General features: G+C 40.7%; 52 protein-coding genes and 1 pseudogene (1 of these 53 only partly in view). 27 read left to right on the forward strand and 26 right to left on the reverse strand.

The window, feature by feature from the left end; translation table 11 throughout:
- The first annotated feature begins 175 nt into the window (after positions 1-175).
- Together MmiHf6_RS00295 and MmiHf6_RS00300 are read left to right on the forward strand one after the other, a co-directional pair.
- Entirely contained in the window at positions 176-706 is a 531-nt protein-coding gene (locus MmiHf6_RS00295; RefSeq protein ID WP_316557726.1) for a GNAT family N-acetyltransferase, read from the forward strand.
- A gap of 399 nt (positions 707-1,105) precedes the next feature.
- The gene (locus tag MmiHf6_RS00300) at positions 1,106-1,393 is read left to right on the forward strand and encodes a putative quinol monooxygenase (protein ID WP_316557727.1); all 288 of its coding nucleotides are present in this window, start codon (positions 1,106-1,108) and stop codon (positions 1,391-1,393) included.
- Between the two features lie 407 nt (positions 1,394-1,800).
- On the opposite strand, the gene cydB is transcribed toward MmiHf6_RS00300, so the two are convergent.
- Positions 1,801-2,826, reverse strand: coding sequence for a cytochrome d ubiquinol oxidase subunit II (gene cydB, locus MmiHf6_RS00305; RefSeq protein WP_316557728.1), 1,026 nt, complete (start codon positions 2,824-2,826; stop codon positions 1,801-1,803).
- On the reverse strand, positions 2,819-4,156 hold the full coding sequence (locus MmiHf6_RS00310; protein WP_316557729.1) for a cytochrome ubiquinol oxidase subunit I: 1,338 nt from the start codon (positions 4,154-4,156) through the stop codon (positions 2,819-2,821). The genes cydB and MmiHf6_RS00310 overlap by 8 nt, the downstream gene beginning before the upstream one ends.
- An 803-nt stretch (positions 4,157-4,959) precedes the next feature.
- Between MmiHf6_RS00310 and MmiHf6_RS00315 the strand changes: the two genes are divergently transcribed.
- Entirely contained in the window at positions 4,960-5,313 is a 354-nt protein-coding gene (locus MmiHf6_RS00315; RefSeq protein ID WP_316557730.1) for a desulfoferrodoxin family protein, read from the forward strand.
- Positions 5,314-5,420: 107 nt separating this feature from the next.
- Here the strand turns inward: MmiHf6_RS00315 and MmiHf6_RS00320 are convergent, their stop codons facing one another.
- The gene (locus MmiHf6_RS00320; protein ID WP_316557731.1) at positions 5,421-5,597 is read right to left on the reverse strand and encodes a hypothetical protein; all 177 of its coding nucleotides are present in this window, start codon (positions 5,595-5,597) and stop codon (positions 5,421-5,423) included.
- Positions 5,598-5,962: 365 nt separating this feature from the next.
- Between MmiHf6_RS00320 and MmiHf6_RS00325 the strand changes: the two genes are divergently transcribed.
- The 4 genes from MmiHf6_RS00325 to MmiHf6_RS00340 all read left to right on the forward strand — a co-directional run bounded on the left by MmiHf6_RS00325 (position 5,963) and on the right by MmiHf6_RS00340 (position 11,939).
- Entirely contained in the window at positions 5,963-6,601 is a 639-nt protein-coding gene (locus MmiHf6_RS00325) for a nucleotide exchange factor GrpE (protein WP_316557732.1), read from the forward strand.
- Positions 6,602-6,883: 282 nt separating this feature from the next.
- On the forward strand, positions 6,884-8,827 hold the full coding sequence (gene dnaK / locus MmiHf6_RS00330; protein WP_316557733.1) for a molecular chaperone DnaK: 1,944 nt from the start codon (positions 6,884-6,886) through the stop codon (positions 8,825-8,827).
- Between the two features lie 1,207 nt (positions 8,828-10,034).
- A complete protein-coding gene (dnaJ, locus tag MmiHf6_RS00335; RefSeq protein ID WP_316557734.1) occupies positions 10,035-11,192 on the forward strand; it encodes a molecular chaperone DnaJ in 1,158 nt (385 codons plus the stop codon).
- Between the two features lie 447 nt (positions 11,193-11,639).
- The gene (locus MmiHf6_RS00340; RefSeq protein ID WP_316557735.1) at positions 11,640-11,939 is read left to right on the forward strand and encodes a hypothetical protein; all 300 of its coding nucleotides are present in this window, start codon (positions 11,640-11,642) and stop codon (positions 11,937-11,939) included.
- 430 nt (positions 11,940-12,369) lie between these two features.
- On the opposite strand, the gene MmiHf6_RS00345 is transcribed toward MmiHf6_RS00340, so the two are convergent.
- On the reverse strand, positions 12,370-12,912 hold the full coding sequence (locus MmiHf6_RS00345) for a ferredoxin domain-containing protein (RefSeq protein ID WP_316557736.1): 543 nt from the start codon (positions 12,910-12,912) through the stop codon (positions 12,370-12,372).
- A gap of 326 nt (positions 12,913-13,238) precedes the next feature.
- Here MmiHf6_RS00345 and MmiHf6_RS00350 point away from each other — a divergent pair, with 326 nt between their 5' ends.
- Positions 13,239-14,195, forward strand: coding sequence for an RIO1 family regulatory kinase/ATPase domain-containing protein (locus tag MmiHf6_RS00350; protein WP_420891306.1), 957 nt, complete (start codon positions 13,239-13,241; stop codon positions 14,193-14,195).
- A 231-nt stretch (positions 14,196-14,426) separates the two neighbouring features.
- Here the strand turns inward: MmiHf6_RS00350 and MmiHf6_RS00355 are convergent, their stop codons facing one another.
- From MmiHf6_RS00355 to MmiHf6_RS00375, 5 genes are all read right to left on the reverse strand, one after another.
- A complete protein-coding gene (locus MmiHf6_RS00355; RefSeq protein ID WP_316557738.1) occupies positions 14,427-15,041 on the reverse strand; it encodes a DUF2284 domain-containing protein in 615 nt (204 codons plus the stop codon).
- A 71-nt stretch (positions 15,042-15,112) separates the two neighbouring features.
- Entirely contained in the window at positions 15,113-16,330 is a 1,218-nt protein-coding gene (locus MmiHf6_RS00360; RefSeq protein WP_316557739.1) for a Swt1 family HEPN domain-containing protein, read from the reverse strand.
- Between the two features lie 911 nt (positions 16,331-17,241).
- A complete protein-coding gene (locus MmiHf6_RS00365; protein WP_316557740.1) occupies positions 17,242-17,421 on the reverse strand; it encodes a helix-turn-helix domain-containing protein in 180 nt (59 codons plus the stop codon).
- A gap of 160 nt (positions 17,422-17,581) precedes the next feature.
- Positions 17,582-18,214, reverse strand: coding sequence for a tRNA (pseudouridine(54)-N(1))-methyltransferase TrmY (trmY, locus tag MmiHf6_RS00370; RefSeq protein WP_316557741.1), 633 nt, complete (start codon positions 18,212-18,214; stop codon positions 17,582-17,584).
- Positions 18,215-18,326: 112 nt separating this feature from the next.
- Positions 18,327-19,034 carry a Bax inhibitor-1/YccA family protein gene (locus MmiHf6_RS00375; RefSeq protein ID WP_316557742.1) on the reverse strand — a complete coding sequence of 236 codons (708 nt, stop codon included), beginning with the start codon at positions 19,032-19,034 and terminating at the stop codon, positions 18,327-18,329.
- A gap of 329 nt (positions 19,035-19,363) precedes the next feature.
- Between MmiHf6_RS00375 and MmiHf6_RS00380 the strand changes: the two genes are divergently transcribed.
- The 6 genes and pseudogenes from MmiHf6_RS00380 to MmiHf6_RS00405 all read left to right on the forward strand — a co-directional run bounded on the left by MmiHf6_RS00380 (position 19,364) and on the right by MmiHf6_RS00405 (position 27,471).
- Complete coding sequence (locus MmiHf6_RS00380) at positions 19,364-20,248, forward strand: Ppx/GppA phosphatase family protein (RefSeq protein ID WP_316557743.1); 885 nt, start codon at positions 19,364-19,366, stop codon at positions 20,246-20,248.
- A 353-nt stretch (positions 20,249-20,601) separates the two neighbouring features.
- Positions 20,602-22,572, forward strand: a pseudogene (gene uvrB, locus MmiHf6_RS00385) (excinuclease ABC subunit UvrB); the annotation flags it as partial.
- Between the two features lie 732 nt (positions 22,573-23,304).
- On the forward strand, positions 23,305-24,741 hold the full coding sequence (locus MmiHf6_RS00390; RefSeq protein ID WP_316557744.1) for a chymotrypsin family serine protease: 1,437 nt from the start codon (positions 23,305-23,307) through the stop codon (positions 24,739-24,741).
- A 682-nt stretch (positions 24,742-25,423) separates the two neighbouring features.
- On the forward strand, positions 25,424-26,071 hold the full coding sequence (locus MmiHf6_RS00395; protein WP_316557745.1) for a hypothetical protein: 648 nt from the start codon (positions 25,424-25,426) through the stop codon (positions 26,069-26,071).
- A 374-nt stretch (positions 26,072-26,445) separates the two neighbouring features.
- On the forward strand, positions 26,446-27,093 hold the full coding sequence (locus MmiHf6_RS00400) for a hypothetical protein (protein WP_316557746.1): 648 nt from the start codon (positions 26,446-26,448) through the stop codon (positions 27,091-27,093).
- A gap of 129 nt (positions 27,094-27,222) precedes the next feature.
- Positions 27,223-27,471, forward strand: coding sequence for a hypothetical protein (locus tag MmiHf6_RS00405; RefSeq protein WP_316557747.1), 249 nt, complete (start codon positions 27,223-27,225; stop codon positions 27,469-27,471).
- Positions 27,472-27,593: 122 nt separating this feature from the next.
- Here MmiHf6_RS00405 and dinB read toward each other — a convergent pair whose 3' ends face one another.
- Genes dinB through MmiHf6_RS00420 form a run of 3 tightly spaced genes read right to left on the reverse strand, consistent with a single transcriptional unit; the run spans position 27,594 to position 30,316 of the window.
- Complete coding sequence (dinB, locus tag MmiHf6_RS00410; RefSeq protein ID WP_316557748.1) at positions 27,594-28,691, reverse strand: DNA polymerase IV; 1,098 nt, start codon at positions 28,689-28,691, stop codon at positions 27,594-27,596.
- Positions 28,692-28,736: 45 nt separating this feature from the next.
- Positions 28,737-29,411: a FumA C-terminus/TtdB family hydratase beta subunit gene (locus MmiHf6_RS00415; RefSeq protein WP_316557749.1), complete on the reverse strand. Its 675-nt coding sequence runs from the start codon at positions 29,409-29,411 to the stop codon at positions 28,737-28,739.
- Positions 29,411-30,316, reverse strand: coding sequence for a fumarate hydratase (locus tag MmiHf6_RS00420; protein ID WP_316557750.1), 906 nt, complete (start codon positions 30,314-30,316; stop codon positions 29,411-29,413). The genes MmiHf6_RS00415 and MmiHf6_RS00420 overlap by 1 nt, the downstream gene beginning before the upstream one ends.
- 376 nt (positions 30,317-30,692) lie before the next feature.
- Between MmiHf6_RS00420 and MmiHf6_RS00425 the strand changes: the two genes are divergently transcribed.
- Positions 30,693-31,832 carry a tetratricopeptide repeat protein gene (locus MmiHf6_RS00425; RefSeq protein ID WP_316557751.1) on the forward strand — a complete coding sequence of 380 codons (1,140 nt, stop codon included), beginning with the start codon at positions 30,693-30,695 and terminating at the stop codon, positions 31,830-31,832.
- Between the two features lie 51 nt (positions 31,833-31,883).
- On the opposite strand, the gene MmiHf6_RS00430 is transcribed toward MmiHf6_RS00425, so the two are convergent.
- The 7 genes from MmiHf6_RS00430 to cfbA form a co-directional block, all read right to left on the reverse strand.
- Complete coding sequence (locus tag MmiHf6_RS00430; RefSeq protein WP_316557752.1) at positions 31,884-32,810, reverse strand: hypothetical protein; 927 nt, start codon at positions 32,808-32,810, stop codon at positions 31,884-31,886.
- Between the two features lie 19 nt (positions 32,811-32,829).
- Positions 32,830-33,876 (reverse strand): endonuclease/exonuclease/phosphatase family protein, encoded by a 1,047-nt coding sequence (locus MmiHf6_RS00435; RefSeq protein WP_316557753.1) that lies wholly within the window; start codon positions 33,874-33,876, stop codon positions 32,830-32,832.
- A 914-nt stretch (positions 33,877-34,790) separates the two neighbouring features.
- Positions 34,791-35,048, reverse strand: a complete 258-nt coding sequence (locus MmiHf6_RS00440; RefSeq protein ID WP_316557754.1) for a hypothetical protein — start codon at positions 35,046-35,048, stop codon at positions 34,791-34,793.
- A gap of 1 nt (position 35,049) precedes the next feature.
- On the reverse strand, positions 35,050-35,880 hold the full coding sequence (locus tag MmiHf6_RS00445) for a class I SAM-dependent methyltransferase (RefSeq protein ID WP_316557755.1): 831 nt from the start codon (positions 35,878-35,880) through the stop codon (positions 35,050-35,052).
- 549 nt (positions 35,881-36,429) lie between these two features.
- Positions 36,430-37,317 carry an exonuclease/endonuclease/phosphatase family protein gene (locus MmiHf6_RS00450; protein WP_316557756.1) on the reverse strand — a complete coding sequence of 296 codons (888 nt, stop codon included), beginning with the start codon at positions 37,315-37,317 and terminating at the stop codon, positions 36,430-36,432.
- Between the two features lie 405 nt (positions 37,318-37,722).
- On the reverse strand, positions 37,723-38,583 hold the full coding sequence (locus tag MmiHf6_RS00455) for a hypothetical protein (RefSeq protein ID WP_316557757.1): 861 nt from the start codon (positions 38,581-38,583) through the stop codon (positions 37,723-37,725).
- Between the two features lie 297 nt (positions 38,584-38,880).
- The gene (cfbA, locus tag MmiHf6_RS00460; RefSeq protein ID WP_316557758.1) at positions 38,881-39,348 is read right to left on the reverse strand and encodes a sirohydrochlorin nickelochelatase; all 468 of its coding nucleotides are present in this window, start codon (positions 39,346-39,348) and stop codon (positions 38,881-38,883) included.
- A gap of 307 nt (positions 39,349-39,655) precedes the next feature.
- Here cfbA and MmiHf6_RS00465 point away from each other — a divergent pair, with 307 nt between their 5' ends.
- Positions 39,656-40,123: a metal-dependent transcriptional regulator gene (locus MmiHf6_RS00465; RefSeq protein WP_316557759.1), complete on the forward strand. Its 468-nt coding sequence runs from the start codon at positions 39,656-39,658 to the stop codon at positions 40,121-40,123.
- Positions 40,124-40,281: 158 nt separating this feature from the next.
- Here MmiHf6_RS00465 and MmiHf6_RS00470 read toward each other — a convergent pair whose 3' ends face one another.
- Positions 40,282-40,698 (reverse strand): hypothetical protein, encoded by a 417-nt coding sequence (locus MmiHf6_RS00470; protein WP_316557760.1) that lies wholly within the window; start codon positions 40,696-40,698, stop codon positions 40,282-40,284.
- Positions 40,699-41,116: 418 nt separating this feature from the next.
- On the opposite strand from MmiHf6_RS00470, the gene MmiHf6_RS00475 reads away from it, so the two are divergent.
- The 5 genes from MmiHf6_RS00475 (at position 41,117) to MmiHf6_RS00495 (ending at position 45,076) form a co-directional block, all read left to right on the forward strand.
- A complete protein-coding gene (locus MmiHf6_RS00475) occupies positions 41,117-41,920 on the forward strand; it encodes a glycosyltransferase family protein (RefSeq protein WP_316557761.1) in 804 nt (267 codons plus the stop codon).
- A gap of 208 nt (positions 41,921-42,128) precedes the next feature.
- Positions 42,129-42,305 (forward strand): 4Fe-4S binding protein, encoded by a 177-nt coding sequence (locus MmiHf6_RS00480; protein ID WP_316557762.1) that lies wholly within the window; start codon positions 42,129-42,131, stop codon positions 42,303-42,305.
- Positions 42,302-43,495, forward strand: a complete 1,194-nt coding sequence (locus tag MmiHf6_RS00485) for an NAD(P)/FAD-dependent oxidoreductase (RefSeq protein WP_316557763.1) — start codon at positions 42,302-42,304, stop codon at positions 43,493-43,495. Before MmiHf6_RS00480 ends, MmiHf6_RS00485 begins: the two co-directional genes overlap by 4 nt.
- A gap of 385 nt (positions 43,496-43,880) precedes the next feature.
- Positions 43,881-44,024 carry a hypothetical protein gene (locus tag MmiHf6_RS00490; protein ID WP_316557764.1) on the forward strand — a complete coding sequence of 48 codons (144 nt, stop codon included), beginning with the start codon at positions 43,881-43,883 and terminating at the stop codon, positions 44,022-44,024.
- A gap of 290 nt (positions 44,025-44,314) precedes the next feature.
- On the forward strand, positions 44,315-45,076 hold the full coding sequence (locus MmiHf6_RS00495; RefSeq protein ID WP_316557765.1) for a hypothetical protein: 762 nt from the start codon (positions 44,315-44,317) through the stop codon (positions 45,074-45,076).
- Between the two features lie 150 nt (positions 45,077-45,226).
- Here the strand turns inward: MmiHf6_RS00495 and MmiHf6_RS00500 are convergent, their stop codons facing one another.
- Both MmiHf6_RS00500 and trkA read right to left on the reverse strand, forming a co-directional pair.
- Positions 45,227-46,675 (reverse strand): TrkH family potassium uptake protein, encoded by a 1,449-nt coding sequence (locus tag MmiHf6_RS00500; protein WP_316557766.1) that lies wholly within the window; start codon positions 46,673-46,675, stop codon positions 45,227-45,229.
- A gap of 107 nt (positions 46,676-46,782) precedes the next feature.
- Positions 46,783-48,123 carry a Trk system potassium transporter TrkA gene (trkA, locus tag MmiHf6_RS00505; protein WP_316557767.1) on the reverse strand — a complete coding sequence of 447 codons (1,341 nt, stop codon included), beginning with the start codon at positions 48,121-48,123 and terminating at the stop codon, positions 46,783-46,785.
- Between the two features lie 250 nt (positions 48,124-48,373).
- Here trkA and MmiHf6_RS00510 point away from each other — a divergent pair, with 250 nt between their 5' ends.
- Positions 48,374-48,949: a uracil-DNA glycosylase gene (locus MmiHf6_RS00510; RefSeq protein ID WP_420891307.1), complete on the forward strand. Its 576-nt coding sequence runs from the start codon at positions 48,374-48,376 to the stop codon at positions 48,947-48,949.
- A gap of 789 nt (positions 48,950-49,738) precedes the next feature.
- Here MmiHf6_RS00510 and MmiHf6_RS00515 read toward each other — a convergent pair.
- Entirely contained in the window at positions 49,739-50,437 is a 699-nt protein-coding gene (locus tag MmiHf6_RS00515; protein WP_316557769.1) for a DUF169 domain-containing protein, read from the reverse strand.
- Positions 50,438-51,524: 1,087 nt separating this feature from the next.
- Between MmiHf6_RS00515 and frhA the strand changes: the two genes are divergently transcribed.
- From frhA to frhB, 4 genes are all read left to right on the forward strand, one after another.
- Positions 51,525-52,760, forward strand: a complete 1,236-nt coding sequence (frhA, locus tag MmiHf6_RS00520) for a coenzyme F420 hydrogenase subunit alpha (RefSeq protein ID WP_316557770.1) — start codon at positions 51,525-51,527, stop codon at positions 52,758-52,760.
- 91 nt (positions 52,761-52,851) lie between these two features.
- Entirely contained in the window at positions 52,852-53,352 is a 501-nt protein-coding gene (gene frhD, locus MmiHf6_RS00525) for a coenzyme F420-reducing hydrogenase, FrhD protein (RefSeq protein ID WP_316557771.1), read from the forward strand.
- A gap of 70 nt (positions 53,353-53,422) precedes the next feature.
- Positions 53,423-54,151: a coenzyme F420 hydrogenase subunit gamma gene (frhG, locus tag MmiHf6_RS00530; protein WP_316557772.1), complete on the forward strand. Its 729-nt coding sequence runs from the start codon at positions 53,423-53,425 to the stop codon at positions 54,149-54,151.
- A gap of 3 nt (positions 54,152-54,154) precedes the next feature.
- Positions 54,155-55,012: a coenzyme F420 hydrogenase subunit beta gene (gene frhB / locus MmiHf6_RS00535; protein ID WP_316557773.1), complete on the forward strand. Its 858-nt coding sequence runs from the start codon at positions 54,155-54,157 to the stop codon at positions 55,010-55,012.
- A gap of 140 nt (positions 55,013-55,152) precedes the next feature.
- On the opposite strand, the gene MmiHf6_RS00540 is transcribed toward frhB, so the two are convergent.
- Positions 55,153-55,847 (reverse strand): IS1 family transposase gene (locus MmiHf6_RS00540; RefSeq protein WP_316557774.1). Its coding sequence is split into 2 segments (ribosomal slippage): positions 55,153-55,532 and positions 55,532-55,847, totalling 696 coding nucleotides; the frame shifts between segments, so codons are not numbered across the junction.
- Between the two features lie 179 nt (positions 55,848-56,026).
- Here MmiHf6_RS00540 and MmiHf6_RS00545 point away from each other — a divergent pair.
- On the forward strand, positions 56,027-57,391 hold the full coding sequence (locus tag MmiHf6_RS00545) for a restriction endonuclease (protein WP_316557775.1): 1,365 nt from the start codon (positions 56,027-56,029) through the stop codon (positions 57,389-57,391).
- On the opposite strand, the gene MmiHf6_RS00550 is transcribed toward MmiHf6_RS00545, so the two are convergent.
- The gene (locus tag MmiHf6_RS00550) at positions 57,370-57,588 is read right to left on the reverse strand and encodes a hypothetical protein (RefSeq protein ID WP_316557776.1); all 219 of its coding nucleotides are present in this window, start codon (positions 57,586-57,588) and stop codon (positions 57,370-57,372) included. The genes MmiHf6_RS00545 and MmiHf6_RS00550 overlap by 22 nt on opposite strands.
- A gap of 5 nt (positions 57,589-57,593) precedes the next feature.
- On the reverse strand, positions 57,594-57,671 hold the 3' end of the coding sequence (locus tag MmiHf6_RS00555) for a DNA recombination protein RmuC (protein WP_316557777.1). Its footprint extends 1,323 nt past the window's final position; only the last 78 of its 1,401 coding nucleotides appear in the window; the start codon falls outside the window, past its right edge; it ends in the stop codon at positions 57,594-57,596.

Consider the following 57,671-nt stretch of genomic DNA (forward strand, 5'->3'; position numbering starts at 1 on the left):
TTTATATGTATCAAGATATAACGCCGACAAAAAAACGATGTCGGCACCTTAATAATTTAAAAAAGGTGTTACCATAGTTGCATTTACATTAAGACCCTACCAAAATTCTGACCGCAGCGATTGCGCAAAATGTCTTTATGAAGGTTTCTTTGATTGTGAAATTAATGAAAACGACATGATTTTTTTAGAAGATTATGCTCAAGTCATGGTTGAAAATTGCCATTTTACTTATGTTGCCGTTGCCGATGACGGGCAAGTTATCGGGCTCATCAGCGGTCTTTATCAAAAGAATTTTGACAAAAAACTCTCAAAAGCATACGATTACAAGCGCCATTACGGATTGGCCGTGAAATTCATGCTGAAGTATTTCACGGGACTTTACTATCTGTCCGATGGCTTCAAGCGCGATTTTAAAATATTTTTTGCAAAACTTCAAGAGCGAAATGATAAAATGGTCGGCGTCTGCGACTGCGAACTTGCCGCGCTCACCACGCGAAAAGAATACAGAAAAGGACTCGGGACAGCTCTTGTCAATAAAATGGTTGAGCATTGTCGCGAAAAGAATGTCAAAACCATACGCGTTTTTACAAATACAGCTTCAACTTATGGTTTTTATGATAAATACGGGTTTGATTTGGTCAAAGAAGTGCTGTTTACAATAAAAGGCGTTTCGGGCAGGTCGCTGATTTATGAATTGGAAATATAATTGAAAAACAATTGAAAATAAAATTAAAAATAATATCAAAATGAAACAAAAATAACTTGGAAAATAAATTCTTATGCCCGCGTTTTATTTATTCCGAACATCGGGAAACGGAAATTATCTTGGACCTGCGTTTTATTGACTTCGAACATCAGGAAACGAAGAATTACAGTCCTGTCATACGAGAAGCATTTACTCAAATGACAGTTTGACCTGCAATAACAAAATAAACCTCATCGGTATAAATACGTTTTTTTATTTTTGCTAAATATATCTCCTCAATTCTTATTTTTTAATTTGTTTTACAACTCTAAAAACTTCTCATTATTCTACATCGTTATCAATGACAAATCACGGGAAGATTTATAAACACATAGATTTTACATTTAACCGGTGAGCTCCATGCTTATTGTCAATGCAGTTATTAAAATCAAACCCGGAACGGAAAAGGAATTCTTAGAAAAAGTTCAGCCGCTGATTACAGCCAGCCGCAAGGACGAAGGCTGTCTCAGCTATGCGCTTTTCAAAAGCACTGAAGAAGAAAATTCCTTCATGATGATTGAACAATGGGAAAACCCAGAAATGCTGGAGAAACACTCTCAACAACCGCATTATCTTAAATTCGGCGAAGATGCAGGTCCGCTGATGGCGGCCGAACTCAGTATTCAAGCTTATCCTGTTGCAGATTAACGAAATAAATGTTGGACTGCACGGAATAATACAAAATTAAATAATATCTAAAAACGGTATTGTGAAACATCAATACGAAAATAAATCAAAACAAACACTATGAGTAGCAAAAAACATAGTTAAATAAAAAAAGGCGGCCCGGATTTTTCCGAGTTCGCCTTATTTTTTTGATTTTCAAATCATTTTATTCATTTCGATTCAATCTGTTTTTGAATTGCTTTATTTGACTTTTTTTTGATTTGAATCGCTTTATTTGATTTGAATTGTTTTTTGATTTGAATTGTTTTTTGATTTGAATTGTTTTTTGATTTGAATTGTTTTTTGATTTGAATTGTTTTTTGATTTGAATTGTTTTTTGATTTGAATTGTTTTTTGATTATTTTTTTTCTCTTTTGTTTTTCAAACAATTAAGCGTTTTCCGGAATCTTCTCTTTGAATCTTGTGTAAGACCAAAGCTGATAAATCAGCACGATCGGAACAAATATCAAAGCCGCGTAAAACATCAACGAAAGCGTCAATTGGCTCGATGCGCCGGTAAAGATGCTGACGCCGTATTCCGTGTTGATCGTTGACTTCAAAATGTACGGGTAAAGCGACACACAGCCTGTTGCCGCGCCGAAGAAAATCGTTCCGAGATTTGCAAGGAATGCAAAAAGCGGACGGTCGGATTTCTTAAAGGCAAGCAGAATACAAGCCAAAGCGCAGACGACTGCAATTGCCGGAATCGCATACAAGATCGGATAAGCGTTGTAGTTGACCGCAAATCCGTCAGTGTTGAAGAGCGCGATGATGTAAATCAAAGCAACGACTGCAACCGCAACAGATGTTTTTTTACCGAAACTCTTACAATTGTCGGAAAGCTCGCCGACGGTTTTGTGAGCCGTCCAGAGCGCGCCGGATGTCAGGAACAGCAGGACGAACAGCAAAGCGCCGAGCAATGCGTGAATGTTGAACAGTCCGAGAAGCGTTCCTTCGTACACGTAATCGGCGTTGATGACCAAACCTCTGAAGAAGTTGGTGAACGCAACGCCCAAGACGACCGTAATCAGCAGGCTTCCGAGCGCCCAGCCGTAGCGGAACACTTTTTGAAGCTTTTCATTTCCGTCCTGATAAATCAGTTCAACGCAAATACCGCGCATAATGACAGCAACAAGCAGAAGCATCATCGGAATGTAAAGCCATGTAAACATCTTGGAGAAGATGAGCGGAAATGCTGCGAATGTGCCGCCGGCCGCTAAAATCAGCCAAACCTGATTGCCGCCCCAGAACGGACCGATGGATTTGGCGGTCTGAATGGTTTGCACCATGTTTTTCGGGAGGAACGCGGCAAGCATGCCTGCGCCGAGCGGGAAGGAGTCCGCGACGAGATAAATCGCCCAAATGACACACCAAAGGACAAACCAAATGTTGATGAGAAGTTCGTAATCAAGCATGTTCTTTCACCTCGGGTCCTGCGATGATTGCTCTTTTCATCAAGTAAAGGAACAGGAAGAACAAGAGCAGATAGAAGAGCACCAAAAGTCCCATCGAGAACAGGATTTGGATTGCGGGAATTCCTGAAATCGCTTCCGATGTCCTGTAAAGGCCGTAAACGATCCACGGCTGACGCCCGACTTCGGCGACTGCCCAGCCGAACATGATTGCAATATACGGGAGCGGAATGCTGTAAAGCATGAGCTTCATGTATTTGCGCGATTTGGGGCTTTCCATTGTCGGATCTTTGCGGACGAGGTAGAGGCCTGCCAGCGCTTCTAAGATGAAAACGATGCCCAGCATAACCATGATTCTGAAGCTGAAGAATGTTATTGCTACAGGCGGCCGATCCTCTTCGGGGACATCATTCAGCCCCGTCACCTCGCCGCGCGGATCGCCTGTCAGCAGGAAACTTCCGACGTACGGAATGCCGATTGCTTGGACGAGATTGCGCTCCTGCGAGTCGGACGGAATTTGAATCAGATACATCGGCAGTTCTGATCCGCTTTCCCAGACGGCTTCCATCGCCGCCGCTTTGACGGGCTGGACTTGGCCGACGTAGTGACCGTAAAACATGCCGAGTGTCGGCAAAAGAATTGCGGAAATGATCAAAACGTAAACGCCGAGCTTCATTGACGTGCGGTACATATCGACGTTGGATTTTTTGAGCAGATAATATCCGCTGATTGCTGTCATAAAGAGCGCGGATAAGAGGTAAGCTGCCAAAAGCGTGTGAATGAGCATGTACCAAAGGTACGGATTTGTTAAAACCGCGCCAAAATCGGACAGCAGAACTTTGCTGCCGTCAGCGGCCATTTGGTAGCCGACCGGATTTTGCATGAATGCGTTTGCCGTGATAATCCAAATGGCGGAAATCATGGTTCCGATGGAGACTAAAACCATTGAAATCGCTTTAAGCGCCGGTTTTTTGTAGCTTGTGAAAAGCCATATGCCGAAGAATGTGGCTTCTAAAAAGAATGCAATGAGCGCTTCAAGAGCGAGCGGTGAGGCGAAAACGTCTCCCATGAATTCGGCGTATTGTCCCCAATTGGTTCCGAATTGGAACGTCATGGCAAAACCGGTTACGATACCGAATGCGAAATTTATTTTAAAGAGATTGCCCCAGAATTGAGCCAATTTCTTCCATTTTTCTTGTTTTGTTTTCCAATATTTGACTTCAAAACCTGCCACCATCGCGCCGAGACCGATTGTCAGCGGAACGAAAATAAAGTGGAAAAAGACGGTTATGGCGAATTGAAGTCGACTTAATAGGACGATATCTTCTATCATATAAAAACCACCTGTTTTAAGCATAAACAGCCGTACAATCAAATGTACAATTTAAATGTATAATCAAATTTTATTGATATCGAAATTGAATATACAAACATATTATACAACATATTATACAAACATATATTTGAAAAATATATATTATTTTATATTATGATTCAAACATATTTATATTTGCTTCAATTTCATAAGTTATATCCCTGTTTTGAAACCTCGAAAGAAATCGAAATCTCTACTTAATAGTAATTATTCTCAAATATAAATACTTGACCGTAAAAGCTGAAAACGATGATGGGATGTAAATATTATTTTATATTCATAAATTTCATGTCAAATCTTTTTAGACATTAGTTTTAAATAATAATAATTCTTATTAAGCTTAAAGTTCATTGAGTTGAACTTTATGAAACATCCGGTAAACATAAAATTCGGATAATCTCCACGAACTATCTGAAACCAAAACCAACCATAAATGAATTCAACCCCAACAAAATTCATTATTTAAAAAACGAATCCCAAAAACGAATAAAAGTTAAAAACGACCGGATGTTTTTTTAATTATTTCTAAATAATTCACTTTTTAATGAATTCATATTGATAAAAACTGATTGATAAAAACTGACATATCTGACGTAAAAGTTACAAAAACGGTTTCGAAATTTTTAAAAACGATAATAAAACAACGATAAAAACAAGAATAAAAATAATATTGCCATTAAAAACACTAAAAAATACTAATTATGATCATTAAAAACGATTGCAATACATCCATTATAATCAACAAATGAGAGGGTAAAATTATGGATTTTACAACTTTATTTAAAGCGCCGGAAACGGAAGGAAAAGAAAAACATGTTCCGGTTATTGAACGCGGAAGCGGTCACGGCGGAACACACGACAATGTCGTTATTGTGACTGTCGGAAAGGAAACACCGCATCCGAACACTCTTGAACATCATATTGTTTGGGTTGAACTTTACGGTGTCAAAAAAGAAAACGATCAGGTTGTCTGTATCGGCCGCGCAGATTTTGCGCCGACGGTTGCCGAGCCTGTTGCAACTTTCAAAGCGCTTGATTTAAGTCTATTCAAAGCGCTTGGCGCGATTTCTTACTGCAACATCCATGGTGTTTGGAAAAACACTTTGGAACTTTAATTTTTTTATTTCCATTTTATTTCTCCTTATTTTTTATTTTTTCATCTTCAATCAAATGTGATTAAAGACGGGGCTGCCTTTTGATTCATTTTTTAAAATCGAGTTTGCTATTTTGATTCATTTTTTAAATCGGATTTTCTTTTTTGGTGAATTTTTAAAGGCCGAGCGGCTCGCGCGGCGGCGGTTGTCGGCAGAGCGCAAACCTGTTCGGCAGCGGCAACATTAAATGACAGTTGCAGACTTGCAGGCTCGGCAGGAACAGGCGCAGTAAAAGACAGTTTCAAGAAGACAATTAGCAGGAACAGAACGCAGCCGAAAAATCAGAATTGTTTTTTGTTTTTATTTCATACTTTCGATAAAATGAAACATCCTCTTTCATTCATTTTCTTCAAAAACGGAACGCCTTTTTTATTCAAAATCTAAATCATTTAAGATGAGAGTTTTATCGGGCGTTCAGATTTATTGTTTTTGAATATCAGATGTTTTGATTCCGCTAATTTTACATTTCCGATTTGAATACTAACCAGAAGTTAATCTTTTGATTGATTCTGTTTATCTCTCAAAACCATTTCAAAAATTCGGAACATTTATATACTATCGTTTTATTTTATCTTTTGTTCAATTATATTACTCTAACAGGGTGAAAAACATGTCTTACAAAAAATACGATGATGAATCTTCTTGCGCCGATTCGAGCTCTTACGGCTCGGCGGAAGAGGACGGCTTCATGTCGGAATGCATCTCTGATGAAGACAGCGGATTGGCCGGAACAACCGATTCCTGTTCCGCTGATGCAGAACCGGGTGAAAATCCGAATTCTGATCTTTTGGAGGAGAATGCCGCCTTACTCAAACGAGCAGAGGATTTAACTTCGGCATATCTGACACTTGCAGCCGATTTCGAAAATTATAAAAAACGAAATCAAAAGCATCTTGATGACATTAAGAAATTTGCAAGCGAACCGCTCATGCTGGATATGATTGAAGTCGCCGATAACTTCGAGCGCGCAATCAATTCTGCCGAAAGCGAAACCGCCGACAAGGATTCTTTAATGGAGGGCGTGAAAAACACGTACCGTCAATTTATGAATCTTCTTGAAAAGAACGGTCTTTCCAGGATTCCTTCAAATCCCGGAACCGAATTTGACCCGCATCTTCATGAATCCGTCGCACAAATTCCGACCGCAGATTGTCCGGAAGAAACAATTATTGAAGTTTTCAAACCCGGTTATACTCTGCATTCCAAAGTTATACGACCGGCAACAGTGACGATTTCAACAGAACCCTGAAATTGAAACGAACAAAAATAAAAACTGAAATTAAAATGAATTCAAATCAAAAAAATTCTTTAAAATTTATAATGAATTTCAAAAATCAATATAAATTAATTCAAATTAATATAAATTAATTCAAATTAATTCAAATTAATTCAAATTAATTCAAATTAATATTATTTCGATAAAAGCTTCAACAAAACTTGAAACTCGATCAACTTAATAAATTCAATAAAACTCAATAATATATTCGAAACGTTCAATCTCAAAAACAACACAAAAACAAGGTGAATTATAATGGCAAAAATTTTAGGTATCGACTTAGGTACAACCAACTCATGTATGGCAATTATGGAAGGCAGCGAACCGACAGTTCTTCCCAACGCCGAAGGCGGCAGAACAACTCCTTCCGTCGTCGGCTTCTCAAAGAAGGGCGAAAAACTCGTCGGTCAAATCGCAAAAAGACAAGCTGTTTCCAACTCCAAGAACACCGTCCAGTCTGTTAAAAGACATATGGGCGACGCAAACTACAGAGTTACTTTAAACGACAAAGAATATACGCCGCAGGAAATTTCCGCAATGATCTTGCAGAAATTGAAGACAGATGCAGAAGCATACCTCGGCGAAACCATCACGCAGGCTGTTATCACAGTTCCCGCATACTTCAATGACGCTCAGAGACAGGCAACGAAAGATGCCGGTACAATCGCAGGTCTCGAAGTTTTAAGAATCATCAACGAACCGACAGCCGCTGCTTTGGCATACGGTCTTGACAAGGAAGAAGGTTCCAAAGACCAGAAGATCCTCGTCTACGACTTGGGCGGCGGAACATTCGACGTTTCTATTTTAGAAATCGGCGACGGCATCTTTGAAGTTTTGTCCACCAGCGGTGACACAAGTCTCGGCGGCGACGACTTTGACAACAGAATCGTTGACTACCTCGTCACCGAATTCAAGAAATCCCACGGCGCAGACTTGTCCAAAGACTTGGCAGCTCTCCAGCGTTTGAAGGATGCCGCTGAAAAAGCAAAGATCGAACTCTCAGGCGTGACCACGACCAACATCAATTTACCCTTTATCGCGCTCGGTCCGGACGGCGACCAGCTCCACATGGACATTGACATTACACGCGCACAATTCGAAAAGATGACTGAAGATCTTCTTGACAAAACACTTGTTTCCATGCGCCAGGCATTGGAAGACTCCAAGCTTGAAATCGGACAGATCGACAAAGTGATTCTCGTCGGCGGTTCTACAAGAATGCCCGCAGTCGTTGAACTGATTGAAAAATTCACCGGTAAAAAGCCGTACAAGAATATCAATCCCGATGAAGCCGTTGCAGTCGGCGCAGCCATTCAGGGCGGCGTTTTGACCGGCGACATTAAAGACATTCTTCTCTTGGACGTCATTCCGCTGACACTCGGTATCGAAACGATGGGCGGCGTCTCCACTCCGCTGATTGAGAGAAACACCACGATTCCGACGAAGAAGAGTCAGATCTTCTCAACCGCTGCAAACAACCAGACTTCTGTTGAAATCCATGTTCTTCAGGGCGAGCGCAGTGTCGCTTCCGGCAACAAGACGCTTGGAAGATTCATCTTAGACGGCATTCCGCCGGCACCCCGCGGCATTCCTCAGGTGGAAGTGACGTTTGACATTGACGCAAACGGTATCCTTCACGTTGACGCCAAGGATCTCGGAACCGGTAAGAAGCAGTCTATTACGATTCAGAAGCCGGGCGGACTTTCCGATGAAGAAATCGACCGCATGGTCAAAGATGCTGAAATCCACGCCGAAGAAGACAAGAAGAGAAAGGAAGAAATCGAAATCCGCAACAACGCCGACTCTCTCTTAAACGCAGCCGAAAAAGCTGTTTCTCAGGCGCCCGAAGACATCGGTATTACCGCTGACCAAAAAGCAGCCGCAGAATCTGCAATGGCTGAATTAAAAACAGCTCTTGAAGGCACGGACATCGACGCAATCAAAGCGAAATCCGAAGCATTAGAGACGGCAATTTATCCGATTTCCGAAGCAATGTACAGAAAAGCATCCGAAGCGGCACAAGCGGCAAACGCTGATGCCGGCGCAGGCAACGCAGGTCCCGAGTATGAGGAACCGCAGGCCGAATATACGGCAAATGAAGATGTCGTTGACGCCGAATACGAAGAAGAGCCTGCCGAAGCATACAACGATGCCGACGCATACGAAGAGCCCGCAGAAGACGCCGAGAAGAAAGAGTAAATCCAAACTCTGAATTCAAAAGCGTAAATGAAAAAAGTCAAAACGCAAAACATAAATGCAAAACATAAATGCAAAACATAAATGCAAAACATAAATGCAAAACATAAATGCAAAACATAAATGCAAATAGCAGACCGGAGTCTGCATGTAAAAAATTAATGAGGAATTTGATACTCAAGAAAATGAGGAATTGAAGGAAATTAAGGTCGGCGGAATTCTTTCTGCCGCCTTTTAATTTATTGTCCGTTTAAATTGTCTTTAAACATCTGTCTTAAGTCAAGCTTAATCAAACTTAATCAAACAAATTAGATTTGAGTCTTTTGAGCAGGTGTTTGAAAATTTAAACTTTGCATTGATATTGTTTCGATGCAATTTCGACGGGCTTTATGAGAGCGGTTGTTTTTCGATCGTATTTCATTCTTGACGGTCATATTGTATTCATATTGATATGAATTCGTCGACATGAAATTCGATTCGGGAAATGCGTCTTTCGCTATCACGCTTATTCGGCTTGAAGCAATTCAAACATTCGAATCCGATATATGCATACCCAATGCAAACCACATATCATGTAAACCACCCTGTAAAACCAAACCTCGAATGATTCGGATTTGTTTCAGTAAGGGCCGAATAATACCAAAAACGTTACCCAAAAACACACGTAAGACCTTAAATAAGGTTAAACAACGAAACAGCAAAAAACCCTCAAAACGAAAATTAAAAGAATAAAAATAGCCGGTGGTGAAAGATATCCGCCGAAAATCAGCGGATACTTTCATTTAGGTAGGTTATTTGACGGGATTTATGTTTTGTGTTTTTGGGTAAATCCTGTCGAATGCTTTTCGCATTCAAGCTTATATTAAATATTTCCACTATTTCAATATTTCAGGTCAAAACAACAGCCTAAACGACACAAGCGACGATTTTATTTGTGTTTCTTCGTCAATCAGCGAAGTATTATCCGCTTTCGTTTGCAAATCGGATTGATTACTGATTCCACTAATTTCATTCATCGTCAAATTATCGATTTCAATCATCAATATTCATTCCAATATTCATTTCGTTAATTGTTTCGAAATTCATTCCAATATTCATTTCGTTAATTGTTTCAAATTCATCCAATAATTATTCATTCTCCGTCCGCTATAATTTAATAATTCATTATTCTCTATCATTATTCTCTAATCATTTTAAAAAAGGGTTTTTTATGACATCGAAATCAGATTATTATGAAATTCTCGGCGTATCAAGGGACGCAACCGACGACGAGATTAAAAAAACTTACCGCAAACTCGCGATGAAATACCACCCCGACAAGAATGATTCTCCCGAGGCGGAGGAAAAGTTCAAGGAAATTTCCGAGGCTTATGCTGTTTTATCAGATGCCGAGAAACGCGCATCTTACGACAAGTTCGGTCATGCCGGTATTGACAGCCGTTATTCTGAAGAGGATATTTTCAGAGGCGCCGATTTCAGTGATTTCGGCGATATTTTCGGTGATATTTTCGGCAACATTTTCGGCGGCGGCTTTGGCGGCACCCGGACTCGCGGACCGCAGCGCGGCGCCGATCTTCAATACGAACTTCGCTTGACGCTTGAAGAGGCTTACAAAGGAAAAACGGTTGATATCGAAGTTCCGAAAGTAATCACTTGTGATAAATGTTCGGGAACCGGCGCAAAAGCGGGGACGGTGGCCAAAACATGTCCCGAATGCCGCGGCAGCGGAAATGTTTCACGCACGATTCAAACGCCTTTCGGCAACATGATTTCCCAGTCGACTTGTCCGACCTGTCACGGCAGCGGCAAGATGATCGAAACGCCGTGTCCGAAGTGTTCCGGCAAGGGAAAGGTGCGCTCGACAAAGAAAATGTCTGTCAGTGTTCCGGCCGGCGCGCCAAACGGTATGCGCCTGCGCTATCCAGGTGACGGTAATGTCGGCGACCCCGGCGCTCCGTCGGGTGATTTGTATGTGATTGTCAGAATCACACCCGACAATTATTTCGTTCGCGAGGGTGATGATGTTTATGTCAATGTCGATTTGAACTTTATTCAGGCGGCGCTCGGGACGGAAATTACTGTTAAAACGCTCGGCGGCGATGTAACAATGACGGTTCCGGAGGGCACGCAGAACGGCAGCACTTTCCGTTTGAAAGGAAAGGGTTTCCCGCGCGTGAACAGCAAGTCTGTCGGCGACCAGTATGTGACGATCAATTTAATTACGCCTGACAAGCTTTCCGCCGATCAGCGCAAATTGCTTGAAGATTTCGCCAAGTCTTCCGGTTTTGAAGCAACAACAAAAGCCGGTACCAAGAAAAAGGAAAAGAAAGACAAGGGCGGCTTTTTCAAGAAGATATTTGATGATTAAATGATTAAAATTTAAAAATGGAAATGAAAAATGAATCGGCTTTCCTGTTCATTCATTTTTTTATTTCTTTTTTTGCAAACGCCGCGCGCGCGACTTGCTTCGTTTTTCTTTAATTTTTCAAACATAATTCCTGTTTTTATTTTGTTTTCAACAAAAACACAAACATCCAATTTTCGAAGTCGGTGAACCTGAACGCCCGATAAAACCCTAATCTTTAATTTTTAAATTTAATTGAAAAAATGGCGTTCCGTTTTGTTTTATTTTGATGAAGATGATGTTTCAATTTATTTCTAATTTTTATTTTTAAGATGAAATACCGCCACCTCCAACGACGCGTTTCCGGAGCGCAGCGGAGGAAAGAAGGAGTTGGAGATTCTAACCATACGAAACGAAAAATAAAAAACCATTGTCTTTTGCTGTTGCTTTCAGCTTTGACAAAATGCTTTCTTGCAACTGTCTTTTACTGCGCCTGTTCCGGCTGAGTCTGCCGATCTGCAACTGTCTTTTACGGTTGCTGCCGTCGGGGCTGTTTGCGTTGCTGCTGTCGGGTCAGGTTGTGTTGCTGCTGTCGGGTCAGGTTGTGTTGCTGCTGTCGGGTCAGGTTGTGTTGCTGCTGTCGGGGCTGTTTGCGTTGCTGCTGTCGGGGCTGTTTGCGTTGCTGCTGTCGGGGCTGTTTGCGTTGCTGCTGTCGGGGCTGTTTGCGTTGCTGCTGTCGGGTCAGGTTGTGTTGCTGCACGCCGGGATTAATTGAAGCAGAACGCCGCCCTCGCGCGAGCCGCACCATCTTTCATTTTATATGCGAAAACTGAAATCGAACTTTTTATTTGTCTTGAAATGAATCCGTCAATTTTTGATTTGAAAAACAGGATGATTGGACTCAATTTTTTATTCGTATGGGAAAGAATCCGCCAAGTCTCGTTTCCTCGCTGCGCTCGGAAACTCCACTTGCGAGGGCGGTATTTTATCTTTAAAATAAGGATTCGGAATAAATTGAAACATCGTCTTTTATCAAATTATTCAAAAAGGAACGCCGTTTTTATCCAAAAATTGTTTTATTTTTTGGATTTTATCGGGCGTTCGGGTTTACTGAATTAGAAAGAATCGATGTTTAGGTTTGTCTGAAAATTGAAAAAATGAATTTGAAATAAAATGAAAAGAAATTGAAAAAAATCGAAATTCATTGTCTATTCATTTTCCTTTCCTTTGCCGCTGCCAATTCTGCTCTGTCAAAGTAAAAATTCTTTCCTGTCACTGACAACGGAATTGCATAAGCGCATTCGGTGTCAATCAGTCCGATTTCACAGGCAGCAGCGCCGGCGGAATACATAATTCTGTTATCTAAACACATGTCTTTTGCCTTTGCGGCGGCGGATCCGAGAGCGATTCCCAAATCGATTATTTTGATTGAACAAATCGGCCCGACAAACGGTGTTTTTTTTGTTTTTTCGGCTTTCTTGAAATCAGCGCATGTCTCAAATCCGCAGCTTCCGCAATTCAGTCCGAGCGGACGCGATTCGTTGAGCCCGATCATGATAACGGCATCCGAATTTCGAATATTTTCGGCGTCGCGGATAAAAAATGCGCCGAGTCTTTCAGCAGATTTTTCCATCGCGGCCGCGACTTTTTCAATCTCATCGCCTTCAAGCAGATAAGTCACGATATTGTCAAAGCCTTTTCCTTTCGGCGCGGTTCTTGCCGCGGCGAGAATTTCTAAAGCCATCTGAGTGACAGCTTCTTTTTCACAGTTAACCCTCATAAAAGTGAAAATGTTTCGTTTTCATATGAGTTTTTCGGATTTTTGGTTTTTGTTTTTTGGTTTTTGTTTTTTGGTTTTTGGTTTTTGGTTTTTGACTTTTTTTGCTTTTGCTTTTTGTTTTGCTTTGCTTTTTGTTTCGCTTTTTGTTTTAATTCATTTTCAAAAATTTTAGAATCAAAACATTTCTAAATTCGAACCGCCTATCTCCAATAATGTTTGATGATATGCTGAAAGTGTTCAAAGAATTGAGCCCGCGGGATTTTCGAATTTTAACGGGTATTGAAATCGAAATGAAAAATTTTGAATGGGTTCCCGTTCCCGTGCTTCAGAAATATGTCGGTCTTCCGGCCGAGAAGCTGACTTTTCATTTGACGCGCCTGCGCCGTAAAAAAATGGTCGTCGGCACGCTTGATCCGTACGAAGGCTATAAAATTTATTTCGAAGCCTATGACGCGCTTGCGCTTCACACTTACGTTCAGCGCAAAACGATTTCTGCCGTCGGCAGCGAAATCGGTGTCGGCAAAGAATCTGTTGTCGTCGAAGTTTTAAAAGAGCCCGAACTCGAAATTGCCGAGCCGGAAGTTTTGATCCTGAAACTGCACCGCGAAGGACGAACCAGTTTCAAGCAAGTCAAAAGAACGCGCGAACATTTGGTCGGCAAAGAACATTTTTCATGGATTTACGCCGCCCGTTTGTCAGCGATTCGCGAATACACGATTATGAAAAACCTGTATCCCGACGTTTCCGTTCCGAAACCGATCGATCAAAACCGTCACACAATTTTAATGGAAGTTGCCAAAGGCAGCGAACTTTCTAAAACAAAAGTTCTCGATCCCGAATGGTATTTGGATGAAATTATCAAACAGGTTCAAATAACATATTCCAAAGGAATCATTCACAACGACCTTTCCGAATACAATATTTTTGTGTCCGACGACGGCGTTCAGCTGATCGATTGGCCGCAGTATATTACAAAAGACCATCCGCACGCCGAAGAATTGCTGCGCCGCGATATTGAAAATGTCGTCAATCATTTTTCCAAAAAATATATGGTTGAGCGCGATGTCGATGAAATTCTGAAAAATATTTTAGAAAATACAACATTTGAGGCCGATATCACAAAAACGCCGGGCATTGAAGATTTAATGACCGCCGATGATTTGGAAAATGCCGAAAAAATGTCCGCCGAAGATTTTGAAGAAGGAGAATTCGCGGAAGATTTCGATGATTTTACGGTTCAAGATTGAATCTTCGTTTTTCATTCTTGATTTTGATTTTTTCTTTTGATTTTTTCTTTAATTTTCTCTTTTAATTATTTTCTTCTAATTTTTCTTTTTTAATTTTTTTGAAGATTTTTGAAATTGCTGCCGTTTTTCTTTTTGTTTCCAAAAACCGCACTTTCATTTTGAATCTTTTTTAAAAATTGTGCGACTCGCGCGCGGCGGCAGTTTGGCGACAATTTTAGCGCTTTTAAAGCTTTAATCCACCAGCAAAAGTCCCCACCATTTCACTTTATCGCTGACGGGAAACTCTAAACTCATATCGACTTTTTGAAGCGTTCCGACAACATCGACGCCGACGGCTTCCATTGACGGTCTTGCGCGGTAAGGCGTTTTGCATTCGCCGCCCGTTTTAACGCACGCGTCACAGTAATGGCAGCTGCCGCCTGTGAATCCTGCGGCGAATCGGTATCCTTTTTGAAGAGAAACGGCTTCAAGCTTGAGTAAAATTTCAGACAAATCCGTTGATTTTTTTCGGATTTCATTGGAAACTTTTTCAGAATCAATCAATGACGCCGGCTTCGGCGGATTATCGTATTGCGTTGAGAGAAGAATCGCAAATCTGTAAAGCGATAAATATTTTCGGAATTCATCCGGTGTCGGCACATTCGGCGGACACACCAAATCGCCGTAATGGCGGCAAAGAGGGACAAAACACTTCAAGCGGACGCGGTCATCAACAACAACATCTTCTGCGTCGATGTAAAGCGCTTCAACAGCGCCGGCTTCATGCGCCGTTTTCATCAAAACGGAAATATTTTCCTTATCCGTTTGACTGAGTTTGTCATTTTTTGATTTGCTGCCCTTTGACATTTTCCCTCTCCGTTTCCCCTTCAATTCCACTCTTTTTTCCGTTATTTCATTTCATTTTGCTTTTTAAGTTTTTATTTTTTGCCTTTCCCGTTCGGCTGATCTATGATTTTTAAGATATCTCTTGAATACAAACTGAGGCGGATGTAATCATCATCTTCAAGCGGCGTGTGATGCATGATTGCGTTTCTGATCGGATCCAATTCTTTTAAACGCTGAATGATCCAGCCGCGGTCGGGGAAATATTCTTCAAAAGCGTCCCATGCAAACGGATTGTTGATAATTCTGCGGTAATCGCTGAAGCTGGCATAATTGATCAGCGGCTCGTTTGTGCTTCTTTTTTTGTCGGCATTGGTGCGGTCATTCATGATTCTGCGTTCGTTCCAGCGGTCTGCCAAAAAACTCATGTCGGTGCCTTTCCACCATTCTTTTCCGAAACGCGCTTCAACGCGGTCGGAAACAAAAGAGCGCAGTTTTTCTTCCAATTCTTTTAATATCAAATAACTGTTTTCCGAGTCGGCTGTCTGCTTTGCGGTTTGCGTTTGCTTTGCCGCTGTTTTGACATTTCCTGCTCCCGTTCCGCCGCCGGCTCCGCCGAGCTTTTCAATTTTTTCGGTAACAGGCTTAACTGCTTCTTCTTCCATGTACAAATTTTTCAAATCATATTTGACCGTCAATTTAGAGTTGGCGCCGCCCGGCGGTTTAACATCTAAAATTTCAACGTCATACAAACGATCGATTCTGGTTTTCATGGCCGCCGTTACTGTCGGCATTTCCGATTTCAAACCCATATCTGTATGAATATCGCCGGCAACCAAAGTGATTTTGCTTTGTCCTTTCAATTTGGCAGGCTTAAAATAATTCTGATAAATGTAAAAACGGACGTTGTCGGCTTTTGTCATATTTTTTGAAAACGCAACGGGTGGGGTTGATTTTGGCGCGGGCGCGGCAGCAGCAGGCGCAGCGGAAGCTGCTGTTTTCGCTGCCGGCTTGGCTGCTGTTTTCGCTGCCGGTTTGACTGCTGTTTTTGCCGCCGGCTTGACTGCTGTTTTCGCTGCCGACTTGGCTGCTGCTTTTGTTGTCGGCTTGGCTGTCGTTTTCGCTGCCGGCTTGGCTGCTGCTTTGGTTGCCGGTTTGGCTGCTGTTTTTGCCGCCGGCTTGGCTGTTGTTTTCGCTGCCGGCTTGGCTGTCGTCTTTGCTGCCGTTTTCTTTTCATTTCCCGTTTCTTCTTCATTTTTCTTAAGCGCGAAAGTTTTTCTTAAAAAGTTGCTGACGGTTTTTTTCTCTGCCATAATTTCTCTCCAAAAATAACACTTATAGATTATACCGAAAATAAAAATAATTTGAAAAAAATTTGCTTGTTATTGAAACTGTGTCGTTGGTCAGCACACTTTCAATTGATTTCTTACCCATAGAATAGATTATCATGTATATAAAAGGATAAGGGAAGCGTTATGCTTTAAAAATCTAAAATCAACACCTCGCAATTCATTTCATTTTCGGATAAACCTAAACATCGTTTTTTCTAATCTTCAATAAACCCGAACGCCCCTTAAAATCCAAATCTAAAACATTTTTGGAAGAAAAACGGCGTTCGTTTTTTGTTTTAGATTATATGAAAACGATGTTTGATTCTTGATTGTAATTGTTAAAATTTCAAGAAACAATCCCGCAAGTTGAGTTCCCGAGCGCAGCGAGGAAACGAGACTTGGCGGATTCTTTCCCATGCGAATAAAAAGTTCGTTTTCAGCCCCCTCGTGCTTAAATAAATAGCCGTGACCAGCGAATTCGTCGACTTATTGTTAGAATCTCCAACTCCTTCTTTCCTCTGCAACGCTATCGGAAACGCGTCGCTGGAGGGGGCGGTACATTATCTTTAAAAATAAAAATTCAGAACAAATTTAAACATCGTCTTTTATCAAAATAATCAAAAACGGAACGCCATTTTTTCAATTAAATTTAAAAATTAAAGATTATGGTTTTATCGGGCGTTCCGGTTTACCGACTTCGAAAATTGGATGTTTGGGTTTCAATGTTGAAAATAAACAAAAATGAGGGGCAGAATTTGAAAACTTACGAAAAATGAAGCATCTCGCGCGCGGCGACCCGTCAAAAAATGAAAGAATAGAAGAGAGAATCGAAAAATAGAAAATGGAGAACGAACAAAATAAAAAAGAATAAAAGAAAATGATTGAAAACTCAATCATTTCGGTGCGTAATAGCATCTTTTCGGAGAGTCGACAAGTTCCTGTTTCTTTAAAGAAGCGATGATTTTGCTGACTTCTTTACTGTCAATACCTGTCGCTTCGGCAACGTCGCCGGGCCTGACAGGCTTTCCGATGTCTTTCATTGCTTTCAGAACTTTTTCTTCTTCAGGGGTCATTTGATTTTCCTCCAATTGAAAATTTTTGAAAAATAATAGAGTAATAAAATAATAGAATAATTGAAAAATTTGAAACGAACAAAACCGTTCATTCTGATTATTTCTTCTTTTGTTTTATATCTATCCTTTTTTATTTATTCGCTGCTTGATTATCATTTGATTATTCATCATCTGATTTATTCGGCGCTGCCCTGTCAAGCGCATTCAAAATTAGCGTAATGCATTGGCTTGAAAGAAGCGAAATCGGTCCGACTGATATTTTAGATGCGCCGGCGTTTTCAATCGTTTTTTCATCCTCTTCAAAAACGCCCTGATTATCGCCTAAAATATAAACGCCGTTTTCCAAAAGCGCAACAGAATCATGATTTTGAACCATTTCCAAAATGTCGTTTCCGTCTTCTTTCAAATAAAACATCGGGCGTTCTTCTTTTTCAAATTCCGACAAAAGTTTTTCCAAATTTCCGTATCTGACAAAAACGCCCGGAGTCGATTGTTTCTCTACATCCGACGCGTCAATCAAAAGCGCTTTTTGAATCAATGATCCCGAACTTCTTTCATCAGGATTGAGCGAGCGCATCGTCTCACCATTGAACCGGACGATTTTTTCAGGACTCGGTTCGCCTTTTAAAATCAGCCAAACATTGATATCGCGTCTCATTCCGAATGATATGAAAAGAGCGGAAGTGACACAGCGGCACAAAACATCCATTCTCCCGGCAGACCCCGGAAGGTCGTTTAACGAAATTTTGCCGCCGTTGACGGCTTTGTTTCCGATAATAATGAAATCTTTCATGGCGGATAATCGGTATGAAAATATAAAGCAGTATTCGTTCAGGAATTATTTTAGTAAAAAAATGAAAAGGAGAAAAAGAGGAAAAGGAGAAATGCCGAAGCATTTTCTCTCTTTAATTGTTTCTGTTCCCGAAAATACGAAGAAGATTGAGGAACAGGTTGATGAAGTCCAAATAAAGATTCAAAGCGCAGATGATTGCCAAATTTTGGGAATAAGGCGCGCCGTATTCAATGGACTGCCCGATTTTTTTGATTTTCTGCGTATCATATGCTGTCAATCCTGCAAAAATCAGAACGGCAGCAACACTTAAGATGAAATCCATAATTACAGCCGAGCTTGGGGAAATCAAATACAATATGATATTCACCAAAGATGCAAGGATCAAGCCGATCAATGCCATTAAGAAGAATCTTCCCATACCGCTTAAATCCTTTTTAATAAAGTATCCGACTAAACTCATTCCGACGAACATGCCGGCCGTAATTAAAAAGACAATGAATATGGATGCCTGAGTGTAAACCCAAAGTGTCGGAGCCAGTGTTATTCCGCTGACCAATGAGTAAAATATGAATGCAGCTGCAGCCATTTGCGGAGAAAGAGAATTAATTTTCCACGATAAAATAATAACAACAATTAAATTGACAACTAATAATCCGAGATAAACGATACTGTTTTCCAAAAATGTCTGTCTCAGCGATGCGCTGCTCAAAATACCGTAAGCAGCAACAGCTGTAATTAACATTCCGACAAACATCCACATATAAACTTTTGACAGAAACTGATTTCCGGAATTATCCGGAGCGTAGTTATTTAAGCTCATTAAATTTAACCTCCATGGTGGGGTAGCGTTTTTGATTATCCTTTTGAGATAACGTTTTTACATTTTTACATTTTTTGTTTTTTAGTTTTCTGTTTTTAATCTTTATTATAATCTTTATTTACACTGTATGCAAAAAAGCATACATTATTCTTAACACAAAAGCAGTTCCTTTTATAAAATGTATTGTTTCCTTCACAAACAAAAGGTTAAAACAGAGAACATCTTTCATTTTCTAAACAAACAAAATCAAATAAAAATCAAATCAAAAACAAATAAAAACAAAAAACAAATAAAAATATAACAAATTAATTCAAAAAACAGGGAGATTTATGATTTTTGCAACGATCGATGTCGGTTCCAATGCGCTTCGTCTGCTGCTGACGGATGTTCGGACCGTTGACGATGAAGTTGTTTTTGAACGCATGACAATGCTGCGCGTTCCTGTCCGCTTGGGCGAAGACGCTTTTTCGCGCGGAAAAATTTCAAAAGACAAAGCCAAAATGCTGACAAAAACAATGTGCGGCTTTCGCGAAATTATTGACGGTTTTCATGTCACCGATACGATGGCGTGCGCGACATCTGCTTTGCGCGAAGCGAAAAACGGCGATGAAATCGTTAAACAAATCAAAAAGAAAACAGACATTGATCTCAAAATCATTGACGGCAAAAAGGAAGCAAAACTGATTTACGCGAATCATATCGAAAAGAATTTTGACCCGCGCTATTCTTATCTTTATATCGATGTCGGCGGCGGCAGCACGGAAATTACGTTTGTCGGAAACGGCGTCAAAAAGTCCAAGTCTTTTAATGTCGGCTGCATCCGCTTAAAAGAAGGTTTTGTTTTAAAAGAAACGTGGAAGGAAATGGACAAATGGCTGAAGAAAACTGTTCCCTCCAAAGGAACCGTCGGAATCGGCAGCGGCGGTAATATTCGCAGCCTGTATCTGCTCTCCGGGAAAGTCAATAACGCGCCGTTAAAAATATCTGATTTAGATGAAATCTGCGAAATCCTGCGCAGCTTCACGGTCGAAGAGCGCGTCACAGAACTCGGTTTAAAGCCCGACCGCGCTGACATTATTGTTCCCGCTTGTTATATTTATCGTCACATCTTAAAAGTGTGCAGAATCCAAAAAATTTATGCGCCGATCATCGGTTTATCCGACGGCATGGTTCACGAACTTTATTCCAAACATAAAAAGAAGTTTATGGATTGAAAACCGATCGTTGTTGCTGCGTCGGTTTGCAGTGTCGTGTCATTGTACGTGCCGCTGCGCCGCGCGCGAGCTGCCCCATTTTCATTTTGTTTGAAACCCATTTCCCGTTTTCGTTTCAAATATTTAATCCGATGCCGCTTTTTATTTGTTTCTTCATTCCGTACCGTTTTTTTTAACTTCTTTCTTTCTTTCATTTCTGATTTTTCATCTTCTTTCTTTTATTTTTTTGAATACTTTCACACCGATAATTAAAGATTAATATATGACAAGTATGTAATTTTTAAATTCAGAAATTTAATCATTTAATCATTTAATCAAAAGGTTATCCTTTATCAAAAACGAACAGTGAAATCATGGATTCAAAAAAAGACTTGGAAATTAAAACGCGCAAGCGTGATTCTCCGCCGCTCAAACTTATTTCGGGAATGACACCCAAAGGCTCCCAGCCGAATGCGATTGAACGATTAGCCGAAGGTGTCGAACGCGGCGACCGCTTCCAAACGCTTCTCGGCGTGACAGGCTCCGGAAAAACATATACGATTGCAAATGTCATTGAAAAAGTTCAGCGCCCGACGCTTGTCATCGCGCATAACAAAACATTGGCCGCTCAGCTTTACAACGAATTTCAGGATTTTTTCCCCGAAAATCGCGTCGAGTACTTCGTTTCTTATTACGATTATTATCAGCCGGAATCTTACATTCCCGCAAAAGACCAATATATTGAAAAAGACGCTCAAATCAATCCGAAAATCGAACAGATGCGGCTTGAAGCAACGGCATCGCTCGTTTCACGGCGCGATGTGATTGTCGTTGCTTCCGTTTCATGCATTTACGGTCTCGGCAATCCGGAACGCTTTGAACAGATGGGTGTTGAAGTCACCGTCGGCAATCATATGAAGCGCAACGATTTGATTGGCAGGCTCGTTGACAGCCAATTTGAGCGCAACGATTTGGAGCTTGCGCCCGGCCGCTTCCGCGTCAAAGGCGACACCGTTGACGTAATGCCCGGTTATTACGAAAATATCATTCGAATTGAATTTTTCGGAAATGAAATCGATAAAATTTCGGAAATCGACGGCTTGAACATGACGAAGAATTTCGACATGGATTCCTTTTTCATTTATCCGGCCCGCCACTACGTTGTTCCCGATGATGAGCGGGACCGCGCCATTGAAAGCATTTTAGCCGAATTAGAAGAGCGTCTTCCCGAATTGGATATGCTTGAAGCGCACCGTTTGAAACAAAAAACACTTTATGATATTGAAATGATTCAGGAAACCGGCAGCTGTAAAGGAATCGAAAATTATTCCATGCACTTTGACGGCAGAAAACCGGGCGAGCAGCCGTATTGTTTGATTGATTATTTCCCCGATGACTTTTTAGTCGTGATTGATGAGAGTCACCAGACACTGCCGCAGATTCACGGTATGTACAACGGCGACCGCGCCCGCAAAAAATCTTTGATCGATTTCGGGTTCAGGCTGCCGAGCGCTTTTGATAACCGGCCTCTTCGCTTTGAAGAGTTTGAAAAATATATGAATCATACGATTTTTGTTTCAGCAACGCCCGGCGATTACGAAATCGAACAGTCTTCACAAGTTGTCGAACAAGTAATTCGTCCGACCGGTTTGGTTGACCCCGTTGTTGAAATCCGCCCGATCAAAGGGCAAGTCGACGACCTCATTTCCGAAATCAATAAAGTCATTGAAAAAGGCGACCGTGCGCTTGTGACGACGCTGACTAAAAGGCTTGCGGAAGAATTGACTGAATATTTGGCGGAAGCGGGCATTAAAACGCGGTATCTCCATTCCGATATCAAAACGATTGAGAGGACGGAAATTATTCGAAATCTTCGTCTCGGCAATTTTGACGTTTTGGTCGGCATTAATCTGCTTCGAGAAGGTTTGGATATCCCCGAAGTCGGTTTTATCGGAATATTGGATGCTGATAAAGAAGGGTTTTTGCGCAACTCCCGAAGCCTGATTCAAATTATCGGCCGCGCGGCGCGTAATTCAAATTCAAAAGTCGTTCTTTACGCCGATAAGATGACCGACTCCATCAAGAATGCGATGGAAGAGACACAAAGACGCCGCACGCTTCAAATGCGTTTCAATGAAGAACACGGCATCATTCCGCAAACGATTCAAAAGCCGATTCGTGAGCAGGTCGTTGAAATTTCTGATGTCAAATATGTTCCGAAAGCGGAAATTCCGAATTTAATTATTCAGTATGAGGCGGAAATGAATCTGGCAGCCGATATGCTTGATTTTGAGCGGGCCATTCAAATGCGTGATATTATTCGCGATTTGGAGCGCAAATTGCGCGGCGAATCAGATCCAAGATCGAATCGCAGCGACTCGGACAATCCTGGCGGCTTGGGCGCGGATAACTCAAATGATTCAAGTAATCTCAACGAATCAATCCGTCCAAATGAATCGACTGATTCCGATAAAAAGAAAAAAGCGGGAAGCGGAAAGAAACAGCGGCGGAAAAAAGCAGATGCGGAATTGGATCCGTGACTGAATGCAGAATTGAATGTGTGTGACTGAATGCAGAATTGAATGTGTGACTGAATGCAGAATGAAATACGGAATTAGGTGAGATTGTCAGGGCCGCCTGATGTTAATGTCATTTGCATAGGCTTTTTCAAACTTTTTTCGTTTTTTTCAAACTCTTTTCATTTTTCCAAAATCTTGTACCTGTTCATTTGATTTTGTTTTTGTCAAATTTTATAAAAAATTCGATGAATTTAATAAATAAAGTTCAAATATTATGTGCGCTATTCCTTATTTGCAGGAATGGATTAATGCCTCTGCATTAATATTTCAAAACATTTATATGTTATGTCATTTATAAATATGTTTATTAGTTAACATATCTTATTAGGTATTATTTTTATTTAGAATATATTAGTCTCAAAAACCTTAAATATATATTCTCTTATAGGATATAGAATAACAATTAATTTATTTGTAAATACATTTTTATTCGATAAAAAACTTAATTGGGTTTTATTCCCACTAAGCGGAGTATTTGGAATGCGGGTAAATTCAAAAATGGTATGTTTCGTTGCGTTATTTGTTCTAATAGTCGGAGCCATCAATCCGGCTGCCGCTATCAACGATATCAGATATTCTTCATACCACAATATGACGGCAGAAGAAATTCAGAGAATCGTTGACGAAACAACCGGAACTCAAATTGACAGATTTGACGGAATGCTGGCATATAATCCGGATGCTTTGGCTGTTTACGGTATTATCCCTGAAAAGGCTAAAGGTGTAGAAGCTTACGAATATTGGCTTCAAATGGGCAATATTTCCAGAGCTTTGGCGGATGATGAAGTCATGCAGAGTATGCATTACGCAAACGGCGGCGCAATTATCGGCCAGGGAACACAATGTATCTGTTACACCTCTATTATGATTTTAGATGAAATGGTCGACGAGTTCACGGAAGAAGATATGCTTCGTGTTAAGGAGCGCGTTGATTATTACGGAGCTTTGGAAGGACTCGAAGATCCACCCTTGGCATTTTTCAAGGGAAAGATGATTGATTCTTACCTTACCGAAGAGCAGATTTTCTCTCTCTGGCAGGCAGGCAGCATCGTCATCGAAGACGGCTTTGAGAATTTGTCCATCGTCAGCAGTGCATATGATTCAGTTTCAATGTCTGCAAGCACAGGCGAAAACTACGCTTTTGACAACCAGGCACTTTCAGATGAAACATCATTTATCGATCGCATCCTTTCCGTCTTCAGCAGCCCGAATGACTCTCTTGATTTGTCTACGGCAAATCTTGAAGGACTTGCAACTGAAAAGGTCAGGCCGATTGTCGGCGGTTTAATGCTTGCAACATCTACAAGCGGCGGAACAGTCGGTTACGCGGCCAAAGATGTGAATGATTCAAATACACGCGGCATCGTGACAGTTGCTCACGTTTTCCACTTTGAAAACACAACGTCCTACCAGCCGAGACAAGGCTACGGCAATACAAATTCAATCGGTACATTTACGAGAATGAGTCAAGTCGGCGACTCCGTTTTCATTCCGCTGGATTCATCCGAGGTGAAAGCAGCTATTTATACCGGCGAAGGCGATGATCAATTGCTTGATGTCATCGGTTATGAAGGCGCAATCAGCGGCGGTATGATTCTCAGTAAGTCCGGGGTTGTTTCCGGAAATACAAACGGCACATATTACGGTGTCCGCTACAACCAAACATTCACCGTTAAGAACGGCACGATCAATTACACTGTTAACCATGTCGGCGTTATCAAAGAGTTGTCCGAAGAAAGCTATTCTGTCCCGGGTGACAGCGGCGGTCCGATTTATGTCAAAACGTCAACCGTTATAAACGGTACAGAAACGGATGCAGCAGTTTTGCTCGGCATTCTTGAAGGCGGTGACGGCAACGGTACTGTTTATTATGTCCCGTGCACGGAAATCAGAGATCGTCTGGGCGTGGTTCCGCTGACCGTGAATGATCGCTGATATTCATAATATCCGTTAAAAAATATTCCAATAAATATCAATAAAAATTATTCAATGAAAAATAGCTTCTGTTATTTTTCTCTCATTTCTTTTTGTTGTTTTTTTGAATTTTTTCCATTTCTTTTAGTTATTTTTTTGAATTTTTCATTGTCTTTGAATCTTTGATTTATTTTTCGATTTTCTGAGTTTTCGAATCATTTCAAACAAAGTTTTGTTTTTAAAATTTCAATTTCAAGGTTTTTAAATTCTTTTTAATTTATCTTTTTTGTTCAATCTTTTCTTTTTACTTTTGAGTCTTTGTTATTTTCATTTGTCATTTTCATTTATCCTGCATTTTTTTTGATTTTGGTCTTTTATTTCAATTCTGATTTCTCAATTCTTTTCGGTTCAATTTTTCAAATGTTTTTTTTTTCAGTGAATGAAAACTTTTTTGTTTTTTATCTCTTTTCTACAAAAATTCGGGAGTTTGAATACATTTTCAAAAATTTTGACTGCTTTCATGCATTTTGTTTTTTAGCATTTCAAAATCCGAATTATAATGATTTATCATTTCAGTTAATTCTTTTTTAATGGGAACCTTTTTATATCCTTACTCTGTTAATTTAATATTGCAGATAGATTTATCACAATTTATATTGACAGTTATATGCGATCCATAAAATTGTAAATGAAGGGAATCAAAATGAGTGCAGAAACATTATCAAGATGCCGTTCTTCTCGACGAGCGTCTGTCTTTTTTATTCTGCTTCTATTCATTTCTCTTACAGTTCCTGTCGTTTCGGCAGCGGGGGACGAAGTAACTTCAAGTTATTTACCTGCCGAATATATTCAATCTATTATTGATAATACGCCGGCCACAAATCCCGCATTGTTTGATCAGATGCGTTCAAACCAAAGTATTATTATGATTTCCGGAACTATTCCGGCTCTTCCTCAAGGCGAAGAATCATATCGCTGGGGTCTTGTTCTTCAAGAAATTCTGAAAAGTATTAATAATGACGGTTTATTGACGGCATATCATAAAGACAACGGCGGATTTATTATCGGCTATGGCAGCCAAGAAAATTATATTATTATTTCAGTTCATGCTGATTCTGAAGTGACGGATGAAGAACTGAATCAGATTATTAAAGTTATTCAGAGCGCAGGCGAAAATGCAGGCATTGCGGATTTGCCGATCGTCATTGAAAAGAGCACACCTGCACAGGGATATGCTCCGGCAGCTTCTTCCGGTCCTGCCGAAACTAAAACCATTCCGGGCGTCGGACTCGGCATCAGTGCATTGCTTGTTGTTGCAGTTGTTTTATCTGCCCGCAAGTTCAAGAAGTAATCTCTTTTGAGCGTTTAATCTTAATCTCTTTTGACTATTTTGTAATCTTTTTAAATGCTTTTCTAATCTTTGAATTTTTATGATTCATTTTCAAAATGCTTTTAATTCTTTTCCAAATCCGTCTGAGCTTTTTAATATGCTTAGCATTTTTGCAGTATTAATTACAGCTTTTCACATGCTTTTTTCAACACTTTTAATTTGTGAATTCGTCAGCATGCACTGTTTTTCATCTGTCCGAAATAATCTTTAAAACTCGAAATGTATATATACACCAAAGACTTAGTTACATCGTTTAACAATCAATATATTCATTAAATTATTATTTCATTGAACTATTAAATCCATTGGAATGATTCATAAAAAAGGATACTATCATGGCTGAAATCATTAAAAACAGATACATCAGAACGGTCAGCCGTTTGTCTGTTTTAACTTTGCTGTTTATTTTACTGATTTCCTCCGTGCTTCCGGCCGGAGCTGTCGAATCAAATTCAGGCAGCTACTTCTCCGAAGAATATATCCAAGAAATTATTAACAACACTCCCGCAATCAACTCTTCTTCTTTTGAATTGGCTGTGCGGAATGAAAATACTGTTCTTGCAGCGGGAACCGTTCCGTCTTTGGCAAAGGGCAGAGAATCATACGAATGGTTCGTTTTGCTCCAGGGCATTATGACAAAGATCAACGATGAAGGCAAATTAGAACCGTATCTTTGGGATAACGGCGGATTTATCATCGGATACGGATATACGGATTCTTTTATTGAGATTTCCGTTCATGCCGATTCAGGATATACGGATGCAGATTTGAACGCGATTGCTAAAATCGTCAACGATGCAGGCAAAACATACGGCATTGATGACATTCCTGTTATCATTGAATCCAAAGCGCTTTCACAAGGCTATTCTGATTCCGGCTCGCAAAGAGCGGAACCCGAGAAAACCATCCCGGGCGTCGGTCTCGGCATCAGCGCGTTGGTTGTTATCGGAGTCGTTTTATCGGCCCGCAAACTCAAAAAATGATTCATTTCATTTTTTGTTTTTTAAATTTTTTTAAAACTTCTTTTTTAAAACTTCTTTTTTTATCCGGCAGATTCATCAAAATTTTGCTCGGCTACGCCTCGCAAAATTTCAGGTTGGCGAGGGAGGGCGGTGTTTGTAAAAAATCGCTTCGCGATTTTTCAGGCTTCGCCGATTTGCAGTTGGAGGGCGGTGTTTGTTTGCAGTTGGAGGGCGGTGTTTGTTTGCAGTTGGAGTGAGGTGTTTGTTTGCAGCGGAGGGGCGGTTTCTGCTGCCGCTGCCAATCCGTTTTCCGTTTGCCCGTCAGATCTGCTCTGCCGCTGCTGCCGGCAGACTCCCGCCGGGCAGCTGCCCGCCGCCGCGCGACCGCACAAATTTTAAAAAATAATTCAAGAAAGACGAACGCATTTTAAAAAATAATTCAAAAAAGATGATTGCATTTTAAAAATGAATAAATGGAAAACAAATCGCACTTCTTGATTGAAGATAAGAATAAAGATATTTTAAAAAAAGTCTGTCAATTGCATTTGACTGACATCTGTTTTCTTCAAATTTGACACGCCGATATTGATTTGTTTGATTTTTTTGTTTGCGTTATTTGCCGCCAGCTCATCAATCATGTCTTGCGCATGCCTTTTCAAAAAGAAAATGTCTGATGTGTGAACCGTATGGCTTTTGGATTTGGTAACCGTCGTAAAATCAGCATATCTGATGCCGACGGTGATTGTTTTAAAAAACATTTTCTTCTGAATCAAAATCTCATGAACTTCTTCACAAATCGATTCGGCACCCATTTTTACAACCGTCAGATCATTCGTATAAGGATTCAGCGAATAAAAGCGGCTGATCGATTTCGCATCGGCTGTTTCCATCACTTGCGAAGAATCAATGCCGTTTGCAATATCCTGAAACGCCATTCCGCTTCTGCCGATTTTTTCATAAATCTGACGTTTATCGGCTTTCGCCAAATCGCCGATGGTTTGAATCCCGAGCAAATCAAACGTCTCAGCCGTTTTTTTGCCGACACCCGGAATTTTAGTCACGGGAAGCGGCGATAAAAAGCCAAGCACTTCTTCGGGACGAACAACCGTCAAGCCGTCCGGTTTTTGATATCCCGACGCGATTTTTGCAACAGATTTGTTCGGCGCGATTCCGACTGTACATGTAATTCTTTCAGCGGCTGCAATTTCAGATTTGATTTTTCGAGCGCATTCGGCAGCTTCTTCATATGTTTTAACATCATCTTTGAGAAGGACATATGCCTCATCAATGCTGACCTGCTGAACGGTTTTGACATATTTTTGAATAATCTTAACAGCGTTGTCGGAAACCTGCTTATACAAATTTTTGTTCATCGGCAGGCAAATGACATCAGGACAAAGCTTTTTTGCTTCCGAGAGCGGCATTGCCGAGTGCAGGCCGAATTTGCGCGCCGGATAAGACGCCGCGCTGATAACGCCCCTGGACGTATCTTTGTGAAGATGGAATGTCTTTGAACAGACAACGACCGGTTTGTCTCTTAAATCGGGATTATCGCGTATTTCAACGGACGCAAAAAAGCTGTCCATATCAATATGCATAATAATTTTTTCGGAAGTCATGTTTTCACCGTTTTCAAACAACATTTATCGAAATATTCTCGAAATTTATTCGAATTGCTCCTGAAATGATAAAATCGCCTTTTCCTTCACCGCTTTGAACAAATCATTTCCCTTAACATCAATTCCGACAATCAAAGGCCCGAAATTTTCAACATACAATTCCCAAACCGCTTCGGGCATTCCGAGATCTTCCCAAGAAACGCCTTTGACCTGCCGAATCATGTCAACCGCTAAAGCCGCGCAGCCGCCCGTGTAAGATAAGTAAATGCATTTTTGTTCTCTCATTGTTTCGGCGAGTCCTTCCATTCCGCCTTTTCCGATCAAAACGCGAATATCATGATTTTTTAAAACAGCCGGCGTCATTTGAGTCATTCTGTCGCTTGTCGTCGGTCCGGCGGCAACGGCACGCCATCCGTTTTCCGATTTTTCCATGACCGGTCCGCAGTGATAAATTGCAGCGCCGCTCAAATCAAACGGAAGCGCTTTGTTTTCCGAATCATATTCCAAAATTCGAAGATGCGCTTCATCGCGAGCGGTATAAATCGTTCCCGAAATGTAAACAACGTCGCCTGCATTTATGTCAACGATGTCTGATTCAGAAAGCGGTGTTTTCAAGTAATGCGTTTTTGAAGAAGTTTCAGGCGCTTCTGAAGACGTTTCAGGCGCTTCTGATGATGCTTTTGAGGACGTCTTTGAAGGTGTTTGCAAAGGAGCTGACATCAATTGCCGCCTCCGTTTTCTTCACTTTCATAGACGGCAGATGCATGGCGGTTGGCCCAGCACTGGACATTGACGGCAACCGGAAGAGAGGCGGTGTGGCAGGACGCTTTTTTAATGCGGACAGAAAGCGCTGTCGTATCTCCGCCGAGTCCCATGCATCCGATGCCGAGTTTGTTGACCGCGTCTAATATTTCTTTTTCAAAATCGTCATATACATCCGAATCGTTTTCATCTGTTTCGGTTTCAGCATTCGGATTTCTTAATTTTTCCAAAAGCGCTTTTTTTGCCAATTTCGCGGATTGATTGAACGATCCGCCGATTCCGATTCCGAGAATGACGGGCGGACACGGCTTGCCGCCGGCATCCATCACAGTTTTAACAATAAATTCTTTGATTTTCGGAATTTCTGTCGGCGTAAACATCTTCAGCGTGCTCATATTTTCCGAGCCGGCGCCTTTCGGCGCAACTGTTATTTTCAGACGGTTTCCCGCAACAAAATCGTAATTGATCTCGGGAAGTCCGTCGCCGAGATTATTTTTTGTATTTTGGCGCGTCAGCGGATCAACGACATTCGGGCGGAGCGGAATGCTTTTTGTTGCTTTTGCGCATCCGTCTCGGACGGCGCCTTCCAAATCAAAACCGAGGCGCAGGTCGCGCCCGATTTCAACAAAAAAGATGAAGATACCCGTATCCTGGCAAATCGGAACACCTTTTTCGGCTGCGATTTCAATATTTTTTAAAATCGCTTCCAATTGAGCTTTTGCAATCGCATCGGATTCTTTTTCGGCGGCGCGGTTTAAAGCGGCCAGCGTATCTTCGGGAAGTGTTGTTTCCGAAATTTTCAGTATCTCTGAAACGGCATCGGAAACGGCTTCAAATGATAAATCTTTAATTCTCGCGTCCACCAAAATCCTCTCGTTTATAATTCTGTTATAATTCCGTTATAAATTCTGCTCTGTTTATTTTATTGCAGCTTTTAAATAATTTCAGTCTGTTCAAAGTGTTTTTAAGCTCAAAATGTTTTCATGATTTATATTGATAACCCCGATCTGTTTGTGTGCCGCTGTTATTTTCTTTTATTTTCAGGTTTGCGCTTTCTGCCGGCTGCGGCTGCGACCGCCGCGCGCGAATCGCACCAATTTGAAAAATTATCAAAAAGACGGGTTCCCTTTTCATTATCTTTTGCCAGTCTTCGCAATCGGTTTTTATTTTTTCTCATCACTTATTCATCACTTATATATCTTAACCGTCATTTTCTATTAAAGAAAAAGAGGTTTAAAAATGGACGAAAACAACAAATTAAATATGTTTATTCCTGCCGACGACGAGGCTTTTTCATGCCCGTACGCGGACGGCAGCGAAGAGGTCAATGCTTCAAAGTGGCATAAAATCGCAATGGACCTGGCAGCCGACGGCGCGCTTGACGAGTCGATGGAAGCATTTGACAGCGGGCTTGAGCTGGAGCCGGAAAATACGATTCTTCTGCGAAGCAAAGCAGCTGTTCTCAGCCGTTACGGCAAAAAAGAGGACGCTTATCAGGTTTATTTGAAAGCGCTTTCTTATTATCCCGACGACGCTGTTTTTTCAAACGGCGCCGGTTTTGTTTTAATGGAAAGCGGCAGAGCCAAAGATTCGCTTCAATTTTTTGACAAAAGCATTGCATCCAACTCTCAATTCCCGAATCCGTGGCTCGGGAAAGGGATCGCTTACGGCGAACTCGGCAATTTTGAAAAGTCGATTGAAGCGTACGACAAAGCGATTGCGCTGCGCGCCGATTACAAAGAAGCGCACTTCGGAAAGGCGGTTGCGCTCGGCGCGCTCGGAAGATATGCCGACGCTGTTCCGGAGTTTGACAAAGCGCTTGAGTCCGAGCCTGAAAACGCGGATGTCTGGTATTACAAGGCGCTTGCGCTTGACTCCGCCGGAGATGCCGACAATGCGCTTGCCGCTTACAAAAAGGCGGTTGAATTCCGTCCCGAATTTGATGATGCTTGGAATAATATGGGCATTTTGTTAAACGCTCTCGGCCGCTTTGATGAAGCGCTTGAGTGTTTTGTTCAGGCCTCAGAAATCGACGGCGATCAAGCAGATGTTTGGTTCAATCGCGGCTACACGCACGCTGTTTTGGGACAATTCGATGACGCCGCCGGCTCTTTCAGAGAAGCGATTGAAATCGACCCGACTTTTGTTCCCGCTTACATGGAAGCCGCATTTGTTTATGTTCAAACGGGATTCCCCGATGAAGCGGTCAGTCTTTATGATCAGGCAATCGCGCTTGAGCCGTCGGCAGAAGCTTATTTCGGTAAAGGTGTTGCGCTTCAGGTCATCGGCGACCAGGAAAAAGCGGATGAGGCGTTTGAAAAAGCGTTTGAATTGGACCCTCGGTACAAAGAGATTTTTGAAGGGCAGAAAAATAGCTAAACATTTTGGTTAAAATTGAAAATATTTTGATATTTTCTTTTTAACTATTATTCATGTATACTTTTGGCTGTATTTTGTAAATTCGTTATATAAATTTGTTCCAATATCTTTATTAGAAAATTGTAATGTTTCTTCTATTCTGTCACCTATTATTTCTATTTCTCTACAATTTAGTATAGGTAGTTTTGGATTATATCTAAATCTTAAATCAGGACTACCATCAATATTTGGATGTTGCCATCTATAACCTATGATTGTTGCATCTATTGGAACATTTCCATCTTCAATCCAGTCTTTATTCTGAAGATTTATATGAAGGTTATTGTAGGGTATTGCTTCATATCTTCTATTTTCAAATATCATCAACTGATCCGGAAAAAAATAAATTATTCGTGATTTTAATTTTATATACGGTACACGTGTCATATTTGTTTTTATATATTTTGGTTTTTCATATCCAATTTTTATGGTCCTACTGTCTACTAAAAATCCTGCACCAGCATGATACTTGTAATCATAATTTCTTTTGGATGAAATAATATGTCTTATTTTTTGACAATGTTGCAATTCTTCAAATGAATCATATAATCTCTCAAGGTCTGTGTATGATTCTTCATCTAAAATATACATTATTCTCGGGCGACCCGAACCATATATTGCGTATGTTATTAATGAAAGAACAATTAAACTGATTTCTACTACAATAAATATTATTGGATGTATTATGATTAATAAAAATATCACAATAAATACAATAGAAAAAAACATATATTGAGCTAAACTATAATCAAAGTTTATTTTATAATTTATATATTCTATCACCTCATGCGGGTTATTCTTTATGTTTTTTTCCCTTTCTTCATTGGTACGTCTATATTTTTCATATTTTGATTTTTTATATTGAATTTTTCCGTTTTTTATCTCTGCATAGTATCCTAGAGACATATCATTTTGTGTAGGTTTTGCATAATATTTCATATTCTTACCCAACTGAACATTAAACAACATTCATATGCCCGAACATCACCCAAAACCAACTTGCAGCGACCGTCCAAAACTCTGCGAAAACCGGATAATGATCTGAAACCGCGTATGTTTCTTCTTCCGTTAAATCGTATTCGGCGCTGTAATTGAAAACGCCTGAGCTGTTCGTGAAATACGGCGCGAGCGATTTTGTAATGACGATTCTGTCGTAGGTGTTGCTTGTTTTTGTTGTCGTCACTTCGTCATTTCCGATGATCCAAATGTATTCGTCGGATTTTAAGGCGGAGTCGCCGCTTTCATTGAAATAGCTGCCGTCGGCGTTGAAGTCGCCCATCACGACATAATTTTCCTGATCCGTGTAGATCGTTTTGGCGTACTCGACAACGTCATGAAGTCCGTTGATTTCATTTTTCGCGTCATCGGGTTTAGTGTGAATCAAAATGAAAAGCGCGTCAAAATCGCCGCCGTTCGCTCTGAAAGTGACCATGTAAGGCTCGCGCTCAAACGGGTCTGTTCCGTCGGGTTCGGGGTAAACCAAAGGTTCGCTGGCAACAAGCATGCTGGTCGCGTTGTAAATGTAGGCGTACTGTTCTTTACTGGTCGAGCGTCCGAGGCGGTCGCTGACAACGTAATCGTAGTTGTACGGATTGCCGTTTTCATCGGTTCCCGAGTTGATCAGTTCGATCAATTGCGGAAGCGAAGTGCCGCTCGCGTCACGGATTTCCTGGATGCCGACAACATCATAGCGGCGAATCGTTTTTGCCAAAACATCCATCACGTCGTCTTTAGCCGCTTTGGATTGCCCGAAAATTTGAATGTTAAACGCGGCAACCGATATTTGATCTTTGTCAGAGGCGTTTGCCGTTGAATTTGTTGCATTTGATGAATTTGTTGAATTCGAATTATTTGATGAATTGTTCAATTCATTTTCATAAGACGGCGGAGTCGAATTGTTTGCCGAATTATTCAAATCCGGCGCGTCGTCGACGCATCCTGCAAAAAGAGAAGTCAAAAGCAATACTGTTAAAAGAACGCTTAAAATCGCTGATTTCGATTTCATGAACAATAAAACCCGTTCACTTGATTTATCTATTTTCGTCGAAAATATTGAAAATATGAAAATGAAAGAATGAGCAGAATAAGAAATAAATTGAAAAGTCATCGTCGATTTTGGTGATTGAACAAAAACGGGGCGACTCGCGCGCGGCGGGCGGCTGCAATCGTTACCGGCAGTAAATTTCATTTTTTATAATTTTGGACAAACCTAAACATCGTTTTTCTTTAATCCAAAAAACCTGAACGCCCCTTAAACCCAAAATAAAGGAATCTTTTGGATAAAAACGGCGTTCATTTTTTGTTTTAGATTTGAAAACCGATGTTTGTTTTTGAATAAAATTGATTGAAAAGTTCAAGAGCCGACCCCGCAAGTTGAGTTTCCGAGCGCAGCGAGGAAACGAGACTTGGCGGATTCTTTCCACGCCGAATCAAAAATTCGAACTCAGTTACTTTTCTACTTTTTAAGTAAAAAAGCGGATTCTTTCCGCGCCGAATCAAAAATTCAAACTCAGTTACTTTTCTACATTTTAAGTAAAAAAGCAGATTCTTACCATGACGAATCAAAAATTCGAACTCAGTTGACGTTTAATCTAATGCAAAATGGGCGGATTCTTTCCATGCCGAATCAAAAATTCGAACTCAGTTACTTTTCTACTTTTTAAGTAAAAAAGCAGATTCTTACCATGACGAATCAAAAATTCAAATTCAGTTGACGTTTAATTTAATGCAAAAAGGGCGGATTCTTTCTACATCAAATATAATCTTTGATTACAATTATCACATCTCTATGAAAAAATCGGCGAGATTCGAATTCGTTGACTTATTGTTAGAATCTCCAACTCCTTCTTTCCTCCGTTGCGCTCCAAAAACGCGTCGCTCTGAGGGGCGGTTCTTTGTCTTTTCATACAAGAATTAGATTCAATTGAAACATCGTCTTTTATCAATTTTCTTCAAAAACGGAACGCCTTCTTTTATTCTAAATCTTTTTTTAAATTCAGGTTTTATCGGGCGTTCGAGTTTACCGACTTCGAAATCGGATGTTTGGGTTTCATCAGGAAAACAAAATAAAAACGAAGTACAAGTTTGAAAACAAATCAAAAATAGAGCAGCTCGCACGCGGCGGGCAGCATAAAATAGGAAAGAATGAAGAAATCCATTCAATTCAATCTCACTCAATTCATTCCGATTTAAATTTGACGTGAACAAATTTCATCATTCTCATTTTATCCAGCATAAACATCTGCATTCTCGACTGAAAGAGCCAGCTTTTCTTTGATTTCACATCTTTGAAATATCGAATGCACTCAACTTCCTGAATATTCGGCGACCAATTTTTTATTTTCTTGCCGTCGTTGACATAAAAATACATCATGGCGCCTTTATTGCCCGTTTTCTTGACCATTCTGTTTGAAAAAGCAATCGCGCGTTTCGTCTCGGCATCAAAATAAACTTCCGCGCCGGGAAAACGCTTCGCCATCGCGGCAAATATTTCCTGAAGCTCTTCATCTTTAAAATAATACAAAACGCCGCCGGAAACAAACAAAATGCCGTCTTCCTTGTTGTAAACAATATCATCAAACCAAGATTGGTCAAAGAAAGATTTCGCAATGCAAGAATTACGCTCGGAATCCGGAATCAGCGATTGCCGGAATTCAATCGCGTCAGGCATATCCAAATTGTACCAATGAATTTTCTCGTTATCGATTCTTGAAAATGAAGTATCCAAACCTGAGCCGATGTTGACAATCGTTGCTTTCGGATGAATTTTGATAAAATCGCGAATCTTGTCCTCGATTTTTCGGGCGCGGATAATATAACACAAACCGCCGAATTCACCGAAATTCCTGCCGATTTCCGAAAAATCAAAATCCAAATTTTCAACAATTTCAATGGCTTTTTGATCATCCAAAATCTCGGGATTCTTTTTACTGTATTCGGCACGGCCCCAAAGAGGCAGCAGCATCGTTCCCTGAACGGACTGCATATCCAAAGTTAAAGTATTTTTCATAAATTGACTTCCTTTTAATGAACTGTTTAAACAAATGTTTAAACGAATTGTAAATAAATTCGATAAGTCCCAATGAAAGCAAATCCGATAACTCCGTTTTTTAAAAATTTGTAAAAATCTTTCAAATTTATTATTTATAAAGTTGGAATCGTTACAAAGTTACAAAGTTACAAAAATTAAATTTATAAAGATTTGAACAGAATACCATTTTTCAACAGCATTCTCATTTTAATGTTGGTTTCAGTTGTTTTTTATTTTATTTATTTTTTTGTGATTGATTTTTGTTAATTTTTATTAATTTTTGTTCGAACAGCTAATTTAATTGCATCAAAAGGCAATCTCGTTACATATCTATTGACAAAAAATGAAGCGGCTCGCGCGCGGCGGCAGCAGTATCAGCAGCTGATCGTACAATGGATCTGAAAAATAAAAAACTGAAATGAAAAACAGAAATATAAAAATGAAAAACAGAATGATGAAAATTAAAGCGAAAAATGAATGTTGAAGCGTCGAAACGCTTCTGTTTATTTTTTATTATATCATTTTTATTTAACTCGTCGCAGGATACGGGTAATATTCAACGTATATCGGATAGTGTGTTGAAACCGCTTCGGTTTGCGTTTGATTCAATCCGTATGCCTCGCTGAAATTAAAGACGCCTGAACTGCCGCCGTAATAGTTTTTCAAATTAGATGTTGCGACGAATCTGTCATACGCGTAATTGCCTTCGGTTGAAGTGACCGCATTGTCCGGAATGACCCATATGAGATCCGATGATTTTGCCGGCGAAGCGGACGTTTTGTCATAATACGGATAGTCGGCACGGAAATTACCGAGGACTGAAATCGTTTCATGACCCGCGTACACTTTTTTGATGTTCTCAATCATTTCGGGAATTGCGTCAATTTCCGCTTTCGTATTTGTCTCACTTGCTGTGAATATGACGAACAAAACCTGACCTTGTCCTTCATATGCGCGGAACGCGATCATATACGGGTCTTTCTCAAAAGCGTTGTTTGAATCATTATAAAGCTGCGGAATTGAAGACGGGTACAAAACATTTCTGTTATAAATATACGTGTATTGTTCCTCATCGCCCGCGTTTCCGACAGGGCTGCTCAAATTGTATTGATAATTGTAAGCTTTGCCGTCCGCGTCTGTTCCTGTGTTAACGGCGTTTACCAATGTTTTCATGGCTTCACCGTTCGGATCTTTGACGCCTTGAATCGTAATCACTTCGTAATTTCGAATGATTTTGACAAGCGTATCCAAAACTTCTTCATCCGAGACTTTCTCCACGTTTAAATCATCGACATAAAAAGACGCGCCCGTAATAATGGCAGAATTGTTTTTTTCAGAATTGTTTTTATCTGTGCCGTCGTCAGTGCCGCCGCTGTTCAGACAGCCCGAAACGCTCAAACCGCAAAATAATACCATTATTATGAGTAATAAAACCGAACCTTGTTTTAAATTCATACATATCATTATCTTAGCTTTATATTTTAATCTTATTGCACATATTCAAAATAATTTATATTCATCATTTCTTCTCAATTATATTTTTTATATGCAATCTATTTTCTGTTAATTATGATTCTGTTTCTCTGTTAATCATTGATTCGGATTTTCTGTTAAATCAATGATTCTGATTTTCTGTTAAATTATAATTCTGATTCTCTGTTAATTCTGATTCAGATTTTCTGTTAAATTATAATTCTGATTCTCTGTTAATTCTGATTCAGATTTTTGTTAAATTATAATTCTGATTCTCTATTTAATCGTTGATTCAGATTTTCTGTTTAATTATAAGTTCTGTTTTTATTTAATTCTCTATTCTGTTTTTCAGTCTTTTCCGCCAAGAACTTTTGCTTCGTATTGTTCGAATTTGTCATATGTTTTTGCCAGTCTCATCACGTTTGACATTTTGTTGTCCGTAAAAATGATCATTTCTTCCAATTTCTGAATCAATTCGGAATTTTCATTCGGATTTTTGGGAAGCGCTGAGCAGAATCTGTATATTTCATAATTCTGCGGGAATTCATATGTCAGCCGAAGCGCCGTAATCATCATCAAAACAGAATATTTGAAACTGATATAATTCATATTTTCAATTTCTTCAATATTTTTTTCTTTCATGTCGGGAACAATGAAATTCAAAATCATATCCGCGGTTTGGATATCTTCTTTGCCGATAAAAAGACGGTATTTTACGGGAATTACTGAGTCAATCGTCGCTTTCGGATTTTTCATTTTTTCTTTCAGGCTTTCAACGAGTATTTTTCTAATCGTTTTGTAATTTCCGATCGTTACGGCCGTTGCCATCATGGATTCGTTTTTCGCCAACTTTTCGGCTTTTGCCGCTGCTTTTTGTTCCAGTTTTTTTATCCGTATGATTGTTTCTGTAATGCCGTTTGCCGTCCATGCTTTGCTGATCGGCAGTTCTGACGCTTTTGCAATCAGCTTTTGTTCCGCCATCGTTTTTCGGGCAACGCCTCTGATCAATTGAACGGTTATAAGATTGTTTCCTTCAATCGGGGTTTCCACCGGCTCCATTTCCGAAATTTCTTCAAAGAATTTGTCGGTAATTGCTTTGACTTTTCCGCAATGTTCGACGAAATAGAAAAAAGACGGCTTGCCCGTGCTCGAGTCACGATATTTTTCGAATTCAGATTGAAGCGTTTGTAATTGTTCATAAACCGACATAAACAAAAGAAGGTTCGGTTGATTTATAAAATTTCTTCATGAATTCAAAAAGAGAAACGAAATATAAAACAAATATGAGGTAATATGAAACAAATATGAGGTAATATGAAACAAATCTTATGATCAAAATAAAAAACACAAAAGAATACAAATAGAACACAAAAACCGAACCCGAAACAGAATATTTGAAAGACTCGTGAAAAAACAAAAAAAGAATTGAAAGACAAGCTTTCAATTTTAAAATATTTTTAAAAATTATTTTTGAATTATTCGGGTGATTTTTATTTCAAAATGAATTTAAAGATTTAATGCGCGTTCCATGACGATTTCAACAATTCTGTCGTCGGCGCCGAGCGGTTTTTTGTAAATGATCTCAACATCGTCAGGAATGTCGACGGGGTCGCCGTGGTGATGATGGTGGTGATGTCCTTCATGTTTGTGGCTGTAACCGCATTCCTCTCCATGTTCATGGTGGTGATGTGTTTCCTGCTCATCTTTTAAAAGACCGAGAATCCTCGGGATGTCTTTTTCGGTGTGCGTTCCGGGCGCCAAAAAGACGGGGACGACAATGATTCTTTTGGTTCCGTCGGCAATTATCTTCTTCAAAGCGGTCGGAATGGACGGTTCATTGAATTCCATTAAACCGATTTCAATATTTTCAAATTTGTTCTGCGCTTTGACTTTTTCAGCGACATCCAAAATCAATTGCTTAGAGTACGGCAATTTGCTGCCGTGACCGACTAATAATAAAGTTTCTTTGACCATAATATTCTACCATTTTATCTTAAAACAATACAAAGAAGGTAAGATGCATCCAATGAGGATTTTATGTTATATAAGAGTTGTGAATTCGCATAAAGTGTGAAAAAATTTAATATTTATAACATCAAAAAATATGAATTTTATATTCAACCGTGAAAAACGTTTAAATAATTTGGAATTAAGATATATGAAATAAATTTCTGCATGAAGAATATTTTTCATCGAAGTTCAAAAATATTCACTCCAAAGGATATTAAACGAAAAAAGATTTAAAACGAAAAATAAAACGAAAAGAAGAAGGATAAAAATTATGACAACTGAAAGAAAAGAAGATTATTTGAAAAAGATTGATAAAATCGTAACCGAAAAAGGATATGCGCAAGTCAAAGACATTTCGCGCGAATTGGATGTCGGTCCGTCAAGCGTGACGGGAATGCTCAAAAAATTGACGGACGAAGGTTACATCAATTACGAAAAATACGGCGGCGTCACTCTTACGCAAAAAGGAAAAGAAACGGCGAACAGCACCAAGAAAAAATACACCACCATTAAAGATTTTTTGATCGCGCTCGGCATTTCCGAAAATGTCGCCGAAGACGATGCCTGTAAAATGGAACACATCATCACGCCGGACACTTATGACGTTTTCCTCAGATTCTGCGAATTTTCAATCACGGAAAAAGGCAGCAATCAGATGGAACATTTCAAAAGATACTGTGAAACCGGCGAAGTTGACAAATGTATGTGCGGCGCGCCTAAAACGCATAAGATTGAATAATTTCACATTTTTCTTTTTTGTTTTTGTTTTTTGTTTTTTGTTTTTGTTTTTTCTTTTTGTTTTTGTTTTTCTTTTTATGTTCTTTTTATTTTTCAATCAAGAGTGCATATGTTTATTTTTCATTTTAAAAATGCGATTGCTTTTTTAAATTATTTTTTTTAAATTTGTGCGGTTCGCGCGGCGGCGGGCAGCTGCTGCGGCTGCCGGCAGCAACAATGCGAATCTGATTGGCAGCGGAAACAGAAACCTGATTGACAGCGGCAAACAGAAACCTGATTGAAAGCAGCAAACAGAAACCTGATTGACAGCAGCAAACAGAAACCTGATTGACGGCAGTAAACAGAAATCTGATTGACAGCAGCAAACAGAAACCTGATTGACAGCAGCAAACAGAAACCTGATTGACAGCAGCAAACAGAAACCTGAAGGTAGCGGCGGCACGTTCGCGAATGCGAACGGATTACTAAAAAAGAGCAGATGCAGGCGGAAACAGAGTCCGTCTCGACTGCAGCAGCAAAAGACAGTTGCAGACTTGCAAGCTTGGCAGGAACGACAGCAGCAAAAGACAGTTGCAAGACGGAACAGGCAGGAACCGAAAAACAATTCAAAAGTCATCGGTTTTTCATTTTTATTTTCATGAGAAGAATCTCCATCTCCTCCTTCCCTCCGCTAACGCTTCGGGAACTCGTCGTTGGAGGGGCGGTTTTTGAACTTTTATTCAATCCAAAATTGATTGAAACATCGTCTTTTATCAATTTTCATCAAAAACGGAACGCCTTCTTTTTTTCAAAGATTAAACATTTTTTAGGATTTTATCGGGCGTTCAAGTTCATCGATTTCGAAAAATTGGATGTTTGGGTTTTGTTGATTATTCAAAAAATCAATAAATGTTCAATGAAAATTATAATTTCGTTATTATTCGTTTTTGAATTCTACATTTTAAAATTGCTTGTCCGTTAATGTTATATCATTTTACTGTAAATAGAAAAGGCGATGAGAGCAATCAAGACCGTTATCCCTTTTAAACCGGATAATCCGAAATCAAGATTAGCTTCTGTTTTGACGGAAGAAGAACGGAAAATTTTTGTCGGTCTCTCTCTTGAAAACGTTCTTTCGGTTTTAAAAGAAGCCGGAATCAAACAGGTTGAAATTTTATCTAAAAGTGTATTGAACACTGCTGATGAAAATAATCTGATGTCTTTCTCTTCTCCCGATTTTGAAATCATTATAATTACGGATGAAGCCGATTTAAGCACCGCTGTCAACACTTATTTGAAATCATCCGATGTTCCGGTTTTTATCGTGATGGCGGACTTGGCGCTTTTAACAAAAGAAGATGTCAAAGCGATGACAGAGCCAATGGCAGAATCAATGACAGAGCTGATGGCAGAATCGATGACGGAGCTGATGGCAGAATCGATGACGGAGCTGATGGCAGAATCGATGACAGAGTCTCTGGGAGAATCGATGGCAGGGGCGATGGCAATGCCGGTCCGTACAAATTTTATTCGGATTGCTCCTGGAAAAGACGGCGGCACAAATATGATGTATATCGGCGCGCCTGATGTTTTTGAAGTCAATTACTACGGAGAAAGCTTTAAAAAACATAAAGAAGAGGCAGAGAGAAAAAATTTGATCTGTGAAGTCCGCGAATCGTTTTACGCGGCCGCCGACATGGATGAGCCGGAAGACTTATTCGATATTCTTCGATACGGTTCGGGAAAAATTCTCGCGTTTGTAGAACAAACGATTGGCGAAAAGGAAGGAATCCGAAAGGAATTCAATGATAATGAATGAAAGTGAGCAATAGCGCGCTATATATTGTCAATAAAATTAAATAGGACAAATCTCTTTTCAAAATCCGCTGAGAAATTGAAAGAGCTTGTATTTGATTCATAGCAATTCCGCTATGGAAATGCATATATAAAATAATATTTATCAGACATTATCTGTTTCATATATATTTTACATATTTTTTATAAATTTCCAATCAGGTGACATTAAAGTGACAGTAATTATTAACAGGAACATGTGTGGTTATTGCGGCGCGTGCGTGTCCGTTTGCCCCACACTGGCTCTTGATTTAAAAGAGGTTTGGATTGACGTTGACGAGGAGCTTTGCCACCGCTGTTCAATGTGTCAAAAAGTATGTCCGATCGGCGCAATTGAGGTGCAGAGATGAAAGACGCTTATGATGTCATTGTTGTCGGCGCCGGTCCCGCAGGGTCTGTTGCCGCCAGATTTGCAGCAGAAGGCGGCGCTTCCGTTCTTTTGATTGAAAAACGCCAGGAAGTGGGCGATCCGATTCGCTGCGCAGAGGGTGTCGGAACAAGCGATTTGGAAAAATACATCGACATCGAAGAACGCTGGATTGCGGCTCCGATAAAAGGCGCGACCATTAACGTACCCGACGGTGCCCCCATCAAATTGCGCGCAAAAGATGAAACTCAAATTTACGGCTATATTCTTGAGAGAAAAATTTTTGACCGCGCGCTCACCGAAAAAGCGGCAAAAGCAGGCGTCGAAGTTTATACGAAAACGTCTGCAACCGGATTAATCATGGAAGACGGTAAAATTAAAGGCGTTAAAGTGAAACGTTTGGGCGAAGAAAGAGAAATTGCCGCAAATCTTGTCATCGGCGCAGACGGCGTGGAATCCAAAGTCGCGCGCTGGGCAGGCATAAACACAACGCTTAAGCCGATCGATATTGAAACAGGCATTCAGTATTTGATGACGAATGTGGATTTTGATGAGGATAATGTCGAGTTTTATATGGGCAACCGATACGCCCCCGGCGGCTACATTTGGATTTTCCCGAAAGGCGGCGGACGCGCGAATGTCGGAATCGGTCTTCTCGGCAGTAAAATCAAAGACGGCGGCCGTCCGATCGACTATTTGAACGATTTTGTTCAAAAGCGCTTCCCCGACGGAAAAATCATTGAAATGAATTACGGCGGCGTTCCCGTTTCAGGCGGACTTGTCGATCTTTCCCGTCAGGGTCTCATGCTCGTCGGCGATGCCGGACATTTGTCTGATCCGATTACGGGCGGCGGCATTAAACACGCGCTTTGGTCGGGAGAAATGGCGGGCAAAAATGCGGCGCAAGCCGTCAAAGACGGGGACTTCTCAGAAAAAGCCATGAAGCGATACCAAAAAGAATGGGACGCCCGATTCGGAAAAATGATGAAGCGCGATCTGATCTTAAAGAATTATTATCTTGAAATGACGGATGAAGAAGCGAACAAAATCGCCAAAGCTTTGGAAAACACCGACTTTACAGGCGTTTTAGAGATCAGTCAGCTGGTCAAAATCCTCGCAAAAGTCGATAAAAAATTATTGCTCAGATTAGGCGTGAATCAGCTCGGATTATAATCCGGCCGGTTTCTTTTTTTCTTTTTATTCCATTTTATTTAATTTATTTTTCATTTTTTTTATTTTTATTTTTATTTTTATTTTTTTATTTCTTGCTGCCGCCGCCGCGCGCGAGCCGCTCCGTTTTTCATATTTTCTCAAACTCGTCCCGCATTTTTATTTTGTTTTTAACATTGAAATCCAAACATCCAATATTCAAAATCGGTAAACCTGAACGCCCGATAAAACCCTAATCTAAAATGTTTTAAATTTCGATAAAAGAAGGCGTTCCGTTTTTGAATAAGTTTGATGAAAAACGATGTTTCAATTGATTTTAGATTGAAATGATATTTCAAAAACCGCTCCTCCATCGACGCGTTTCTGAGCGTAGCGAAGAAAGGAGGAGATGGAGATTCTTTCCTGTAATGAAATAAAAAACAAAAAATTGCTGATTTTATATTGCTTCGCAGCTCTTGTCTGTTCCGTTTTGCAACTGTCTTTTACTGTTGTCGGCTCCTGCCAAGCCTGCAAGTCTGCAACTGTATTTTAGTTTGCTGCCGGCAGTCTTCTGCTGCCTGCTGCGCGACTGCCGCCTCGCGCGAGCCGCTTCATTTTTATTAATTTTTCAAACTCATCCCGCGTTTTTATATTTCATAAAATCTAATTGGAGTCAAACAAAATTCGTTTTTATAAAATTATTAATAAAATTAAGACATTCGTCTCCTAAATCGAATGACAGGAAAATCTGAAATGAGAAAGAAATCGAATTGTATATTCTTATTCTGCATCTTTTTATTCTGCATGTTTTTTGCTTTATTAAGTCCGGTGAATGCAGATTCAATGGTTCCGCCGTTTCCGTATTCTGTCGAATCGGAAGAATATGATCTGATATTTTATATGATGCCTGATAATTACGAGGATGTTCCTCTCGGGTCTGATTTCGATTCGAAATCTTCCGGACTTTACATAAAATCAACATCGGAAAACATTTACACATTCAGCGATTATTTTGATGATTATTATTATGACAGCGATCTTTATTTTTCAAAAGATATGGGTAGTTTCGCAGCTTCTCCTTGGCCTGAATGGGGAACTGATCGCGTTATTACATTTTACGGCAACGGGTCGCCGTATAAATATTATAAAGTAACAGACTTAATGAAAAACCCTGAAAAAAGAGAATGGACGGCCGGTCATTATTTCTGGTTGGATTCAATTGAACACAACGAAGAGAACGATACGCTTCGAATTGTAACGCTTGACGGCGTCGGCTATCTTTTTGATTTAAATACGGGAGACATTATTTCTCAAAATACGGCCGGAACAAATCCGACAGGCAGGCTTGTCGGAACAGGTACAAACACATGGGATCCGACATATTTGGATGATTATGCCGATAAACAAAATGTAACATTAAATGAAACATTAAATGAATCTGAAAATACAATCGAAGGAATCGAAACTTCGCCGAGTGATTCAAATGAAACTTCGAAAGAAGAAAACAGCCAAAACAGAAAAAGAATATGGGGGCTGCCGGTAATATTGCTTCTGATTTTAATTATTACTGCAGCAGCATTTTATTTTATGAAGAAATCGAAATAAATTCAAATCATTTTGAATCATTTCAATTTTAATTTCTTTGAATCTATTTTATTTCTTTTTAATCTATTTTGTTTCTTTTGATTCATTTTTATTTCTTTTGAATCTATTTTGTTTCTTTTTCAGCTTTTTTTAATGCTTTCAATACTCTTTTTAATTTTTCCAAAACTCTCTCGTAAACAGCAGAATAACGGTGTAGAGCTCAAGTCTTCCGACCCACATATTAATAATCATAATGAGACGCGCTAAAATCGGGAAATCGGCGAAACTGTCAAACGGGCTGATCATTCCGAAAACCGTTCCGAGATTTCCGAGTGTGCTGATTGAAGTTGTCGCAGCGGTAATCAAATCCAATTCCAAAATGCCCAATAAAACAGTACTGACGACAAAAATCAGGAAATAAAGAATCATAAATGAAATCGTCGAATGAACAACGTCTTCGTTTAAGCTTCTGCCATTGTATTTAATCGGCTTGACAGCGTGGGGATGCATAAATTTGAAAATGTCTCGGCGGGCGTAGCGGAAAAGAATGATCCAGCGGACAAATGTCGGACCCCCGGAAGTTGAGCCGGAGCAGCCGCCTGTAAACATGGCTAAAAACAATATAATTTTCGCCGCGTCGCTCCAAACATTGTAATCGGCAATAACGTAACTTGTCGTCGTCATCAAACTGCCGATTTGGAAAAAAGAATAGCGCAGCGATGTGGTCCAATCATAACCCATGTCGCGCACCAAAATGACAGCCAATATGACGGAAATAATTGCGAAAAACAGCAAATATGTGCGGAATTCTTCATCTTTGATTAAATTTTTGACACCTTTCGTTGCCGCTTTGTAAATGAGAGCGAAATTCGTTCCGGCAAGCAGCATGAATATGATGATGACAATTTCCGTTTTCAAATTCAAATACGGCAGAATGCTTGAATTATAAGGCGCAAACCCGCCGCTTGACATGGTTGACAAAGCAAAAACAACAGCGTCATAGACGGAAAAATCCAATGCGAATAAAATAATTGCAAGCAAAATCGTCGCGCCGATATAAAAAAACCATAAAATTTTTGCAGTGCTGCTGATTTTCGGACGGATTTTATCTTCAGTCGGTCCGGAAAATTCCATTCTGTAAAGCTGGCGCCCGCGCATATTGACTTTTGGAATAATGGCTAAGAAAAGCGCAACAACTCCGAGACCGCCGAGCCATTGTGTTAAACTTCTCCAAAAAAGAAAGCTTTGCGGACAGGAATCAATATCCGTTAAGATGGAGGCACCGGTTGTCGTCACACCTGACATGGCTTCAAAAAAGGCATCAAACGGAGATAAACCGAAAAGCATGAACGGAACCGCGCAGAAAACCGCGCAGAAAAGCCAGCTGAAAGCGACGATTGCATAACTTTCGCGAACGGTCCATTCATTCTGCGTATCTTTTGTATAATATCCGAAGATCAGACCAACGATTCCGGAAATGAAAATCGAAATAAGAAAAGGCTGAAACGATTCGCCGTAATATAAAGCAATCGCGAGAGGAATGAATTGGACAAGCGCAAGCAAAAATAAAATCTTGCCGACGATTGAAAATACACTCTTAAAATTGATGCCTTGCGCCATAATGATTCGTTTCCGTTCCTGACTTTACGCGTTCCTCTTACGGTATATACTTTACGATTTATGATTCACGATTTATGATTCACGATTTATAATTCACGATTTATGATTTATTTAAACAATTTATTTAATTTAGAATACGCTTCCGGTTTTGAAAAAATGATCACGCGGTCTTTGGGGAGAATTGTCAGGCTGCCGTTTGGAATGATCGGCTCGCCGCCGCGGACAATCATGCTGATAATCGCGTCTTCCGGAAAACGAAGGTCTTTAATGATGGTGCCGGCGATATTTGATTTTTCTGTCACGGAATATTCTAAGATTTCAGACTGCGCCTGCGGAAGCGCGCGCAAAGATTCAACGGTTGTACTCAGCGTGAGGCGCAGCACTTCGTTAATCGTTGCGTTTCGGGTGCTGAGCGCAATGTCGATTCCCACCATTTCAAAGACCGGAATGTAATCGGGATGTGTTGTCCTGCCGATGACTTTTTTCGCGCCGAAGTGTTTGGCCATTAAGCCGCACAAAAGATTTTTTTCATCGCTGTCGGTGACGGAGACTACAACATCCGCGCGTCCCGCGCCTTCTTCTTTGAGCAAATCAATGTCGGTTGCGTCACCTTTTAAAATCAGGGAATGCGGCAGTAAATCAACGATTTCCAAGCAGCGCTCTTCGTTTTGTTCAATGATTTTTAAATCGATATGAGGATCTTTGTCGATCAGGTTTGCCAAATAAAAACCGACGTCGCCGCAGCCGATGAGAAGAATTTTCTTTTTGCGTTTTTTGGCGGGCTCGGATTCGGGTGAAAATACGGCTTCGACTTTTTCGACGTCTTCCGTTTTGGCAATCACAATCGCGTGATCGTCGGGCATGAATATGCTGCTGCCGTTTGGAATGATGACATCTTCGCCGCGTAAAATTGCGCTGACGGTACAGATTCGGTTGAGACCGAGATCTTTGAGTGTTTTGCCGATGAGCGGGTTGGATTCGGAAATGATGAATTCGATCATTTCGACTTTGCCTTCCGCGAAAACTTCAACGTTGACGGCGCCGCGGATGTATAAAAGTTCGGCGAGTTCGGAAGCCAACGAAAGTTCGGGACAAACCATGACGTCGACGCCGACTTCGGGTTTTTGAGAAACGGGTTTTTTGATGTAATCGGGATTGCTGACACGCGCAATGGTTTTGGCTTTGCCTTTTGAAATCGCTTTTGCGGCAAGACAGGAAAGTATGTTGATTTCGTCATTGCTCGAGACGGCGACAAAAAGATCAAATGAAGGAATCTCTTTTAACAGATCGACATTCGCGCCGTTTCCGACCATTACCTGAACGTCTAATTCATTGGCGCGCGCCGCGCGGTCGGTGTCTTTGTCAATGACGATCACGTCATTTTTGTCCGACATCACTTTGGCGATGTTGTAACCCACTTCGCCGGCCCCGATAACAACCACTTTCATGGAAATCTTTCCGTTCTAATTTTTTAAGAAACAATTCAATAATAATCCAATAATGATTCAATAATAAATGATTCAATAATAATACTCTAATTATTATACAATGGGTCGAAATTCGATTTTGTATGCCGATGTCGTAATCTTATTTTTCGGCTTTGAGAACGAAATCGGGATAAATGACAATAAACCAATCGAAATAAAGAATGTGTTAATATATATAATTTAAACTCTTTTCAAAGGGGAGGTGAAAGAGTTGTCTGAAAATGATTCTCAAGTTGTTGCGGATTTGGTGAAAGGCGGTTTTCCGTATTTGGAGCAGAAAATTTTGGAATGCAAACGCTGCGCGCTTCATGAAACTGTTACAAATAAAGTGATTTCTAAGGGCTCGCAAACGCCGAAAGTGGTTTTTATCGGCGAAGCGCCCGGCAAAAATGAAGATGAAACCGGTGTCCCGTTCTGCGGCCGCGCCGGAAAACTGCTTGACAAATTCATTGAATACATGGGATTAAAAGATGATGAGTGGGCTGTAATCAATACGCTGAAATGCCGCCCGCCGGCGAACCGAACGCCGACGAAAAAAGAAATCGAAATATGCCGCCTGTTTCTGGCGGCGCAGCTTGAACTGATGAAGCCGAAAATTATTATTTTGCTCGGAAACACGGCAGAAAAAGCGTACGGCGAAACCTTGAATTGGGGCGAGGCGAAGCAAAACGAAAACGGAACATACATTGTGAAAATCTTCCATCCTGCGGCGCTGATTTATCAAAGATCAAGAGAAGCGGAGCAGTATTCTTATTTGGATAAATATCGCTCTCTTTGGGAAGAATGAATTTTATCTGTCTCATTTTTAATTTTTTTTGTTTTTAATGCCGTTTTTCATTTCCGGTCAAACCTAAACATCCATTTTTAAAAATCAGTGAACCTGAACGCCCGATAAAATCCTAATATATGTTTTAGATTTTATTGAAAAAACGGCGTTCCTGTTTGAAATTTTTGATAAAAACGATGTTTCAATTATTCGTAATATTTGGATGAAAAGACAAAATACCGCTCCCTCCAACGACGAGTTCCCGATAGCGTTGTGGGGGAAGGAGGAGATGGAGATTCTAACCATACGTCGACGAATTTACAGACTCCGATTTTTGATTTAAATTTGAAGTCAGCCGATTTCGAACTTTTTATTCGTCGTGAAAAGAATCTGTCAAATTTTAATTTTAAAGAATGTGAAAACAGAATTTGAACTTTTTATTCGTATGGTAAGAATCCGCCAAGTCTCGTTTCCTCGCTTCGCTCGGAAACTCAACTTGCGGGGGCGGTATTTGAGCTTTTCATTCGTATTTATTTTAATTGAAACATCGTTTTTATTCAAAAAAAAGAAAAACGGAACGCCGTTTATTTTTTCTAATATTTTTTTAGATTCGGGTTTTAAGGGGCGTTCAGGTTCACCGGTTTTTAAAAATGGATGTTTAGGTTTGTCCGAAAATTGAAACTGAATCGGTTCTTCGGTTGCTGCGCCGCCGTCGCTCGCGCGACCCGCTCCGTTTTTCAAAATTTAATCAAAATTGACCGACGATTATTGAAAATTAAAAATAAATGAAATTGAAAAAAATCAATTCATTCAAGGCTCACCGACAATCATTCTCAGGCCGATCACCGTCTTCTCAACATCTTGCGCCGGAATCGCGTAAAGCAATTCGCTCGGCATAATTTTTGTGTATGAACGGCTTCCGCTGCATCCGATTGTAACATTCGGCTTGCCGGTTTTGATGACTTGCGCAACGGCGTCGGAACAAACGCTCTGCTTGCCTGAAAATGCTGCTTCAATGCGGCCGCCGTCGCGGTATTCCCAGCCCTGCGTCAAAAGCATCGCCTGTTCGGGGTTGCAGATGAAAATGATGACATCGGGCTCAAATGTGGCTTTTTCAAGCGGACCGTAAAGAGCGATCGAATTTGAAAACGGCGCTAAAAATGTAATTTGGTCAACCGTTTTTTTAGCGGCTTCAACCGTTTCAAAATGGTGAAGACCGTCGCAATAGAATTCGCCGCTTCTGACTTTGTCGGACAGCTGCGTCAAACCGAGCGCCGCCGCCCCGCCTTTGCATTGCTGTTCCTCAAGCGTCGTGTAAAACATTTCCCCCGTGCGGCGCACATGATCCGTTATTTGGCAGTGGCGCATTTGACGGTCAAGCTTTTCATAACTGCCGATGACTTCATCCTCATTGCCGGCGGGAATCAGCTTAACGGCAACAGGAGATCCTTCCAGCTGAAGAAGCGACTTCAAGTCGTTCCCGTAAGCATTCATTTGTTCCAAATTCATATCATACCCTCTTGTTTTTGTGTTTTTGATAACTCTATGTTTTACATTTTGCGTTTTTCGCAATAAAATTAAACAATAACAATACACGAATTGCAGTAAAAATTGCAGTAATAATATTACAGTAAAATTGCGGCAAAATCTGCATTTACAGCAAAAATTACAATATTAACTGTAAACTGAAATAAAAATTGCAATAATATCCTATTGATAATTTTTGATCAGCGATTTATTGCAATTTATTATTATCAATGATTATATTTAATAACCTTTCTAAACACGCCGTTTGTCCGTGTTTCCAATGCCGTTCTGCCCGGTATGATCGAATGGCCGCACCCGCCGCGCGCGAACAGCCGCATTTTTAAATGCCGTGAAACACCGTTCCCGGTTTTACTTTTTACAATTTGCAGTTTTACAGCTTTACAGTTTTACAACTTTACAGTTTTACAGCTTTATAGTTTTACAATTTTGTAATTTTATAAATTCTTCAAATTTTATAAATGGTATTGGATTGTGATAATTTGTAATGACCGGATTAACATTTGTAATGAAACAAACACAATTACTTTAAAATTAAATTATCATGATAATTAAAGAATATTCTTCTGATTATGTTTTTATTCGCTTTCCGAAAAATTTCACCACAAGGCTTTTAAATACAGATGTTTTCTAAAAAAGTGCTGAATTCATTGCTTTTTAAAATCTGTTATTTGCAGTATGAATCACCCAAACATTTATCATGATAAATCGTTTGGATAGGTGGAATCAAACCGCAAATTACAAAAATTCTAAAGTAAATGATGAAGGAAAACATCAGCGATTTATTTATGTTTAATTTGTAAAATTTATGTTTATCATCTCTTGCAAAGGGGACGAAAAACAGTACCATGTGTATAAAAAAAAGTGTACTGAAATTGTACCGAGTGTATCAAAGTATCAAGTGTATCAAAGTGCCAAGTGTACAAAGTGCCAAGTGTACAAAAGATCAGTAAAGACCTGAGAATCCCGGATTTGAAGGATACAAAGAAAACAAAAAACGGAAAAGAGAGAGGTTATCCTCCGATATATCGGGGGTAAAAAAGGTGATTGAATGAGTAAAACAGTAGAAATTAAACCGACAACTCGGCATGAGGGTCACACGAATTTGGTTCTGACAGTCGATGATGAAGGGATCGTCGAGTCCGGCGCCTATCACAGTGTAACGCCTGTTCGAGGTTTTGAAAAATTCTTGTACGGAAAAGTTGCGGAATTTGCGCCCATCGCAGTTTCACGCTTCTGCGGCATCTGCCCGACAGCACACTCCACATCTTCCGTCGAAGCCCTTGAACGCGCCTGCGGAATGGAACCGTCAAAAGACGGACTGATTTTAAGAGAATTAACAGCCATCGGAAACAAAATGCATTCCCACCCGCTTCACCAATTCTTAATCGCCCCGGACTACGTCCCCAAAGACGATTATGCAGAAGTCGTTAAAAGAATCCAGTCGATGAGAAAAATCGGACAATATTTTGTCGATACGATCGGCGGCGAAGCCATCCACCCCCCGAATCTCAAAATCGGCGGCATGGCTAAAAATATCACGCCTGAGGCAAAGGACAAACTCATCGCCCGCGCAAAAGATTACATGGAACTCGCATCCGTTCAGTGCGATTACATGCTGAACATCTTCAATGAAAGAAAGCTCAATGACGGAACCGAAATCCCGGAAACACTCGGATATCACGACTTCCCGCTCTTGGCAACCAGCTTAACCTACGGCGACATCACAAAATTCGATTATTCACAAGCGGTTGAATACTCACCCTTTGAAGAATATCCCAAAGAAGTCGCACTTCAGGCCTGCACAAACATTCCCAAATACAAAGGAAGCTTGGTCGAAGTCGGTCCCCGCGCCCGTATGGTAACCTTTAAAGATTTCAAAGAAACAAAAGGCGCACTCGGCATCCACAAAGCACGCGCTTTGGAAATGGCCTGCTACGCCGAAAGAGTTCTCGAACTTTTAGATGAATTAAATACAAGCGGTGCACCGTACTGCACAGATCCGATCGTCGGCGACGGCGAAACGGTCGGCGTCGGCGCAATCGAAGCGGCTCGCGGACATAACGTTCACGCCGCAGTCGTCGGAAAAGACGGAAGAATCGCAGAATACAGTGCAATCGTCGCAACGACCTGGAACATTCCGGTCATCGGACACGCAACCGTCGGCAACCATTACAAATTCGCCGAACACGTTGTCCGCGCGTACGATCCGTGTGTCTCATGCGCAACGCACATGATTGCAAAGGACTATGACGGAAACACCGTCGATGAAAAGATGTTTAAATGAAAAGTCCCGCAAAGTATTTTTCCGATGATTCCCATATTATAATATCCGTATAAATAAAAGTGAGATTTATACATAGAAAACAGGTGACTTTATGCCGGAATACCTTGAAAAAGAAACATTAATTCTCGGTTGCGGAAATATCCTATTAGCAGATGACGGCTTTGGGTTTGCAGTTGTTCAGCGTTTGAATAAACTGAAAGAAACAAATTCAAAACTGGATTCGGAAAATGTCGGAATAATAGATGCAGGAACAGGTGCTTCACACTTCATTCTCTCTTTGATAGATGAAGAGTCGAAAGTTAAGAAAGTAATTATTGTCGATATTATCGATTACGGATTATCGCCGGGCGAGCTGACAAAGCTTTACCCCGAAGATTTGCCGAATATTCCCAAATATCACATTGATGCGCATGACATGCCTCTTGCAGGTATGCTCAATGATATCCATGATAAATACGGCATAGAAATTGTCGTTATCGGATGTCAGTACAAGCATATGTCTGCGCCGGATATCTGCCTTGAGCTTTCTGATGAAGTAACTGCTTCTGTTGACAAAGCCGCCGAAATGGTTTTGGAAGAACTGGAAAAATAACGGGACAGAGTAGAGTCAATTCGCTGCTTTTGCGGCGAATGAATTTGAAATGTAAAATCGGGTGATTATATTGGTAAAAATCTCACATGTCCACATGAGCGGATGTACGGGCTGCTTAATCTCGTTTGCAGATACGTACGAGAAGCTCCTTGACATCTTAAGCGCAGTGGACCTCGTTTATGCGATTACGCTCGCGGACGAACTGACAAAAGTAACGGAGACGGAAGACAAGATCGTCATTGAACGCGTCTATCCGGATGACGTTGATATCGCATTGGTGGAAGGAAGCGTCTGTTTGGACGATCCCCATGCTGTTGAATTAATTAAAGATGTGCGCGAAAAATCAAAACTTATCGTGGCACTCGGCGCCTGCGCTGCGACCGGCGGCGTGACGCGCTTTGGACGCGGCGGTCAAAATCCGCAGCCGACACATGTCTCTTTTGTTCCGGTCTCGGAAGTCGTTAAAGTCGATTTCGCAATTCCGGGATGCCCGCCGTCAACGGATTCCATCGTAAAATTTGTGATGGCAGCGCTTGAAGGCGATACGGATTACTTGGAAATGTATGCCGAATTCGTCAAGTATCAGGACGCAAGCGGCGAAAACCTCATCAAGCAGGTCATCAGCCAAGGTCTCTGTATGGGATGCGGCACCTGCGCGGCAGCGTGTCAGATGAGAGCGGTTGCCATGTTTGACGGCAAACCGGATGTCCGCATGGAAATGTGCATTAACTGCGGTTCCTGCGTTTTGCAGTGCCCGAGAATCAGAATGCCTAAGCTGAAAGGACTTTTGGAGGTGTGAAGGATGACAAAACCGATTGGAGAATACATTGAAATTATTTCTGCACGCTCCACCGACCAGGAAATCTTGAAGAGATCTCAGGACGGCGGTATTGTGACCGCAGCATACATTTACGGCCTTGAAAACGGTCTTTTGGACGGCGTGATTGTCGCCGACACGACCGAAGGATTCAAGCCGATGCCCAAAATCGCAAGAACGAGAGAAGAAATCCTGTCCGCGCGCGGTACAAAGTACTCGCTCAGCCCGAATATGTCTCTTGTCAAAAACGCCGTTAAAGAATACGCTCTTGAAAAGCTCGGATTCGTCGGCACGCCGTGTCAAGTTATCGCTATGAAAAAGATGATGCAGTATCCGGCCGCGTTCCGCGGAACCGTTGACAACATCGGTCTTGTCATCGGCATTTTCTGTATGGAAAACTTCCCGTACAACGGCATGAAAACGCTTGTCGAAGAGTATGCCGGCGTTAAAATGAATGACGTTTTGAAGACGGATATCGGCAAAGGAAAGCTTTTCGTGTATCCCAAAGACGGAAGCGAACCGATTGCGATTCCGATCAAAGAAACCATGCCGTTTGAACAGAAATCCTGTCACGTCTGCATGGACTACACGTCCGAATATGCCGATTTCGCAACCGGATCTGTCGGCTCGCCCGACGGCTGGAGCACGGTCATTATCAGAAATAAGCGCGGAAAAGATTTCGTTGACAAAATGCTTGCCGCAGGCAAATTGGAAACACGCCCGCTGGACATGGAAGGCAAAGTCGGTTACCCGATGCTTGAAAAATTGTCCAACGACAAGAAAACCAAGAATGCTAAAGAAATCGAGCACCGCATTGAAATGGGACTTCCTGTTCCTTATTGATGAATGTCGGATTAATCATTAGTCGGATTAATCATTATAATCTGTCCGGAGAGGCAATTCGCCTTTCCGATTCTCATTTTTTAAAAACGGCTGCTTGGCGCAATTTTAACTGCCGCCGCGTTATAAAATAAAGGAGGGTGTTACTTAAAGAATGATTTTATCATCTCTGGATTGCCATTAACTCTAAATCGGGCAAAAAGCGACATCGATATGTCCACCATAAATTTGCTTCTGGATACAATGCAAGTTTTTCTCCTAAAACGGCCGAGCCAATGTCTTTGGCGAAAATTATTACGTTCTACTCCATGTGTTTCCTTTTTTGTTTGCTTCAATAATTCCGGGGGAATTAGTTGATTGTAAGCTTCCCAATGATCTGTATAATAAACAGTTACTTGCAGTTTACTGAGTCGCTCCAATAACTTTTTTAAGGTGTCACTGTCACGGCTTCCACACTCCCAGTCAATGAGTTGACCTGTAGTACGACAAAATGCTTTCCAGACCCACAATTTGTTTTTTTTGAGTTCAGAAAATGCCACATTTCATCAAGCTCTACTTCAATTTCACCTTCCGGCTCTGGTTTCTCGTATGTTTGTATGCCAAAACTTTTGACCCAATCATACACAGCTTTATGGGATACATTGACAATTTTCGCAATGGATCGAAATGACATACCGTTTAAATATAATATAATTGCCAAACATTTTGTTTCAACATCTTTACCTCGCGGGGTTTCCAATGTAAATTGATACCCGCATTCTTTACATTTGTAACGTTGACGTCCCAAATGGTTTCCATTCTTTACAAAATTTTCAGAGTTGCATTTTGAACATATCATAAATCATAATATACTTTAATAGTATATCATTCTTTTGTAAACACTGCCAAATAAAGTATATAAACATCGAAACAATACACTATAAATATTATTTTACAACTGTTTTATGTAGTTTTTTTATATTCATTTGTATTTATATATTGAAATTAGCCTGTTAAAAACAGAATGACGGTGAAAAAATGGCAAATTTTTCAAAATATTTAGGTAAAGAAGAGCGCGTCCTTAATTCGATTGATATGAAAGATGAGACGGTGTGGTCTCACAATAATGTGGCCGCATCCGAATACAAAAGCTGGACGACGCTTGTGCTCACAAATAAACGTCTTTTTTCATTGAACAAAAGAAAACTGAACATGAGAGAATTCCGTTTGGAAGACATTGTTTCGTCAGGCTGGACTTATCGTCCGCAATGGGGAAAAATCCTTTGGGGTCTTGTTTTATTGATCGCCGCCGCCTTGATTTATATTAATTCGGGCACGATCGGCTATTATTTGGCGCAATACGGTGCCGTTTACTTCGGAACGCATACGGATGCCGAAGTTATTGCCATGCTGAGTCAATGGATGGTTTATTTGGCAGTCATTATCGGCATTTTGGCACTTATCAGCCTGTTTTCTTATTTCCTTTTGAAAAGAACGACTTTTTCAATGACAACGAAGGACGGACGCGAATATCAGTTTCTTCTTCGCGGCAGACGCAGTCAGATCGATGATTTCCGCATGGCTGTTCAGGATGCCAGAGATTTGTACATCGAAGAAACCGAAAACCGTTATTTCGACAAGATGAGAACGGTTTTGTTCGACCAGTCCAATTATGAATATGCTTTAAACAACGCTCAGGCGTCCGGTTCCGGAATTCCTGTCGGCGAGTCTGAGCAGGAAAAACTGAAGCGAGAAGAATATTTGCTTTGGGAGCGCAAGAACGCGAAAGTCGGCGGCGCACCCGAGCGTGACCAGATCAGCGCAGGCGGGCAGAATATGATTGCAGGCGCTTCCATGCAGTTAAATGATGACGGCACTTTGCAGCTTGAAGCCGGCGGCGCTTATCAGCTGACCGCAGACGGCCACTACCTTTTGGATGACAACGGCAATTATCTTTTGGACTCCAAAGAAAATTATTTGCTGAATCCGGACGGCTCATATCAGCTCAATCCCGACGGCACGCGCCGTTTGAATCCGAATTCTGTTGCTGCGCTTTCAAGCGGCGGCGCTCATAATTTGAAATCGGCCTCCAATTTGGCAGAAGCGCCTTTGTCCGTTAAAGCCGCCGATTTGTTTGAACAGATGGGTTTTGAAGTGTCTAAGCTGTCGGCAGGCGACGCTGATCTGCTGCTCTATAAAGACAATCTCCGCTACATTGTTGTCATTGACAACGATGAATTCGGAACGATTACAAACAGAAAAATTGAAAAAGCGATTGACGCGAAAAACCATTACAAGACGGATTTCGGTCTCTTTATTTCGGCCGGCGATATGACGGATGAAATTCAGGATTACGCAAACCGCAATAATGTGAAGATCGTCTACATCAGAAAAGCGGAATAATTTTTCCGTTTTTCCGTTCTTTTATTTTTATTTCTGTCTATTTTAAGTGCGTTCTCGCTTTTCATTTTTTTAGAAATGCCTCCTCCTTTTTGGTTATTTTTCAGAGATTTTGTGCAGCTCGCGCGGGCGGCAGCGGCGACAGTGTAAACCTGACCCGCAGCGCAAACAAAACCCAATTGACACGGCAGCCTTAACATAGTTTTTACATTTCATATGATTCAAAATCATCGTTGCCGTTTTCTCCGCCGCCGAGCAATTTCATTGAATCGCTTTCGGGAAG

Origin of the sequence: Methanimicrococcus hongohii (assembly GCF_032594095.1) — an archaeon.
Taxonomy (GTDB): Archaea; Halobacteriota; Methanosarcinia; order Methanosarcinales; family Methanosarcinaceae; genus Methanimicrococcus; species Methanimicrococcus hongohii.

What these genes read in the sequence shown, in the direction of transcription:
- MmiHf6_RS00295 (WP_316557726.1), top strand. Translation starts at nt 176, where the DNA reads ATGATTTTTTTAGAAGATTATGCTCAAGTCATGGTTGAAAATTGCCAT.
- MmiHf6_RS00300 (WP_316557727.1), top strand. Translation starts at nt 1,106, where the DNA reads ATGCTTATTGTCAATGCAGTTATTAAAATCAAACCCGGAACGGAAAAG.
- cydB (WP_316557728.1), bottom strand. Translation starts at nt 2,826, where the DNA reads ATGCTTGATTACGAACTTCTCATCAACATTTGGTTTGTCCTTTGGTGT.
- MmiHf6_RS00310 (WP_316557729.1), bottom strand. Translation starts at nt 4,156, where the DNA reads ATGATAGAAGATATCGTCCTATTAAGTCGACTTCAATTCGCCATAACC.
- MmiHf6_RS00315 (WP_316557730.1), top strand. Translation starts at nt 4,960, where the DNA reads ATGGATTTTACAACTTTATTTAAAGCGCCGGAAACGGAAGGAAAAGAA.
- MmiHf6_RS00325 (WP_316557732.1), top strand. Translation starts at nt 5,963, where the DNA reads ATGTCTTACAAAAAATACGATGATGAATCTTCTTGCGCCGATTCGAGC.
- dnaK (WP_316557733.1), top strand. Translation starts at nt 6,884, where the DNA reads ATGGCAAAAATTTTAGGTATCGACTTAGGTACAACCAACTCATGTATG.
- dnaJ (WP_316557734.1), top strand. Translation starts at nt 10,035, where the DNA reads ATGACATCGAAATCAGATTATTATGAAATTCTCGGCGTATCAAGGGAC.
- MmiHf6_RS00345 (WP_316557736.1), bottom strand. Translation starts at nt 12,912, where the DNA reads ATGGCTTTAGAAATTCTCGCCGCGGCAAGAACCGCGCCGAAAGGAAAA.
- MmiHf6_RS00350 (WP_420891306.1), top strand. Translation starts at nt 13,239, where the DNA reads ATGAAAAATTTTGAATGGGTTCCCGTTCCCGTGCTTCAGAAATATGTC.
- MmiHf6_RS00355 (WP_316557738.1), bottom strand. Translation starts at nt 15,041, where the DNA reads ATGTCAAAGGGCAGCAAATCAAAAAATGACAAACTCAGTCAAACGGAT.
- MmiHf6_RS00360 (WP_316557739.1), bottom strand. Translation starts at nt 16,330, where the DNA reads ATGGCAGAGAAAAAAACCGTCAGCAACTTTTTAAGAAAAACTTTCGCG.
- MmiHf6_RS00365 (WP_316557740.1), bottom strand. Translation starts at nt 17,421, where the DNA reads ATGACCCCTGAAGAAGAAAAAGTTCTGAAAGCAATGAAAGACATCGGA.
- trmY (WP_316557741.1), bottom strand. Translation starts at nt 18,214, where the DNA reads ATGAAAGATTTCATTATTATCGGAAACAAAGCCGTCAACGGCGGCAAA.
- MmiHf6_RS00375 (WP_316557742.1), bottom strand. Translation starts at nt 19,034, where the DNA reads ATGAGCTTAAATAACTACGCTCCGGATAATTCCGGAAATCAGTTTCTG.
- MmiHf6_RS00380 (WP_316557743.1), top strand. Translation starts at nt 19,364, where the DNA reads ATGATTTTTGCAACGATCGATGTCGGTTCCAATGCGCTTCGTCTGCTG.
- MmiHf6_RS00390 (WP_316557744.1), top strand. Translation starts at nt 23,305, where the DNA reads ATGGTATGTTTCGTTGCGTTATTTGTTCTAATAGTCGGAGCCATCAAT.
- MmiHf6_RS00395 (WP_316557745.1), top strand. Translation starts at nt 25,424, where the DNA reads ATGAGTGCAGAAACATTATCAAGATGCCGTTCTTCTCGACGAGCGTCT.
- MmiHf6_RS00400 (WP_316557746.1), top strand. Translation starts at nt 26,446, where the DNA reads ATGGCTGAAATCATTAAAAACAGATACATCAGAACGGTCAGCCGTTTG.
- dinB (WP_316557748.1), bottom strand. Translation starts at nt 28,691, where the DNA reads ATGACTTCCGAAAAAATTATTATGCATATTGATATGGACAGCTTTTTT.
- MmiHf6_RS00415 (WP_316557749.1), bottom strand. Translation starts at nt 29,411, where the DNA reads ATGTCAGCTCCTTTGCAAACACCTTCAAAGACGTCCTCAAAAGCATCA.
- MmiHf6_RS00425 (WP_316557751.1), top strand. Translation starts at nt 30,693, where the DNA reads ATGGACGAAAACAACAAATTAAATATGTTTATTCCTGCCGACGACGAG.
- MmiHf6_RS00430 (WP_316557752.1), bottom strand. Translation starts at nt 32,810, where the DNA reads ATGAAATATTATGCAAAACCTACACAAAATGATATGTCTCTAGGATAC.
- MmiHf6_RS00435 (WP_316557753.1), bottom strand. Translation starts at nt 33,876, where the DNA reads ATGAAATCGAAATCAGCGATTTTAAGCGTTCTTTTAACAGTATTGCTT.
- MmiHf6_RS00445 (WP_316557755.1), bottom strand. Translation starts at nt 35,880, where the DNA reads ATGAAAAATACTTTAACTTTGGATATGCAGTCCGTTCAGGGAACGATG.
- MmiHf6_RS00450 (WP_316557756.1), bottom strand. Translation starts at nt 37,317, where the DNA reads ATGGTATTATTTTGCGGTTTGAGCGTTTCGGGCTGTCTGAACAGCGGC.
- MmiHf6_RS00455 (WP_316557757.1), bottom strand. Translation starts at nt 38,583, where the DNA reads ATGTCGGTTTATGAACAATTACAAACGCTTCAATCTGAATTCGAAAAA.
- cfbA (WP_316557758.1), bottom strand. Translation starts at nt 39,348, where the DNA reads ATGGTCAAAGAAACTTTATTATTAGTCGGTCACGGCAGCAAATTGCCG.
- MmiHf6_RS00465 (WP_316557759.1), top strand. Translation starts at nt 39,656, where the DNA reads ATGACAACTGAAAGAAAAGAAGATTATTTGAAAAAGATTGATAAAATC.
- MmiHf6_RS00475 (WP_316557761.1), top strand. Translation starts at nt 41,117, where the DNA reads ATGAGAGCAATCAAGACCGTTATCCCTTTTAAACCGGATAATCCGAAA.
- MmiHf6_RS00485 (WP_316557763.1), top strand. Translation starts at nt 42,302, where the DNA reads ATGAAAGACGCTTATGATGTCATTGTTGTCGGCGCCGGTCCCGCAGGG.
- MmiHf6_RS00490 (WP_316557764.1), top strand. Translation starts at nt 43,881, where the DNA reads ATGGAGATTCTTTCCTGTAATGAAATAAAAAACAAAAAATTGCTGATT.
- MmiHf6_RS00495 (WP_316557765.1), top strand. Translation starts at nt 44,315, where the DNA reads ATGGTTCCGCCGTTTCCGTATTCTGTCGAATCGGAAGAATATGATCTG.
- MmiHf6_RS00500 (WP_316557766.1), bottom strand. Translation starts at nt 46,675, where the DNA reads ATGGCGCAAGGCATCAATTTTAAGAGTGTATTTTCAATCGTCGGCAAG.
- trkA (WP_316557767.1), bottom strand. Translation starts at nt 48,123, where the DNA reads ATGAAAGTGGTTGTTATCGGGGCCGGCGAAGTGGGTTACAACATCGCC.
- MmiHf6_RS00515 (WP_316557769.1), bottom strand. Translation starts at nt 50,437, where the DNA reads ATGAATTTGGAACAAATGAATGCTTACGGGAACGACTTGAAGTCGCTT.
- frhA (WP_316557770.1), top strand. Translation starts at nt 51,525, where the DNA reads ATGAGTAAAACAGTAGAAATTAAACCGACAACTCGGCATGAGGGTCAC.
- frhD (WP_316557771.1), top strand. Translation starts at nt 52,852, where the DNA reads ATGCCGGAATACCTTGAAAAAGAAACATTAATTCTCGGTTGCGGAAAT.
- frhB (WP_316557773.1), top strand. Translation starts at nt 54,155, where the DNA reads ATGACAAAACCGATTGGAGAATACATTGAAATTATTTCTGCACGCTCC.
- MmiHf6_RS00545 (WP_316557775.1), top strand. Translation starts at nt 56,027, where the DNA reads ATGGCAAATTTTTCAAAATATTTAGGTAAAGAAGAGCGCGTCCTTAAT.
- MmiHf6_RS00550 (WP_316557776.1), bottom strand. Translation starts at nt 57,588, where the DNA reads ATGTTAAGGCTGCCGTGTCAATTGGGTTTTGTTTGCGCTGCGGGTCAG.